The organism is Sphingomonas oryzagri, from assembly GCF_029906645.1.
GTDB lineage: Bacteria > Pseudomonadota > Alphaproteobacteria > Sphingomonadales > Sphingomonadaceae > Solisphingomonas > Solisphingomonas oryzagri.
The window spans coordinates 2,858,197-2,913,159 of sequence record NZ_JARYGZ010000001.1; the positions used below are offsets into that span (position 1 = coordinate 2,858,197).

Annotated in this window: 56 protein-coding genes and 1 tRNA gene (2 of these 57 cut by a window edge); 30 read left to right on the forward strand and 27 right to left on the reverse strand. The window is 68.1% G+C overall.

What is annotated here, in order from left to right; all coding sequences use genetic code 11:
• Both recN and QGN17_RS13850 read right to left on the reverse strand, forming a co-directional pair.
• Positions 1–556, reverse strand: the 5' portion of a protein-coding gene (gene recN / locus QGN17_RS13845; protein ID WP_281045057.1) for a DNA repair protein RecN. Its footprint begins 1,103 nt before the window's first position; 556 of the gene's 1,659 nt are visible here — the first part of the coding sequence; it begins with the start codon at positions 554–556; its stop codon lies off the left edge, out of view.
• A gap of 61 nt (positions 557–617) precedes the next feature.
• Positions 618–1,466: an outer membrane protein assembly factor BamD gene (locus tag QGN17_RS13850; protein WP_281045058.1), complete on the reverse strand. Its 849-nt coding sequence runs from the start codon at positions 1,464–1,466 to the stop codon at positions 618–620.
• 129 nt (positions 1,467–1,595) lie between these two features.
• Between QGN17_RS13850 and QGN17_RS13855 the strand changes: the two genes are divergently transcribed.
• Complete coding sequence (locus tag QGN17_RS13855; protein ID WP_281045059.1) at positions 1,596–2,759, forward strand: glycosyltransferase; 1,164 nt, start codon at positions 1,596–1,598, stop codon at positions 2,757–2,759.
• Here the strand turns inward: QGN17_RS13855 and QGN17_RS13860 are convergent.
• From QGN17_RS13860 to yajC, 4 genes are read right to left on the reverse strand one after another with little or no spacing between them, the layout of a single operon-like run.
• Positions 2,756–3,139 carry an Mth938-like domain-containing protein gene (locus QGN17_RS13860; protein ID WP_281045060.1) on the reverse strand — a complete coding sequence of 128 codons (384 nt, stop codon included), beginning with the start codon at positions 3,137–3,139 and terminating at the stop codon, positions 2,756–2,758. The genes QGN17_RS13855 and QGN17_RS13860 overlap by 4 nt on opposite strands.
• On the reverse strand, positions 3,139–4,122 hold the full coding sequence (gene secF / locus QGN17_RS13865; RefSeq protein WP_281045228.1) for a protein translocase subunit SecF: 984 nt from the start codon (positions 4,120–4,122) through the stop codon (positions 3,139–3,141). Before secF ends, QGN17_RS13860 begins: the two co-directional genes overlap by 1 nt.
• 11 nt (positions 4,123–4,133) lie before the next feature.
• Positions 4,134–5,720 (reverse strand): protein translocase subunit SecD, encoded by a 1,587-nt coding sequence (gene secD / locus QGN17_RS13870; RefSeq protein ID WP_281045061.1) that lies wholly within the window; start codon positions 5,718–5,720, stop codon positions 4,134–4,136.
• Between the two features lie 16 nt (positions 5,721–5,736).
• Positions 5,737–6,075 (reverse strand): preprotein translocase subunit YajC, encoded by a 339-nt coding sequence (yajC, locus tag QGN17_RS13875; RefSeq protein ID WP_022689801.1) that lies wholly within the window; start codon positions 6,073–6,075, stop codon positions 5,737–5,739.
• A 140-nt stretch (positions 6,076–6,215) separates the two neighbouring features.
• On the opposite strand from yajC, the gene QGN17_RS13880 reads away from it, so the two are divergent.
• Positions 6,216–6,292, forward strand: a tRNA-Pro gene (locus QGN17_RS13880).
• An 85-nt stretch (positions 6,293–6,377) separates the two neighbouring features.
• Here the strand turns inward: QGN17_RS13880 and QGN17_RS13885 are convergent.
• A complete protein-coding gene (locus QGN17_RS13885) occupies positions 6,378–6,602 on the reverse strand; it encodes a hypothetical protein (protein WP_281045062.1) in 225 nt (74 codons plus the stop codon).
• A 256-nt stretch (positions 6,603–6,858) separates the two neighbouring features.
• On the opposite strand from QGN17_RS13885, the gene QGN17_RS13890 reads away from it, so the two are divergent.
• Positions 6,859–7,638 carry a hypothetical protein gene (locus QGN17_RS13890; RefSeq protein ID WP_281045063.1) on the forward strand — a complete coding sequence of 260 codons (780 nt, stop codon included), beginning with the start codon at positions 6,859–6,861 and terminating at the stop codon, positions 7,636–7,638.
• A gap of 40 nt (positions 7,639–7,678) precedes the next feature.
• Positions 7,679–8,377: an EI24 domain-containing protein gene (locus QGN17_RS13895; RefSeq protein ID WP_281045064.1), complete on the forward strand. Its 699-nt coding sequence runs from the start codon at positions 7,679–7,681 to the stop codon at positions 8,375–8,377.
• Here QGN17_RS13895 and QGN17_RS13900 read toward each other — a convergent pair.
• The 4 genes from QGN17_RS13900 to hppD all read right to left on the reverse strand — a co-directional run bounded on the left by QGN17_RS13900 (position 8,367) and on the right by hppD (position 11,795).
• Positions 8,367–8,729 carry a Rieske (2Fe-2S) protein gene (locus QGN17_RS13900; protein ID WP_281045065.1) on the reverse strand — a complete coding sequence of 121 codons (363 nt, stop codon included), beginning with the start codon at positions 8,727–8,729 and terminating at the stop codon, positions 8,367–8,369. The genes QGN17_RS13895 and QGN17_RS13900 overlap by 11 nt on opposite strands.
• Positions 8,726–9,364 (reverse strand): maleylacetoacetate isomerase, encoded by a 639-nt coding sequence (maiA, locus tag QGN17_RS13905; protein WP_281045066.1) that lies wholly within the window; start codon positions 9,362–9,364, stop codon positions 8,726–8,728. The genes QGN17_RS13900 and maiA overlap by 4 nt, the downstream gene beginning before the upstream one ends.
• Positions 9,361–10,650: a homogentisate 1,2-dioxygenase gene (hmgA, locus tag QGN17_RS13910; RefSeq protein WP_281045067.1), complete on the reverse strand. Its 1,290-nt coding sequence runs from the start codon at positions 10,648–10,650 to the stop codon at positions 9,361–9,363. Before hmgA ends, maiA begins: the two co-directional genes overlap by 4 nt.
• Positions 10,651–10,760: 110 nt before the next feature.
• On the reverse strand, positions 10,761–11,795 hold the full coding sequence (hppD, locus tag QGN17_RS13915) for a 4-hydroxyphenylpyruvate dioxygenase (RefSeq protein ID WP_281045068.1): 1,035 nt from the start codon (positions 11,793–11,795) through the stop codon (positions 10,761–10,763).
• A gap of 81 nt (positions 11,796–11,876) precedes the next feature.
• Here hppD and QGN17_RS13920 point away from each other — a divergent pair, with 81 nt between their 5' ends.
• A complete protein-coding gene (locus tag QGN17_RS13920) occupies positions 11,877–12,329 on the forward strand; it encodes a MarR family winged helix-turn-helix transcriptional regulator (RefSeq protein WP_281045229.1) in 453 nt (150 codons plus the stop codon).
• Positions 12,326–13,303 (forward strand): P1 family peptidase, encoded by a 978-nt coding sequence (locus QGN17_RS13925; RefSeq protein WP_281045069.1) that lies wholly within the window; start codon positions 12,326–12,328, stop codon positions 13,301–13,303. Before QGN17_RS13920 ends, QGN17_RS13925 begins: the two co-directional genes overlap by 4 nt.
• 229 nt (positions 13,304–13,532) lie before the next feature.
• Here QGN17_RS13925 and QGN17_RS13930 read toward each other — a convergent pair whose 3' ends face one another.
• From QGN17_RS13930 to QGN17_RS13945, 4 genes are read right to left on the reverse strand one after another with little or no spacing between them, the layout of a single operon-like run.
• On the reverse strand, positions 13,533–13,790 hold the full coding sequence (locus QGN17_RS13930; protein WP_281045230.1) for a ribbon-helix-helix domain-containing protein: 258 nt from the start codon (positions 13,788–13,790) through the stop codon (positions 13,533–13,535).
• A gap of 11 nt (positions 13,791–13,801) precedes the next feature.
• Complete coding sequence (phbB, locus tag QGN17_RS13935) at positions 13,802–14,524, reverse strand: acetoacetyl-CoA reductase (RefSeq protein ID WP_281045070.1); 723 nt, start codon at positions 14,522–14,524, stop codon at positions 13,802–13,804.
• Positions 14,525–14,559: 35 nt separating this feature from the next.
• On the reverse strand, positions 14,560–15,564 hold the full coding sequence (hemH, locus tag QGN17_RS13940; protein ID WP_281045071.1) for a ferrochelatase: 1,005 nt from the start codon (positions 15,562–15,564) through the stop codon (positions 14,560–14,562).
• Positions 15,561–17,759: a molybdopterin cofactor-binding domain-containing protein gene (locus QGN17_RS13945; protein ID WP_281045072.1), complete on the reverse strand. Its 2,199-nt coding sequence runs from the start codon at positions 17,757–17,759 to the stop codon at positions 15,561–15,563. Before QGN17_RS13945 ends, hemH begins: the two co-directional genes overlap by 4 nt.
• 92 nt (positions 17,760–17,851) lie before the next feature.
• On the opposite strand from QGN17_RS13945, the gene lgt reads away from it, so the two are divergent.
• From lgt to pgeF, 4 genes are read left to right on the forward strand one after another with little or no spacing between them, the layout of a single operon-like run.
• Entirely contained in the window at positions 17,852–18,703 is an 852-nt protein-coding gene (lgt, locus tag QGN17_RS13950; protein ID WP_281045073.1) for a prolipoprotein diacylglyceryl transferase, read from the forward strand.
• Complete coding sequence (locus tag QGN17_RS13955) at positions 18,687–19,724, forward strand: class I SAM-dependent methyltransferase (protein ID WP_449325354.1); 1,038 nt, start codon at positions 18,687–18,689, stop codon at positions 19,722–19,724. Before lgt ends, QGN17_RS13955 begins: the two co-directional genes overlap by 17 nt.
• Positions 19,724–20,239, forward strand: a complete 516-nt coding sequence (locus QGN17_RS13960; RefSeq protein WP_281045074.1) for a GNAT family N-acetyltransferase — start codon at positions 19,724–19,726, stop codon at positions 20,237–20,239. The genes QGN17_RS13955 and QGN17_RS13960 overlap by 1 nt, the downstream gene beginning before the upstream one ends.
• Complete coding sequence (gene pgeF, locus QGN17_RS13965) at positions 20,236–21,000, forward strand: peptidoglycan editing factor PgeF (RefSeq protein WP_281045075.1); 765 nt, start codon at positions 20,236–20,238, stop codon at positions 20,998–21,000. Before QGN17_RS13960 ends, pgeF begins: the two co-directional genes overlap by 4 nt.
• Here the strand turns inward: pgeF and QGN17_RS13970 are convergent.
• Positions 20,990–21,370, reverse strand: a complete 381-nt coding sequence (locus QGN17_RS13970; protein WP_281045076.1) for a VOC family protein — start codon at positions 21,368–21,370, stop codon at positions 20,990–20,992. The two genes, pgeF and QGN17_RS13970, sit on opposite strands and share 11 nt — an antisense overlap.
• A 69-nt stretch (positions 21,371–21,439) precedes the next feature.
• On the opposite strand from QGN17_RS13970, the gene QGN17_RS13975 reads away from it, so the two are divergent.
• On the forward strand, positions 21,440–22,771 hold the full coding sequence (locus tag QGN17_RS13975; protein WP_281045077.1) for a cystathionine gamma-synthase family protein: 1,332 nt from the start codon (positions 21,440–21,442) through the stop codon (positions 22,769–22,771).
• On the opposite strand, the gene QGN17_RS13980 is transcribed toward QGN17_RS13975, so the two are convergent.
• Positions 22,750–22,959, reverse strand: a complete 210-nt coding sequence (locus tag QGN17_RS13980; protein WP_281045078.1) for a hypothetical protein — start codon at positions 22,957–22,959, stop codon at positions 22,750–22,752. The genes QGN17_RS13975 and QGN17_RS13980 overlap by 22 nt on opposite strands.
• 148 nt (positions 22,960–23,107) lie before the next feature.
• Between QGN17_RS13980 and QGN17_RS13985 the strand changes: the two genes are divergently transcribed.
• Positions 23,108–23,287: a hypothetical protein gene (locus QGN17_RS13985; protein WP_281045079.1), complete on the forward strand. Its 180-nt coding sequence runs from the start codon at positions 23,108–23,110 to the stop codon at positions 23,285–23,287.
• Here the strand turns inward: QGN17_RS13985 and QGN17_RS13990 are convergent, their stop codons facing one another.
• Genes QGN17_RS13990 through QGN17_RS14000 form a run of 3 tightly spaced genes read right to left on the reverse strand, consistent with a single transcriptional unit; the run spans position 23,288 to position 25,847 of the window.
• Complete coding sequence (locus QGN17_RS13990) at positions 23,288–23,962, reverse strand: HAD family hydrolase (protein WP_281045080.1); 675 nt, start codon at positions 23,960–23,962, stop codon at positions 23,288–23,290. It lies immediately after the preceding gene.
• The gene (locus QGN17_RS13995) at positions 23,959–24,726 is read right to left on the reverse strand and encodes a nucleotidyltransferase family protein (RefSeq protein WP_281045081.1); all 768 of its coding nucleotides are present in this window, start codon (positions 24,724–24,726) and stop codon (positions 23,959–23,961) included. The genes QGN17_RS13990 and QGN17_RS13995 overlap by 4 nt, the downstream gene beginning before the upstream one ends.
• Positions 24,714–25,847, reverse strand: a complete 1,134-nt coding sequence (locus QGN17_RS14000) for a CDP-alcohol phosphatidyltransferase family protein (RefSeq protein ID WP_281045082.1) — start codon at positions 25,845–25,847, stop codon at positions 24,714–24,716. Before QGN17_RS14000 ends, QGN17_RS13995 begins: the two co-directional genes overlap by 13 nt.
• Positions 25,848–25,948: 101 nt before the next feature.
• Here QGN17_RS14000 and QGN17_RS14005 point away from each other — a divergent pair, with 101 nt between their 5' ends.
• From QGN17_RS14005 to QGN17_RS14020, 4 genes are read left to right on the forward strand one after another with little or no spacing between them, the layout of a single operon-like run.
• Positions 25,949–27,058: an ABC transporter permease gene (locus QGN17_RS14005; protein WP_281045083.1), complete on the forward strand. Its 1,110-nt coding sequence runs from the start codon at positions 25,949–25,951 to the stop codon at positions 27,056–27,058.
• Positions 27,058–27,942, forward strand: coding sequence for an ABC transporter ATP-binding protein (locus QGN17_RS14010; protein WP_281045084.1), 885 nt, complete (start codon positions 27,058–27,060; stop codon positions 27,940–27,942). The genes QGN17_RS14005 and QGN17_RS14010 overlap by 1 nt, the downstream gene beginning before the upstream one ends.
• Positions 27,942–28,880: an MlaD family protein gene (locus QGN17_RS14015; RefSeq protein WP_281045085.1), complete on the forward strand. Its 939-nt coding sequence runs from the start codon at positions 27,942–27,944 to the stop codon at positions 28,878–28,880. The genes QGN17_RS14010 and QGN17_RS14015 overlap by 1 nt, the downstream gene beginning before the upstream one ends.
• Position 28,881: 1 nt before the next feature.
• On the forward strand, positions 28,882–29,484 hold the full coding sequence (locus tag QGN17_RS14020; protein ID WP_281045086.1) for an ABC-type transport auxiliary lipoprotein family protein: 603 nt from the start codon (positions 28,882–28,884) through the stop codon (positions 29,482–29,484).
• Between the two features lie 38 nt (positions 29,485–29,522).
• Here the strand turns inward: QGN17_RS14020 and pepN are convergent, their stop codons facing one another.
• Complete coding sequence (pepN, locus tag QGN17_RS14025) at positions 29,523–32,135, reverse strand: aminopeptidase N (protein WP_281045087.1); 2,613 nt, start codon at positions 32,133–32,135, stop codon at positions 29,523–29,525.
• A gap of 45 nt (positions 32,136–32,180) precedes the next feature.
• Here pepN and QGN17_RS14030 point away from each other — a divergent pair, with 45 nt between their 5' ends.
• Positions 32,181–33,026, forward strand: coding sequence for an SDR family NAD(P)-dependent oxidoreductase (locus tag QGN17_RS14030; protein WP_281045088.1), 846 nt, complete (start codon positions 32,181–32,183; stop codon positions 33,024–33,026).
• Here QGN17_RS14030 and QGN17_RS14035 read toward each other — a convergent pair.
• Complete coding sequence (locus QGN17_RS14035) at positions 32,927–33,868, reverse strand: DMT family transporter (protein WP_281045089.1); 942 nt, start codon at positions 33,866–33,868, stop codon at positions 32,927–32,929. The genes QGN17_RS14030 and QGN17_RS14035 overlap by 100 nt on opposite strands.
• Complete coding sequence (locus tag QGN17_RS14040) at positions 33,865–34,872, reverse strand: threonine aldolase family protein (RefSeq protein ID WP_281045090.1); 1,008 nt, start codon at positions 34,870–34,872, stop codon at positions 33,865–33,867. The genes QGN17_RS14035 and QGN17_RS14040 overlap by 4 nt, the downstream gene beginning before the upstream one ends.
• A 65-nt stretch (positions 34,873–34,937) precedes the next feature.
• Here QGN17_RS14040 and mtnP point away from each other — a divergent pair, with 65 nt between their 5' ends.
• Positions 34,938–35,816 carry an S-methyl-5'-thioadenosine phosphorylase gene (mtnP, locus tag QGN17_RS14045; protein WP_281045091.1) on the forward strand — a complete coding sequence of 293 codons (879 nt, stop codon included), beginning with the start codon at positions 34,938–34,940 and terminating at the stop codon, positions 35,814–35,816.
• Here the strand turns inward: mtnP and QGN17_RS14050 are convergent.
• Both QGN17_RS14050 and QGN17_RS14055 read right to left on the reverse strand, forming a co-directional pair.
• Positions 35,794–36,780, reverse strand: a complete 987-nt coding sequence (locus tag QGN17_RS14050; RefSeq protein WP_281045092.1) for a CorA family divalent cation transporter — start codon at positions 36,778–36,780, stop codon at positions 35,794–35,796. The genes mtnP and QGN17_RS14050 overlap by 23 nt on opposite strands.
• Before the next feature lie 31 nt (positions 36,781–36,811).
• Positions 36,812–38,407, reverse strand: coding sequence for a hypothetical protein (locus QGN17_RS14055; protein WP_281045093.1), 1,596 nt, complete (start codon positions 38,405–38,407; stop codon positions 36,812–36,814).
• A gap of 248 nt (positions 38,408–38,655) precedes the next feature.
• Here QGN17_RS14055 and QGN17_RS14060 point away from each other — a divergent pair, with 248 nt between their 5' ends.
• The 8 genes from QGN17_RS14060 to astD all read left to right on the forward strand — a co-directional run bounded on the left by QGN17_RS14060 (position 38,656) and on the right by astD (position 48,753).
• Complete coding sequence (locus QGN17_RS14060) at positions 38,656–39,354, forward strand: pirin family protein (protein WP_281045094.1); 699 nt, start codon at positions 38,656–38,658, stop codon at positions 39,352–39,354.
• A 113-nt stretch (positions 39,355–39,467) separates the two neighbouring features.
• A complete protein-coding gene (locus QGN17_RS14065; protein WP_281045095.1) occupies positions 39,468–40,391 on the forward strand; it encodes a pirin family protein in 924 nt (307 codons plus the stop codon).
• Between the two features lie 44 nt (positions 40,392–40,435).
• Entirely contained in the window at positions 40,436–40,870 is a 435-nt protein-coding gene (locus QGN17_RS14070; RefSeq protein ID WP_281045096.1) for a hypothetical protein, read from the forward strand.
• Positions 40,871–40,965: 95 nt separating this feature from the next.
• Positions 40,966–43,203: a TonB-dependent receptor gene (locus QGN17_RS14075; RefSeq protein ID WP_281045097.1), complete on the forward strand. Its 2,238-nt coding sequence runs from the start codon at positions 40,966–40,968 to the stop codon at positions 43,201–43,203.
• Between the two features lie 132 nt (positions 43,204–43,335).
• A complete protein-coding gene (locus QGN17_RS14080; RefSeq protein ID WP_281045098.1) occupies positions 43,336–43,749 on the forward strand; it encodes a hypothetical protein in 414 nt (137 codons plus the stop codon).
• Between the two features lie 65 nt (positions 43,750–43,814).
• Positions 43,815–45,995 (forward strand): TonB-dependent receptor, encoded by a 2,181-nt coding sequence (locus tag QGN17_RS14085; protein WP_281045099.1) that lies wholly within the window; start codon positions 43,815–43,817, stop codon positions 45,993–45,995.
• Positions 45,992–47,314, forward strand: a complete 1,323-nt coding sequence (locus QGN17_RS14090) for a PepSY-associated TM helix domain-containing protein (protein WP_281045100.1) — start codon at positions 45,992–45,994, stop codon at positions 47,312–47,314. Before QGN17_RS14085 ends, QGN17_RS14090 begins: the two co-directional genes overlap by 4 nt.
• 20 nt (positions 47,315–47,334) lie before the next feature.
• A complete protein-coding gene (gene astD / locus QGN17_RS14095) occupies positions 47,335–48,753 on the forward strand; it encodes a succinylglutamate-semialdehyde dehydrogenase (RefSeq protein ID WP_281045101.1) in 1,419 nt (472 codons plus the stop codon).
• A gap of 27 nt (positions 48,754–48,780) precedes the next feature.
• Here the strand turns inward: astD and QGN17_RS14100 are convergent, their stop codons facing one another.
• Entirely contained in the window at positions 48,781–49,668 is an 888-nt protein-coding gene (locus tag QGN17_RS14100; RefSeq protein ID WP_281045102.1) for a LysR family transcriptional regulator, read from the reverse strand.
• A 110-nt stretch (positions 49,669–49,778) separates the two neighbouring features.
• Between QGN17_RS14100 and QGN17_RS14105 the strand changes: the two genes are divergently transcribed.
• Positions 49,779–50,771 (forward strand): aldo/keto reductase, encoded by a 993-nt coding sequence (locus QGN17_RS14105; protein ID WP_281045103.1) that lies wholly within the window; start codon positions 49,779–49,781, stop codon positions 50,769–50,771.
• 43 nt (positions 50,772–50,814) lie between these two features.
• Here the strand turns inward: QGN17_RS14105 and QGN17_RS14110 are convergent, their stop codons facing one another.
• Positions 50,815–51,903: a branched-chain amino acid aminotransferase gene (locus QGN17_RS14110; protein WP_281045104.1), complete on the reverse strand. Its 1,089-nt coding sequence runs from the start codon at positions 51,901–51,903 to the stop codon at positions 50,815–50,817.
• A 462-nt stretch (positions 51,904–52,365) separates the two neighbouring features.
• Here QGN17_RS14110 and QGN17_RS14115 point away from each other — a divergent pair, with 462 nt between their 5' ends.
• The 3 genes in view from QGN17_RS14115 to QGN17_RS14125 are tightly spaced (each overlapping or abutting the next) and all read left to right on the forward strand, a layout consistent with a single transcriptional unit that may run on beyond the window.
• Positions 52,366–53,112, forward strand: coding sequence for an ImuA family protein (locus QGN17_RS14115; protein ID WP_281045105.1), 747 nt, complete (start codon positions 52,366–52,368; stop codon positions 53,110–53,112).
• On the forward strand, positions 53,021–54,856 hold the full coding sequence (locus QGN17_RS14120) for a Y-family DNA polymerase (protein ID WP_281045106.1): 1,836 nt from the start codon (positions 53,021–53,023) through the stop codon (positions 54,854–54,856). The genes QGN17_RS14115 and QGN17_RS14120 overlap by 92 nt, the downstream gene beginning before the upstream one ends.
• Positions 54,853–54,963, forward strand: the 5' portion of a protein-coding gene (locus QGN17_RS14125) for an error-prone DNA polymerase (RefSeq protein ID WP_281045107.1). 3,240 nt of this gene lie beyond the right edge of the window; 111 of the gene's 3,351 nt are visible here — the first part of the coding sequence; its start codon is at positions 54,853–54,855; its stop codon lies off the right edge, out of view. The genes QGN17_RS14120 and QGN17_RS14125 overlap by 4 nt, the downstream gene beginning before the upstream one ends.

Genomic DNA, 54,963 nt, shown 5'->3' on the forward strand with positions numbered 1-54,963 from the left:
CCCGCTCGGCGGTCTCCAGATCGACGCGCGCCGTCTCCAGCGCCGCCTCCGCTGTCCGCCAGCGCCCATGGGCCTGCGCCACGCTTGTGAGGTCGAAGCGCCCGAAGGCATCGAGCAGCGCGCGGTGGCCCTTGGCATTGAGCAGCCCGCGATCGTCATGCTGGCCGTGAATCTCGACGAGCCGGCCGCCCATCTCGCGGAGCAAGGCGGCGGAGACGGGCTGATCGTTGATCGAGGCGCGCGATCCGCCGTCCGCCTTGACGATGCGGCGCACGATCAGCGGCTCGCCAGGCTCGCCCTCCAGCCCGTTCTCGGCGAGCAGGGCGGCGATGGTGGCGTCATCACCGGCATCGAAGCTGGCGGTCACCACCGCCTGCGCAGCGCCGTGCCGCACCAGCCCGCTGTCGGCCCGCGCGCCGAGCGCCAGCCCCAGCGAGTCCAGCAGGATCGACTTGCCCGCCCCGGTTTCCCCCGTCAGCGCGCCGAGGCCTGCGGAAAAATCGAGGTCCAGCGCCTCGATCAGCACCACGTCGCGAATGGCCAGCCGGATCAGCATCGCAGATGCCTTAGCCTATCGACGCGCCCAAGAGAACAGGGAGCGAACGCGGATACCGCGCTCAGCCCTCCATCAGCTTCTTGTGCTTCTTGTCGATCTTGCTCTTCTTGCTCTTCACCTCGCCCTCGGTCGGGGCTTTCTTGTGCATCAGGTTGAAGGCGCGGCTGTACCATTTGGAGCCGGGATAGTTGTTGCCCAGCACCGCTGCCGCCTTCTGCGCCTCGACCGGGATGCCGAGCGCCAGATAGGATTCGGTCAGGCGCTCCAGCGCTTCCGGCGTATGCGTGGTGGTCGGATACTGATCGATCACGACGCGGAAGCGAATCACGGCAGCCAGCCACTCGGCCCGGCGCTGATAGAAGCGGCCGATCTCCATCTCCTTGCCGGCAAGGTGATCGTTGACGAGATCGATCTTCAGCCGGGCGTCGGCGGCGTAGTTGGTGTCCGGATAGCGGCGCACCAGTTCGCCCAGCGCGTCGAGCGCCTGCTGGGTGATCTTCTGGTCGCGGGTGACGTCGTTGATCTGCTCGTAATAGTCGATCGCGATCAGGTAATAGGCGTAGGGCGCGTCGCGGTTGCCGGGGTGGATCGACAGGAAGCGCTGCGCCGACGCGATCGAATCGTTGTAGCTGCGGCCGAGATAATAGCTGTACGCGCTCATCAGCTCGGCGCGGCGCGCCCAGATCGAATAGGGGTGCTGGCGCTCCACCTCGTCGAACAGCTGGGCGGCCAGCTTGTACTGCTTCTTGTCCAGCCGATCGCGGGCTAGGTTGTAGAGTGTGTCCACGTCCCGCGCGATGAACTTGGTGTCGGCCTTCTTCTTGTTGCCGTGGGCGCAGCCCGACAGCGGCGCGAAGACGGCGGCGGCGAGCGCGGCGAGAAGGATCGGGCGGGTGGCAAGACGTGGCATGGCGACGATCCTTAGCGGGTCGATCCGGCTGTGGGAAGCGGCCCGGAGAGGGCTTTGTTCGGGCGGACGAGACAGTTTCGTTCGCGGACTGAATGGCTTCTTAACGGGGCGCTGGCAGAAGGCGGGGCGATGCTGCGCGTCCTGACCCTGGCCACCCTGTTTCCGGACGCGACGCGGCCGACCTTCGGCGTGTTCGTCGAACGGCAGACGCTGGGGCTGGCGGCGCTGTCGGACATCGAGGTGAAGGTGGTGGCGCCGATCGCGGCACCACCGGGGCCACTCGCCCGCTTCGGGCAGTCGGCGGGGATGGCGGACGTGCCGACGCGCGAGACATGGAAGGGACTGGATGTGCTCCGTCCACGCTTCCCTTCGCTGCCCGGCGTCCCCGCGCTCAACCCGATACTGATGGCGCGCGCATTGCTGCCGATTCTGAGGCGGATACGTGCGGATTTTCCGTTCGACGTGATCGATGCCGAATTCTTCTATCCCGACGGGCCGGCGGCGGTGCGGCTGGGCCGGGTGCTGGGCGTGCCGGTGTCGATCAAGGCGCGCGGGCACGACATCCACCATTTCGGAAGCGCGCGCGGCACGGCGCGGCAGGTGCTCGCGGCAGGCCGGGCGGCAGGCGGGATGCTGGCGGTGAGCGCGGCGCTCAAAGCGGACATGGTGTCGCTGGGACTGCCCGCCGAGCGCATCCGCGTGCATTATACCGGCGTCGATCTCGATCGCTTCCGGCCGGTGGCGGACCGGACAACCGCAAAGGCGGCGCTAGGCCTGGCCGGACCGGTGCTATTGTCCGTGGGCGCGCTGATCCCGCGCAAGGGGCACGATCTGGCGATCCGGGCACTGGTGGACCTGCCAGACGTCACGCTGATGATCGCCGGCAAGGGACCGGAACACGGCGAGTTGGAGGCTCTGGCACGGGAGATCGGCGTGGCCGACCGCGTCCGACTGCTGGGGTCTCAACCGCACGAAGCCTTGCCCGCGCTGGTCGCCGCCGCCGATGTCGGCGTGCTGGTGTCCGCATCGGAGGGACTGGCCAACGCCTGGGTCGAATCGCTCGCCTGCGGAACGCCGCTGGTGTTGAGCGATGTCGGCGGCGCGCGCGAGCTGGTCGATCGGCCGGAAGCGGGGCGAATCGTCGCCCGTGAACCGGCCGCCATCGCGGCAGCCGTACGCAAACTGTTGGACTCGCCTCCCGACCCCGCCGCCGTGCGCGCAACGGCCGAGAGATTCACATGGGAGACAAACGCGGCGGCGCTGCGCGATCACCTCGGCAGGCTGGTCGCCTAGCGCTCAAGCCCCATCAGCGCAGCGACGATCTCGCGACCTTCGGCGCGCAGCACGCCCCAGGCACGCGCGGCGGCCCGGCTGTCCATCACCTCGACGCCGATGCCCTGTGCCTCCAATGCCGCCGTGAAAGCGGGCGACGGGCGTCGCAGCGTCGCGCCGGTGCCGAGCAGCAGGAATTCGGGCGCCGGATCGCGGGTCAGCAGATCGCCCAGCGCCGAAGGATCGAGCGCATCGATCGCGGGCGGCGCCCATGGGATCGCTGCCTCGGGGGTCAGCAGCGCCGCCTCCAGCACCTCGCCGTCGATGCGGAAGCCGCCGTCGGCCGCGATCGCCTCGATCGCCGGGCCGGATGCGACCCGATCGGGCGAGATCTTCGCCATCAGGCCTTCGGGCCGATCCGCTCGGCGCGGGCACGCGCGGCCTTCTTCTTGTCGCCCGCTTCCTCCATCTGGCGGAAGCGCGACTTGTCGAGGCCGAGCGTGATCAGCAGCGAGGACGACACGTAGATCGACGAATAGGTGCCGACCACGACGCCCAGCATCATCGCCGCCGTGAAACCGCGCAGCACATGGCCGCCGAAGAACAGCAGCGAGGCGAGCGCCAGCAGAATGGTCAGCGAGGTCATCACGGTGCGCGGCAGCGTCTCGTTGACCGAGAGGTCGATCAGCTCGCCCAGCGGCATCTGCCGGTATTTGCGGAGGTTCTCGCGGATGCGGTCGTCGATCACGATCTTGTCGTTGATCGAATAGCCGATGATGGTCAGCACCGCCGCGACGATGTTGAGATCGAATTCGTAGCGGGTGAGCGCAAAGAAGCCGAGCGTCATCAGCACGTCGTGGAAGATCGAGATGAAGGTCGCCACGCCGAACTGCCATTCGAAGCGCACGATGCCGAACAGCGCGATGCAGAACACCGCCGCGACGACGGCGAAGATGCCCTTCCAGATCAGCTCGTCCGAAACCTTGCCGGAAACGGTGTCGACCTGGTTGAACGGCAGGATGACGTGATCCTGCGCCAGTGCCGTCTGCACCTTGGCGACCAGCGCGTTGGTGGCGCCCTCGTCATGCACCGGGGGCAGCGGCAGGCGGATCGAGACGGTGTCCTTCGGCCCGAACTGCTGGAGCTGCGCATCGCCGATGCCGAGCGCGTCGATATGCTTGCGCACATTGTCGATCGGCGCATCGCCGGGGAACTTGGCCTCGATCATCAGGCCGCCGACGAAATCGACGCCGAGGTTGAGGCCGCGCACGCCGACGAGCACGCCGGCCGCGATGGTGAGCAGCAGGGTGAGCCCGAAGGCCCAGCCGCGCAGCTTGACGAAGCCGATATTGGTGTTGTCGGGAACGATCTTGAGCAGGCGCATGGTCAGCGGCCTCAAATATTCATGGCTTGCGGGCGCTGGCGGCGAATCCAGAGCGCGACCAGCATGCGCGTGAAGGTGACGGAGGTGAACACCGAGGTGGCGATGCCGAACAGCAGCACCACCGCGAAGCCCTTGACCGGGCCGGAGCCGAGCAGAAGCATGATCAGACCGGTGATGGCGTGGGTCATGTTCGCCTCGAAGATGGTGCGGCTGGCTTCCTTGTAGCCGAGCTCGACCGACTGGACGACGTTGCGCCCGCGTCGCCGCTCCTCACGGATGCGCTCGTTGATCAGCACGTTGGCATCCACTGCCGTACCGATGGTCAGCACGAAGCCGGCGATGCCCGGCAGCGTCAGCGTCGCGTTCAGCACCGCCATCAGGCCGAGGATGACGAATACGTTGATGAGCACCGCGAGATCGGCATAGAGGCCGAAGCGCCCGTAGGTGAGGAACATGAACACGATCACGGCGGCGACGGCGATGGCCGACGCGATGATGCCGGCATGGATCGAATCCTGCCCGAGGCCGGGGCCGACGGTGCGCTCCTCGACCGTCTTCAGCGTGATCGGCAGCGAGCCGGACTGCAGCGCGATCGCCAGCGTCTGCGCGGTTTGCGCGGTGAAGCCGCCCGCGATCGACGCGGTGCCGCCGAGAATCGGCTCGTTGATGTTCGGCGCGGAGATCACCTCCCCGTCGAGGATGATCGCGAAGGGCTTGCCGACATTCTGCTGGGTGGTCTCGGCGAAGGCGCGCGAGCCCTTGGCGTTGAACGAGATGGAAACCGACGGCTGGCCGTTCTGGTCGTAATCCTGCCGCGCGGACTTGAGATCGCCGCCGGTCAGGATCGCCTGGCGGAACACCGCGAGCGGGCGGCCCTGATACGGCAGGATCTGGTCGCCGATCGGCGGCAGGTTGGCGGCGACCTTGGCCGGGTCCGCCTGCGTATCGACCAGCTTGAACTCCAGCTTGGCGGTCTTGCCGATCAGCGCCTTCAGCTCGGCGGGGTTCTGCTGGCCCGGCACCTCGACGAGGATGCGGTCGCTGCCCTGCAGCGCGATCGTCGGCTCCTTGGTGCCGAGCGCGTCGATGCGCTTGCGCACGATATCGACCGCGCCGGTCATCGCCTGCTTGACGAACTGGTCGATGCCACCCTGCGTCTGGGTCATCACGATGCGGGTCGAATCGACGACCTGCACGTTCCAGTCGCGCGTGCCGGTGGTGCCGACCGGCTGGGTCAGGTTGCGCGCGGTGTCCACCGCCGCATCGACCTGCGCGGGATCGCGCACGAAGAAGCTCAGCGTGTTGCCGTTCGCCGAAATGTCGCCGATCGCGATCGGCGCCGGCGTGTTCTTGCGCATCGCGCCACGCACCGTGTCTTCCATGTTGGTCAGGCGCGACTTGGCGACGTCGGCCGTGTCCGCTTCCAGCAGGATGTGGCTGCCACCGGCGAGATCGAGGCCGTAATTGATCCGCGGCGCGAAGCCGAGGCCCCACTGCTTGGCGGTCGATTCGGGTATGAAGCTCGGCACCGCGAGCAGGATACCGACGAGCAATACGCCGAGGATCGAGGCGATCTTCCAGCGCGGGAAATCGAGCATGGCCCCCTCGCGTCCCTTATGCGCGATCGTTGGCGACGGTGGCGCCGCGCACGCTGGTGAGAGTCGACTTCACGACGCGGATCTTCACGCCGGACGCGATCTCCACCTCGATCTCGTCGCCGTCCACCTTGGTCACCTTGCCGACGACGCCGCCGCCGGTGACGACGGTGTCGCCCTTCTTCACCGCGTCGATCATCGCGGCGTGCTGCTTCACCTTCTGCTGCTGCGGGCGGATGATCAGGAACCACATGATCGCGATGATGGCGATCATCGGGATCAGCGGCCCGAACGAGGTCAGGAAGCTCGAGGACGCGGGCGCGCCGGCGGCCTGGGCATATGCGGGGGACGAGAACATCGGTGCTTGTCTAGCCTGGCTGGGGCGCGGGGCGCGGCCCTGGTGATGAAGCGTGCGCGCCTAACATGGCGCATGGGCCGCATCAAGGCGAAGAGCGCTTGCCAAGCGACGGCTTGTCGCCTAGTGGGCGCCGCCTAGGTCGGGGCGTGGCGCAGCCTGGTAGCGCATTAGACTGGGGGTCTAAGGGTCGCAGGTTCGAATCCTGTCGCCCCGACCAGCTTATCCTTACCGGATATTCGGCAAAAAGGCCGGGTCATTCGCTGACCCGGCCTTTTGCTTTGGCCATGATGGTGCGCGCCATCTTACTTGGCGGGGGCCTTTGCGAAGGTGACGCCCATCTTGGCCCACTCGCTCACCGAATGGCATTCCGTGGCGCCGATGCGCGAACCGGTCAGCGCGTCCTGCGTGACACAATAGACACCGCTCTTCTGGTCGATGGTGACCTTGGGGGTCTCGGCCTGCAGGGCGGACACGGTGCCGAAGGTGATGGCGGCGGCGGCAACGGCGGAAAAAACGTAGCGGATCATCATCTGTCTCCCATCAATCTGGTACGAAGGACCGGGGCGCCTCCGATGCCCCGTGCTTTGCAGAGGGCGTGCCAGTTTGCGAAAAAGCCCGGATTTCGGGGATTTTCGATCGGCTGAATAGGCAGCCCGCAGGCGTTACCACCTCTTGTCGGCGTGATTTCCCGTTTTCTGGTGTTCGCCGCCGGACATTTTCTGTTCGTTTTCGGACAGGCCAGCGGCCTTGCCTCGCTGTCCGCAGCCGATAGTCTCGCCACCGATGCTGAGTCTCATCGCCGCCCTGCTCGCCGCGACGCCGGCGGCCCCGCCGCCCGCGCCCGAAATCGTGGTCACCGCGAAGCACGACAAATGCTTCGTCGAATATGGCCAGCACCCCGTATCCGACGACGACCTGAAGGCGCTGACGCAGAGCTGGGCGCTGGGCACCCCGGTGCGGGTGATCGAGCCGCGCGGCGCGAATCTGAAATGCGAGTTCGAGATCATGAAGTCGCTGGCGGCGCACGGCCAGCACGCTGCGCAGTTCGTCGCGCGATCGGAGGATCTCTCGCCCGAGGATACCAAGGCGGAGGAAGCCGAGCGTGCCGCCGAACGACAGAAAGAGGCCATCGCGTCAGCGACACCGATGCCTCTCACCCCTGCGATGCTCGCCGGGCCATCCACGGCGATGGCGGCGCCCCCGCCACCGGTTCGTCGCGGGAAGCGCGGCCGAGCGGCCCCGCAAGGCCGCTCGATCGCGCAGGCGCCATCGGGCATCGTTACCCTCGCCTGCACGATGGCGGACCCCGAAAAGCCCTATCAGCTCGACGTGATCGTCAACGAGGAAAAGGGCACCGCGACACCGTCCCGCCCGGATACCGGCGGCGGATCGGAGATGAAGGCGCTGTTCATGCCCGATGCCGTGCGCTTCGGCCCGTTCACGATCAATCGATCGACCTTGCAGATCTGGCGCCAGAATGGCGGCAATGGCGCCACCGCCGGCAAGCAGCCGGCCATCGTGCCGGGCCAGTGCGCGCTCGCCGACATGCGGCGCGTGTTCTGAACGGGCGGAACCCCTCCCCCTCTGGCCCGTAGAGACGACCATGATCCGCGCCTTCTTCCTCGCGCTCGACGATCTCGGCGATCGGCGGGTACTCGCCATCCTCGGCCGTTCGCTGCTGCTGACGCTGGCGATCTTCGCGGGACTAGGCGTCCTGCTCGGCTGGCTGCTGAGCGGCTTCGATCCGTGCGGGCTGCTGTCCGCCGATGATTCCTGCCCACTCGGCGGAGGCGCGAGCGGTTTCGGCGCCTTCGTGCTGACCGCGTGCCTGCTCTGGTTCCTCTTCCCGGCGATCGCGATCGGCGTGATCTCCGCCTACATGGACCGGATCATCGCGGCGGTGGAGGCGCGGCGCTATCCGGAAGCCCTCGCCTCGGCCCGGCCGCTGGGCTGGGCGCGCGGGGCGTGGCTCGGCCTCAAGTCCAGCCTGCGGGTGCTGGTCTACAACCTGATCGCCTTGCCCCTCTACGTGATCCTGCTCCTGTTGACCGGAATCGGCCCGGTGCTGCTCTTCGTGATGGTGAACGGCATCGCCTTCGGGCGCGATCTCGGCGAGATGGTCGCGACGCGACACCTCGATCGCGCGGGCACGCGCGAATGGCTGCGCGAAACGCGGGGCGACCGGGCGGTGATGGGCATGATGGTGACGGGCGTCTTCCTGCTGCCGATCGCCAACCTGCTGGCGCCGGTGCTGGGCGCCGCGATGGCGACGCACCTGTTCCACGCGCGAATCAGGCGGTGAAGATCGCGCCCTCGCGCACTTCGACCGGCCATGCGGTGAGAGACTGGCCCATGCACGGCCCGCCGACACAGGCACCGCTTTCCGGATCGAACAGCGCGCCATGCCAGGAACAGGCGATCAGCGCGCCGTCGGGCGTCAGATAATCGTCGAGCCTCTGGGTAAGCGGCAGGCCGGCGTGCGGGCACCGATCGACATAGCCGAACGCCGATCCACCCCGTCGCACCACGAAGCCATGGAAGCGCCCGGCCTTCATCTGAAGCACGAAATTGCGCGCCTTGCCGTCCGCGATCAAGTCGATCGGGCCGAGCCGCACGCCGGGCGGCGTCGCGAACAGCCGCTCGGCATCGCTCATTGAGGATCGGCGTCGGGTTGGCGATCCGGATGCGCGGCTTCCACCTCGGGCAGCGCGCGCGCGGCATTGGCAGCGGCGAGCAGGCGCGGATAAGACGACACATCCACCGAGAAGCGCTCGGCCGAATAGAGCTGCGGCACGAGGTAGCAATCCACCAGCGTCGGCGTATCGCCATAAGCGAAGCGCCCGCCATGTCGCTCGATCAGGGTTTCCAGCGCCGCGAAGCCGTCGCGGATCCAGCGTGCCGCCCATTGCTTCACCGCCGCGCTGTCCGCGCCGAACTGGGTGCGCAACGCGGTGGTAACGCGGATGTTGTTAAGCGGATGGATGTCGCACCCGATCAGCGCCGCCATGGCGCGCACCACCACCCGCTCGTCGGTCTCCTTCGGCAGCAGCGGCGGATCGGGATAGCGCTCCTCCAGCCATTCGAGGATGGCCGGGCTCTGGGTCAGCAGCGTGCCATCCACCTCCAGCGTGGGCACCAGCATCTGCGGGTTCAACGCTCGATAGGCTCCGTCATTCTGCGCGCCGGCACGCAGATCATAAGTCCGCTGATCATAAGCGACGCCCTTGAGATTGAGCGCGATTCGCGTGCGATAGGACGTGCCCGAGCGCCAATAGCCGTGGAGGATCATGAGGGAAGCCGCGCCTTTGCGAATCCGGACCAGGCATCGTCATAGTCGCCCTGGAGCGTTTCCGTCTCCATCGCCCAGCGGGTCGGGCGGATGACCTGGCGGCTTTCGAACATGAAAGCCATCGTCGCCTCGATCCTGTGCGGCTTGAGATCGGCGGCGATCGCCTTCTCGTAGCTCGCCACGTCCGGCCCGTGGCCGTTCATCTGGTTGTGCAGCGATCCGCCGCCGGGTGCGAAGCCGCCTTCCTTGGCATCGTAGGCGCCTTCGATCAGCCCCATATATTCGCTCATCACGTTGCGGTGGAACCAGGGCGGCCGGAACGTCCCCTCCGCCACCATCCAGCGCGGCGGGAAGATCACGAAGTCGACGTTCGCGGTGCCCGGCGTATCGCTCGGCGAAGTCAGCACCGTGAAGATCGACGGATCGGGATGATCGAAGCTCACCGTGTTGATCGTGTTGAAGCGGGCGAGATCGTAGCGGCAGGGCGCGAGATTGCCGTGCCACGCCACCACATCGAGCGGCGAGTGATCGAGCGTGGTCGTCCACAGGCGGCCCTGGAACTTCTGGATCACCTCGCAAGGTTCGTCACGGTCCTCATACCACGCCACTGGCGTCTCGAAGTCGCGCGGGTTGGCGAGGCCGTTGGCGCCGATCGGGCCGAGATCGGGCAGGCGGAAGAGATGCCCGTAATTCTCGCAGACATAGCCGCGCGACGGGCCGTCCAGTTCCACCCGGAAGCGCACCCCGCGCGGGATCAGCGCGATGTGGAGCGGCGCCACGTCGAGCACGCCCATCTCGGTAACGATGCGAAGGCCGCCCTGCTGCGGGAGGATCAGCAGCTCGCCGTCGGCGGAGAAGAAGACGCGGTTCTCCATCGAGCGATTGGTGGCGTAGAGGTGGATGCCGCAGCCATCCCCGCTCGCGACGTCGCCATTGCCGCCGTAGGTGACGAGACCGTCGACGAAATCGGTCGGCTCGGACGGGATCGGCAGCGGGTCCCAGCGCAGGCGGTTGGGGCTGGGCGGCACCTCGTCGAACGGGCCGGAGCGCAGCAGCTTCGCGCCCTCGTAGGGTACGAACGGCGCATGATTGGCGGTCGGCCGCATCCGGTAGAGCCAGCTCCTCCGGTTCTCGCTACGCGGCGCGGTAAAGGCGGTGCCAGACAGCTGCTCGGCATAGAGGCCGAACGGCACCTTCTGCGGCGAATTGCGCCCGATCGGCAGGGCGCCCGGCACCGCCTCGGTGGAAACATGGTTCGCGAAGCCGGGGAGGTAGTGCGACGTCATCTCTTTCCGCTCCGTTCGCCCTGAGCTTGTCGAAGGGGCTGTCCTTCTTCTCGGCCGGGGTCAAGGGAAGGACAGGGCTTCGACAGGCTCAGCCCGAACGGATTTGTGGGTTACGCGTCCACCGCGATGACGCCGCGCCGGATTTGGTCCAGCTCGATGCTCTCGAACAACGCCTGGAAGTTGCCATTGCCAAAGCCTTCATTGCCCTTGCGCTGGATGATCTCGAAGAAGATCGGGCCGAACAGGTTCTCGGTGAAGATCTGGAGCAGCAGCCCCTCCTCGCCGACATTGCCGTCGATCAGGATGCGGTTCTTCTTCATCCGGGCGAGGTCCTCGCCGTGGTTCGGCACGCGCTTGTCGACCAGTTCGTAATAGGTCTCGATCGTGTCCTGCAGCTTCACGCCGCGCGCGCGCAGGCGCTCGACCGTGTCGTAGATGTCCGGCGTGGTCAGCGCGAGGTGCTGGATGCCCTCGCCATGATATTCGCGGATGAATTCCTCGATCTGCGAATTGTCGTCCTGGCTCTCGTTCAGCGGGATGCGGATCGCCTTGTCGGGCGCGATCATCGCCTGGCTGAACAGACCGGTCGCCTTGCCCTTGATGTCGAAATACTTCTGCTCCTCGAAGTTGAAGAGCGTGCGGTAGAATTCGCTCCACACCCGCATCTGGCCACGCTTGACGTTGTGGGTCAGGTGATCGAGCAGGTCGAGACCGACATTGTTGCGCGCCTCCGCCTCGCGCCAGCCGGGGAATTCCGCCCAATCGGCATAGAGATCCGCATCGTCGGCGATGAAATAGAGGTAGGAACCGCCGATCCCCTGGATCACGGTGTCGTCCTCCTCGGTCGGCTTGGCGCCATGCGCCAGCGCCCATTCCATCGCCTTGGCGGGATCGGAGACGCGGAACGCCATGGCGCTCGCAGACGGGCCATGCTCGCCCCGGAAGGCGGCGACGCGCCCCGCCTCGTCGCGGTTGAGCATCAGGTTGATGCGCCCCTGCTTGTAGCGGGTGACGTTCTTGGTCGGGTGGCGGTGCGTGGGCGTGAAGCCAAGCTGCTCGAACTGGCGGCCCATCGCCTCCGGATCGGGCGAGGTGAATTCGACGAACTCGAAGCCGTTGAGGCCCAGCGGATTGCCTTCGATCATCACGCACGCTCCTGATTTGGTATCAATTGAAACTATAATGGACTTGTCCGCTTGGTGTCAAATGCTACCGTCACCAACGCGATGAGCCGTGACCTGATCCTCGACCGCTTCCTGCCTTACCGCCTGTCCTTCACCAGCAATCTGGTGAGCGACGCCGTGGCGGACACCTATAAAGCCCTGTTCGGCCTCACGATCCCCGAATGGCGGCTGGTCGCGCTGATCGCCGAGCGGGAGGGGATCACCCAGCAGGAGATCGGGTCGCTCAGCCGGATGGACAAGGTGACGGTCAGCCGCGCGGCGATCGCGCTGGCCGATCGTGGCCTGATCGAGCGGCGACCCAACCCCGTCGACAAACGCTCGCAACTGCTGGCTCTGAGCGAGGCGGGCACCAAGCTCTATGAGTCGGTCGCGCCCAAGGCGCTCGAGATGGAGCGCGCCGTGTTCGGCCGCTTTTCCGATGCCGAGCTGGAGGCGTTCACCGAGATGCTGCGGCGGATCGACGCGGCGGTGCTGGAGGCGGATCCGGGCGTATGAGGCCCGGCCCGCACAACCTGATCACAGACGTACCGGGACTGCGCGTCGGCCACGCTACCGACGAGGCGGCCGGCACCGGCGTCACCACGGTCCTGACCGATGGCGCGTGGGTGGCGGCGGTGGATGTGCGCGGCGGCGGGCCGGGCGTGCGCGAGACCGACACGCTGGCGCCGGAGAACCTCGTGCCCGGCGTGCATGCCGTCGTGCTGTCAGGCGGATCGGTGTTCGGGCTGGCGGCGGCGGACGGTGTGGTCGCGCGGCTATCGATGCGCGGCGTGGGCCTCAGGCTCGCTTCGGAGGGCAAGGCGCTGCCGATCGTGCCGTCGGCGATCCTCTACGATCTGTCGGGCGACGGCGACAAGGATTGGGGCGAAACGCCGCCCTATCGCGCGCTCGGCCTTGCCTCGGTGGATGCCGCGGCCGAAGAGTTCGCGCTCGGCTCGGTCGGCGCGGGCCGCGGAGCGCGGGCGGGACAGGTGAAGGGCGGCATCGGCTCGGTGTCGCTCGATATGGGCGACGGGCTGATGGCCGGTGCGTTGGCGGCGGTGAACCCGGTCGGATCGGTGTTCGTGCCCGGCGGTGAGATCTATTGGGCATGGCCTTTCGAGATCGATGATGAATTTGGCGGACGCGTGCCGGATGGCACCCCGCTCGCGCATGATCCGATGCCGGCCGAGGGGCGGCTCACTCGTCCGCAGGCCGGGACCAACACGACGCTGGTCGTCGTCGCCACCAACGCCGCGCTCGACAAGGGCGAGGCGAAGCGGGTCGCGATGATGGCGCAGGACGGGATCGCCCGCGCAGTCCGCCCCGCGCACACACCGTTCGACGGCGACATCGTCTTCACCATCGCCGGCGGAACGATCGCGCTTCCCGCCGATGCCGGCCGCCAGCGCGAGATCGCGCGGATCGGATCGGCGGCCGCTGATTGCGTCGCCCGCGCCATCGCGAGGGGCGTCTTTCACGCTCGATAGATATTCTCTACTATATTAGTAGAGAATTGCTTGCCGAGATCAGCCCGCACGACCATGGTTGCCGCACACCCCGAATGTTCGTGGTGCCCTTCTCCTGGCCTCGCCGGTCTTTGGTCAGCCCGGCGGGGCCTTCTTTCATCAAAAAGGGCGGCGCCGGATGCGGCACCGCCCAGGTGGAGAGGCGACCGAGGGTGGAGGTCGCACAAGCCGCTATAAGAGCATCGCTTCGTTATTGCGAGTCATTATCAATGATATTTTCAGAACGCATCTGGCGCTCGCGCTCGAACAGCCAGACCCGGATCGCGCTCGCGAGATTGGGCGGGTCGTCCGCCTCGATCCGCTCCGCGTCGATGCGCGCGACCAGCGCGGAAAGCGGCAGCTGCATCGCGACCGCCGCCTCCCCCAGCGCATCCCAGAAGATCGGCTCGAGGCTGATCGAGGTCGAATGGCCGGCGATCGCGACCGAGCGCTTGACCGGGCCGGCCATCGGAGCCTCGCTCAATACATGTGCTGGCCGCCGTTGATCGACAGCGTCGAGCCGGTGACGAAGCCGCCATCCTCGGCCACCAGGAAGGCCACGCCACGCGCGATCTCGGAGGCATGACCGAGGCGGCCGACCGGGATCTTGGCGACGATCTTCTCCAGCACGTCCTCCGGCACGGCAGCGACCATGTCGGTATCGATATAGCCCGGCGCGATCGCGTTCACCGTCACCCCGAACTTGGCGCCTTCCTGCGCCAGCGCCTTGGTGAAGCCGTGGATGCCGGACTTGGCGGCGGCGTAATTGACCTGCCCGTATTGGCCCGCCTGCCCGTTGATCGAGCCGATGTTGACGATCCGGCCCCAGCCGCGCGAGCGCATCCCCGGAAAGGTCGCTTTCGCCATGTTGAAGCAGCCGCCGAGGTTGGTGTCGATCACCTGCTTCCACTGTTCGTAGGACTGCTTCAGGATCGTGCTGTCGCGCGTGATGCCCGCATTGTTGACGATGATGTCGACGGGCCCGAGATCGTGCTCGACCTTCTCTACGCCGGCGTGCACCGCGTCGAAATCCGACACGTCCCACTTGTAGGAGGGGATGCCGGTGCGATCGGAGAAGGCCTTGGCCTTGGCATCGTCGCCCGCATAGTTGGCGGCCACCTTGATACCCATGTCCTTGAGCGCGACGCTGATCGCCTCGCCGATACCACGGGTGCCGCCGGTCACGATCGCTACGCGGGTCATAAGGTCCTCTCCTTTGTGCAAGAATTGCTGCAAGCCTAGGGGAGCGCTCTCCAGCCTTCAAGTTCCCGCTTGATGACACTTTCGGCCATCGCGAGACCTTCCGCACTCGCATTGAGGCAGGGGAGCGCCGCGAAGTGGGTGCCGCCTGACGCGAGGAAGGTTTCGCGCCCACGGATGGCGAGTTCCTCCAGCGTCTCGACACAATCCGCCGCGAATCCGGGGGCGACGATGGCGACGCGCCTGACGCCCTTGCCCGGCAGCGCGGCGAGCGTCGTGTCGGTCGCCGGCTCCAGCCATTTCGCGCGGCCGAAGCGCGACTGAAAGGTGACGATCAGTTCGCGGCCCAACGCATCGGAAAGGAGGCGCGCGGTCTTCCGGCAATGGCAATGATAGGGATCGCCCAACTCCAGCGTCCGCTGCGGCATACCGTGGAAGCTCGCGATCACCGCATCCGGTTCGAAATCGAGCGCGGCGAGGCTGGCGCGCACCGAGATGGCCAGCGCGTCGATATAGGCGGGGTCGTCATGATAAGGCGGCAGCGTGCGGATCGCGGGCTGCCAGCGCATCCCGGCCAGCGCGGCGAAGGCGGCATCGTTGGCCGTCGCGGTCGTCGCCGCGCAATATTGCGGGTAGAGCGGCGCCAGCAGGATGCGCTCGCACCCCTGATCCTTGAGCGCGGCGAGACGATCGGCGATCGCGGGCCGGCCGTAGCGCATCGCGTAGTCCACGACCACATCGTCCCCGAACCGCCCCTTCAATCCTTCAGCCTGCGCTTTGGTGATCGCGGCGAGCGGCGAGCCATCCTTGGTCCACACCTGCCGGTAGGCATGGGCAGACTTTGCCGGCCGGGTGCGTAGGATGATGCCGTGGAGGATCGGTTTCCACACCGCGCGCGGGACTTCGACCACACGCGGATCGGAGAGGAATTCGGCGAGGTAGCGGCGCACCGCGCCCGCTTCCGCCGCTTCGGGCGTGCCGAGGTTGATCAGCAGCACGCCGATCTTCGACGCGGGAATGTCGGGATGGTCGGTGGGTCTCATACGGCAAGGCTCAACGGCAAAGAGCGGCAACGGTGCCCGGTCGCGGCAGCGAGGGCATTGGCGATGGCGGGCGCGACCGGCGGCACGGCGAGACCCGAGGCGCCGCCGGGATCGGCCCGGCTGGCGACGATGTCGATGCGGATTTCGGGCGTGCGGGCGAGGGTCGGGATGTCCAGAGCGCCGATCCGTCGCTGGTCGACCAGTCCGCGCGTCACCGTGATGGCCTCCCCGATCGCGGCGGGCAGCGCGAAGAGCAGGCCACCCTCGATCTGCTGGCGGACGAGATCCGGATTGATCGTCCGCCCGCAGTCGACGCTGGCGGACAGGCGATCGACCACTATCCGGCCATTGTCCACCCGCGCCTCCGCCAGCACCGCGATCACGCTGCCATAAGCCTGGTGACAGGCAAGCCCCTGCCCCGTACCGCGCACGCCGCCCTGCCATTCGCCCAAGGTCGCGGCGGTCGACAGGCAATGTGCGAGGCGTGGGTTGCCGCCGAGCTGGGCGATACGGAAGGACAGCGGGTCGATACCCGCCTTGTCCGCCAGCTCGTCGATGAAGCTCTCGGCGAAGAAGGTGGCATAGCCCGCCGCCTCTCCGCGCAGCACGCCGGTCGGTAGGCCGATGTCGGCGGGGTGATGATCCACGGCATAGGCGCCCATCGCATAGGGAGGGAGCGCCCCTTCCGCTGCCGCCGGCTCGCCGCCATGCCCGACGGGAAGCGGGGGATACAGGCTCGCGACCGTCTCGCGCAGCGCGGCAGGTGCGGCCACCTTCGCATGCCACGCCGCGATCGTCGCGCCCGGCCCGAGCGTCGCGGCGAGATGCGCCTTGGCCGGCGGGCGAAAACGATCGTGCAGGCACGCTTCGACCCGCGACCATGTGAGTTGCACCGGTCGGCCGCTCTTCTGCGCGAGAATGGCCGCCTGCTCGGCGACGCGCGTATCGAAGCCTTGTCCGAAGCCCCCACCCATCGGCATCGGATAGAGCGTCACGTCCTCCTCGGCGAAACCGATCGCGCGTGCCGCCGCCGTGCGGGCGGCGGCGGGCGCCTGCGTCGCGGCCCATAGCTCCAGCCGTCCGTCGCGTATCCGCGCCGTCGCGGCCGGCGGCTCGATCGCGGCATGGACGGCGAGACCGGCGCTATAGTCCGCCCGTACCGCCGCCTCGCCGAGGAACTTGTCGGGATTTCCCTCGCCCGCGATGCCCCCGCCCTCGGCCGCCAGCGCGGCGTCGAGGGCGCGACCGATCGATGCACTGTCCGGCAAAGCCCCCTGCGTCCGGAAGCGCGGCGCCAGACGATCGAGCGCGCGATTGGCAGCCCACCAATTATCGGCCAGCACCGCGATCCAGTTCGCGTGATCGATCACCGCGAAGAGATCCGGGATCGCCTTCGCCGCCTCGCGATCCCAGCCGATCAGCCGGCTGTCGTCCGCAGGCCCCTGCCGGATCGCGGCGAACAGCATGTCGGTGAGCCGCACGTCGGCGGCGAAGCGCGCCGATCCATCCACCTTGGCCGGCGCATCGAGGCGCGCGACGGCGCGGCCGGACAGCCCCCTTTGCGCGCGCAATGGCGGCGTGTCGGGCGGATCGAGCGTCGCCGCCTCGGCCGCCAGATCGGCGAAGCGCATCCGATCCGGCGCGCGCACGACGAAGCCGTCCTGCGTGTCGCAGGCGCGCCAGTCCGCATCCCAATGCCTTGCGGCCGCCATGCAGAGCAAGGCGCGTGCCGTCGCCCCGGCCTCGCGCAAGGGGCGCTCAAAGGCGCGGACAGAGGTCGAGAAACCGGTCAGCATCGCGTCGTGCGTCTCCGCCCAGCGATCCGCCACCGCGACTGCCGGGCCGCGCAACAGAGGCGGCACGACATCGCCGACCAGCAGCCCGGCTGCGAGGCGGTTGGCATAGGCCGGGCCGATCGGCGCCGGCTCCACCGCCACCGTCCGCCAGTCGCAGCCCAGCTCGTCGGCGAGAATCTGGGGCAGAGCGGTCCACACGCCCTGCCCGGTCTCGATCTGCGGGACGACCACCGTGACATGCCCGTCTGTGCCGATCTTGAGGAAGGGGCCGAGGATCGTCTCGCCCGCCGCCGCGACCAGGTTCACGCCCGCGCGGCGCGGCCACAGCCCCCACGCGACGACCAGACCCACGCCGGCGCCCCCGCCGATCAGAAGCCGCCGTCGCGTGATCCCCGTCATGCAATGGGTGATAGGGGGATGCGATGGTGCGGCCTAGCCCCCGCGCATCATCCCTTCTAAGGAAAGCGCCTGCCCGCCCGAGGACCGAGATCTTGCCCGCGCACTATATCCACTTCACCGATCTGCATCTGCACCCCGAAATCTTCCGGATCGGGTGGTTTGCCCTGCGCTGGTACTCACTCGCCTACATCACCGGGATCATCGCCGGCTGGTGGTATGTGCTGAAGCTGATCGACCGCCCCGGTGCTCCGATGGCGCGGCGCCATGTCGACGATTTCGTCTTCTGGGCGACGATTGCGGTGATCGCCGGCGGGCGGATCGGCTACATCCTGTTCTACGATCTCGGCAATTACCTGCTGCACCCACTCGACATGCTGAAACTGTGGGAGGGCGGCATGTCCTTCCATGGCGCGACGCTGGGGGTGACACTGGCGATGTGGTGGTTCTGCCGGAAGAACGGCCTCAGCCTGCTGCGCTTCGCCGATTATATCGCCTGCGTCGCGCCGATCGGCCTATTCTTTGGCCGCCTCGCGAACTTCGTGAACGGCGAGCTGTGGGGCAAGGTGACGACCGTGCCGTGGGCGATCGTCTTCCCCAATGCCGGCCCGCTGCCGCGCCACCCGAGCCAGCTCTACGAGGCTGGGCTGGAGGGGCTTGTGCTCTTCGCCATCCTCAACCTGATGTTCTGGAAATCGAAGACGGCGCGCTACCAGCCGGGCTTGCTGTGCGGCACCTTCCTCACCGGCTACGGCGCCTTCCGCTTCTTCGTGGAATTCTTCCGCCAGCCCGACCAACAGTTCAACGGCACGTTCCTCGCAACAACCATCCACATGGGTCAGCTGCTCGATCTGCCGATGCTGATCGGCGGGCTCTACCTGATCGCGACCGCCAAGGGTCGCCGCCAGCGGGTCGAGCCGATCGCCGGGAGTGAGAGCGTCGCCTGATCCCGCCGAGCGGCTGAGGCGCCTGGCCGCAGGCGGCGGGCCGATCCCGCTGGCCGATTACATGGCGCTCGCCAACGCGCATTATTACGCGACGCGCGATCCGCTGGGCGCCGCCGGGGACTTCACCACCGCGCCCGAGATCAGCCAGATGTTCGGCGAGCTGATCGGCCTGTGGGCGGCGGACCTGTGGCTCCGCGCCGGGCGCCCGGAGGCGGCGTGGGTGGAGCTGGGGCCGGGTCGCGGCACGCTCTCCGCCGACGCGTTGCGGGCGATGGGCAAGGCCGGCCTCGCCCCGCCGGTGCAGCTCGTCGAGACCAGCCCCGTGCTGCGCGAGGCGCAGGCGCGCACGATACCGGGCGCAACGCATCACGAAAGCATCGCCACACTGCCCACCGACCGGCCGCTGATCGTCGTCGCCAATGAATTCTTCGATGCGCTGCCGATCCACCAGATTGTCCGCACCGATGCGGGCTGGCGCGAGCGGATGGTTGATCATGATGGCGAGCGATTCGTCGCCACCGTGGGCGAACAACGCTTCGACGCCGTGGTGCCGGACGTGCTCCGCGACGGCGATGTGATCGAGACATCGCCCGCCTCCGTCGCCATCCTGCGCGATCTGGCGGCACGGATCGTCGCGCAGGGCGGCGCGCTGCTGGCGATCGATTACGGCTATGAGGGGCCGCTCGCGGGTAACACGCTGCAGGCGCTCCGCCACCACCGCTTCGCCGATCCGTTCGAGGCGCCCGGCGAGCAGGATCTCACCGCCCATGTCGACTTCGCCGCACTGGCCGAGGCAGCGCGGGCCGAGGGCGCCGTCGCGCATCAGCCGACAACACAGGGCGCGCTGCTCGAAGCGTTGGGCATCCAGGCGCGTGCGACAAGCCTTGCCCGCGCAGCCCCGTCGCGGCAGGGAGAGATCGAAACCGCCTGGCGCCGCCTCTGCGCGCCCGACGCAATGGGCACCTTATTCAAGGCACTGGCGATCACGGCGCCGGGCTGGCCGGTGCCGGGAGGATTTTGATGACGATCGAGTATCGCGACGCCCGGCCCGAAGACGCTCCCGCTCTGGCGAAGATGGCGGCGGACAGCTTCGTCGAGACGTTCGGCCACCTCTATCGCCAGAACGACCTCGACAGCTTCCTGCGCGATGCCTTCGGCCCCGATGGCTTGCCCGCGCAGGTGGGCGATCCCGCCTACCGCATCCGTGTCGCCACCGAAGACGGCGCCATTGCCGGCTTCTGCAAGGTGGGAGCGTGCACCCTCCCCTCCCCGCCCGTACCCGCCGGCGCCGCCGAACTGAAACAGCTCTACCTGCTCAAGCCCTGGCACGGCAGCGGCGTCGCGCAGGCGCTGATGGAATGGGCCATCGCCGAAGCAAGAGAGAGTGGCGCCGCGCACATGGCGCTCAGCGTCTATTCGGACAACCATCGCGCCAGGCGCTTCTATGCGCGCTACGGTCTGGTCGAGATCGGCGCCAACGTCTTCATGGTCGGCGAGCAGGCCGATGACGACCGCATCTACAGCGTGGCGTTGTGACGGTAGAGGTCATCAAGGCGGCAGCACTGGCGGGCGTGCCGCACGGTTTTCTCGGCCGGCGCGGCGGCGTATCGACCGGCATCCATGCCGGCCTCAACGTCGGCCTTGGGTCGGACGACGATCGCGAGGCCGTCCACGAGAACCGGCGCCGCGCGGTGGAAGCGGTGAAGCCCGGCGCGAAGCTGGCGACAGTCCACCAGGTTCACAGCGCGATCGCGGTGGTGGCCGATGCCTTCCCCGACGACGCCCGCCCCCATGCCGACGCGCTCGTCACCGACCGGCCCGACCTGCTGCTTGGCGTGCTGGCGGCAGATTGCGTGCCGATCCTGTTCGCGGACGTCGAGGCCGGCGTTGTCGGTGCGGCGCATAGCGGCTGGAAGGGTGCGATCGGCGGCGTCTCGCTCGCCACGATCGAGGCGATGGAGACGCTCGGCGCGGATCGCTCGCGGATCGCCGCCGCCGTCGGCCCCTGCATCGGACGGGCGAGCTATGAGGTGGACGACGGCTTCCTCGCCCGCTTCGTGGCGGATGATCCCGAGACCGAGCGTTTCTTCCTCGCCGGGCGGTCCGGCCACCACCAGTTCGACATCGAGGCCTATGTGGTCTCGCGCATCGCGGCGGCGGGTATCCTACGCATCGAGGCGCTCGGCCTCGACACCTATCCGGCGGAGGACCGCTTCTTCAGCTATCGCCGCGCGACGCATCGCGGCGAGCCGGGGTACGGGCGACAGATCTCGCTGATCGGACTGCCTACTTCGTGACGAATTCCTGCGGCGAGGTCAGCGTCGCGAAAATCCAGCCGTTGCCGTCGGGATCCTTGAACATCGTGAAGCGGCCCCACGGCTGCTCGTCAATCGGCGAGGCTTCGATGCCGACGCTCAGCAGCCGCGCATGTTCGGCGTCGATGTCGGGCACGTGATTCATCAATCCGGTCTGCCCGCCGGGCTTCAGGTTCTCGAACCATGTCGTCAGCGCGATCGACGAGCCGCCGGTCTTCGGCTGCAGCTGGATCCAGCGCATCTCCGGCCCCATCGCCTCATCCCGCATCACATCGAACAGCAATTTCTCGGTGTAGAAGGCCTTTGAGGCCAACGGATCGGTCACGGGTATCGAAACGACGGCGATCGACATGGCAAGTCCTCCCCAATCGGTTACATACGATACCATAACGTCACGCCGTGACGAATCCGAGAGAGATGTATGACCGACCACAAGACCCCCGAAACCGAGGCCGAACTGACCGGCGCCACGCCCCGCCGCCGCCCCAAGGCGGACGTGCTGGAGGTGGGCGGACGCCGCCTCAGCCCTTCCACGCTGATGATGGGCCACGCCTTCGATCCGATGCTGTCCGAAGGGTCGCTGAAGCCGCCGATCTTCCTGACCTCGACCTTCGTGTTCGAGAATGCGGCAGCGGGTAAGCGCCACTTCGAGGGTGTCACCGGCAAGCGGCCGGGCGGTGCCGACGGCCTCGTCTATTCGCGCTTCAACGGGCCGAATCAGGAGATCCTCGAGGATCGCCTCGGCATCTGGGACGAGGCGGAGGACGCTTTGGTCTTCTCCTCGGGCATGTCGGCGATCGCCACGCTGATGCTGGCGCTGGTGAAGCCCGGCGACGTGATCGTCCACTCCGCCCCGCTCTACGCCGCCACCGAGACGCTGATCGGCCGTATCTTGGGTCGCTTCGGCGTGACCTTCCTCGATTTCCCCGCCGGCGCGACCGAAGCGGAGATCGAGGCGGTGGTCGAGCGTGCCAAGGCGCAGGGCAACGTTTCGCTCATCTACCTCGAAAGCCCCGCCAACCCGACCAACGCGCTTGTCGATGTCGAAGCGGTGGCGCGGGTGCGCGACCGACTGCTCGGCGATGCGGAGGGCGGCAAGCCGCCGATCGCGATCGACAACACCTTCCTCGGCCCGCTCTGGCAGCAGCCGCTGCGCCATGGAGCGGATCTGGTGGTCTACAGCCTCACCAAATATGCCGGCGGCCATTCGGATCTGGTGGCGGGCGGCGTCTCGGGCCGCAAGGCGTGGATCGATCCGATCCGCATGATGCGCAACACGATCGGCACAATCAGCGATCCTAATACCGCGTGGATGCTGCTCCGCTCGCTGGAGACGCTGGAGCTGCGCATGAGCCGCGCCGGCGAGAATGCCGCCAAGGTCTGCTCATTCTTCCGCGATCATCCGAAGGTGGAGAGCGTCGGCTATCTCGGCTTCCTCAAGGATGGCAGCCGCCAGGCCGACATCTACAACCGCCATTGCTCGGGCGCAGGATCGACCTTCTCGCTCTACCTCAAGGGCGGCGAGCGCGAGAGCTTCGCCTTCCTCGATGCGTTGAAGATCGCCAAGCTGGCGGTCAGCCTCGGCGGCACCGAGACACTCGCCTCCTGCCCGGCGGCGATGACGCATCTTTCGGTGCCGGACCAGCGCAAGCTGGAACTCGGCATCACCGACAATCTCGTGCGCATCTCGGTGGGCGTCGAGAATGCCGACGATCTGATCGCCGACTTCGATCAGGCGCTGGCGGCGGTGTGAACGGCGGGGCGGCCCGGACGGACGGGCCGCCCTTCCATCGCGAGGTCGATCGCCAGGATCGCCCAGACGACCGATTGCTCGCCACCCGCAATGCCGCCGGCCAGATCCCAATGGATCAAGGCCTCGCGCGGCGTCATCCCGCTGCGCCGCGCCGTTTCGAGCGCAAGGTGCAGAGTATCTTCTTCCATGACGGCCGATCCAACGCAGTAAATGCGATGAAGTGCCTTAACCATATTCTCTTCGGCTGATCGCGCTCCTGCATCGGATCATCTGTTAACTACGACGCGAACGATCGAATTGTGTTCTTGTCGCATCGCAGCGGACGGGAGCATATCATTGGACCAGATCGAGCTTCGCTATCAGGCGGTGCAATGCCATGTCCGCGCCCAGCGCGCCGCCAATGACGATGACGCCCGCTGGCTGCAGGACCTTGCCGGCAAGCTGGCCGCGATGGCCGACGCCGAGGATGCGCGGCAGATCTTCTACGCGAGCCGGATCATCCGCGACTGCGCCTGATCAGAGGCCCCAGTTCACCACCGGCCAGCCTCGCTTGTCCGCCAGTTCACGCATCCTGGCGCTGGGGTTCGCGGCAAACGGCTCGTCCGCCCATTCCATCACCGGCGCATCCGATGCGTGATCCGAATAGAAGCGCACCTTCACCGCCGATCGATCGATGCCTTCCGCGGCGAACCAGGCCTCGATCATGCGGAGCTTGGCGGGGCCGTAGCAGTTCTCGCCGTCAATCTTGGCGGTGACGCGCGCGTCGATGCCGATGATCGAGTTGGTGGCGATCACGTCGTCGAAGCGCAGCCTGGCCGCGATTGCCTCGACATAGAGGCGGTATGACGCGGTGGCCAGTACGAGGCGGCGGCCGGCGGCGCGATCCTCCTCGATCTGGCGGAGCGCGCCGGGCAGCGTGTTGAGCTGCGACACCCGCTCGGCGAAGCTGGCGGTGAGCGGCTCCAGCTCGGCGCGCGAGATATGCCGGCCGAGCAGCAGAGACTGGTTGATCTCCTTGAGCTTCGCGCGTGTGAACAGCTTGAACACGTAGCCCAGCATCGCCAGCAGCGCGACCGGCAGGAGCAGGAGCCGCCACGGCGCGCGATGGAGCGCGGCATGGATCAGGAAGGGCGTATAGGTGCCCGTACGCGTGATCGTCCGGTCCATGTCGTAGATCGCGATCTCGGTCACGCCCGCCCCTCCAGCACCGCCTCGGCCAGTTCGAGATCGGAAACCTTGTCGACGTCCACTGCCGCCAGCGGATCGGACAGGCCGACCATCCGCACGTTCGCGCCCAGCTTGCGGCCGGCGCGCGCCACGGCGTCGTGCAGCGTGATCGTGCGGGTCGCGGCGCGCAGCAGCAGGCCGAGGCCGAATTTCGCGATCAGCTTCCAGCCCTTCTTGCGATCCTGCTCGATCGAGGCCCAGCTCTCGATCACCGGCAGCGCGGCGGGCGACGCGAAATAAAAGAGGTTGGCGCCTGTCCAGTCCCCCTTGCGAAACCGCAGCCAGGTGCGCCTCGTCTGTGGGAAGCGGCGTTCCACGATCGCCCGCTCGACCACGCCGACGGCGACGTCCGCGCCTTGCGCGGCAGCAAGAAACTCTGCGATCGTTTCGGGCCGGAGCAGCGCATGGTCGGCGGTGGTGACGAACAGGGGGAACGGCGCCTCGCCGCTCTTCAACGCCGCCGAGACCGACAGCGCGATGCCGGCGCCCGATTGCAGGAAGCCGAGTCGCGGGTCGTCCGGCAACACCGCCGCGATCGCCGCCATATCCTGTGTCATCACCCGCACCGGCCCGATCTCCGGCGTGACGAGCAGGGTCGCGACCACGCGCGCCACCATCGGCTCGCCCGCCACGGGGATCAGCACCTTCAGCGTCTCGCCCCGGCTCGCCGCCAGCGCATCCACGCCCGGCCGCCGCCCGGCGAGCAACAGCGCGGTCAGACCAGCCAAGACACGACCTCCCGCCCCTGCGCGCGCGCGACATAGGCCTGACCCAGCCGGACGAGGTGGAACAGACAGGACAGCCCCGTCCACCACGCGATCCAGACCAGCCCCCAATCGGGCCGCGAGAGCAGCAGGCTCAACACCATCAGGATGTAGTTGGGATTACGCCGCGCGGTGATCATCCGGAAGCGGCTGTCGATGCGCTCCCACACATGGATGTGGATGCCGAAGCCCGCGATGAACGCCCCCTCGATCGCGCGCTGCACGGCATAGCCCGCGACCAGCACCACCATGATCGTCCAGAATTCGTGCGGCGCGAAGCCCAGCCCCCAGGCCGGCACCGCGCAGCCCACGCCCCACGCCCAATACCAGAAGGGCGGGTGGACGAGATCCACGCCGTGATCGAGGATATTGCCCCATTCGGAGGAGGTACCGGTGCAGCGCGCCAGCTTCCCGTCGACGGTGTCGAGTACCATGAAGATCAGGCCGACGAGCAGACCCGCCGCGAAATGCCCCTGCCAGAACAGGAAGAAAGCCCAGACGCACAAGGCGACGCCGATCGTGGTCACCATGTTCGGCGTCATCCGGATCGCGGCCGCCCAGCGGGTGAGGTGGAAGGCGGCGCCGCGCCACAGGTAAAGGGTGAGGATATCGGTCACCCCCTTGTAGCTGGCGTCGTAGCTCGCCTTCTCGATCACCGGTGCCGCCTCGCGGGTCAGCGGCAGCAGATAGGCATTCTCGCGCTTCCGGAGCGTCGCATTGTAGAGGCTGGCGTCGAGCTCGGCATCCTGAATGGCGAGGCCCGGCGGCAGCGGCGCGCCCGTCTCGATCGCGGCGATCACCGCCTGCGCCTGCGCGGCGTCCGCGCAATGGACCAATGCCGGGCGCCCGCGCCATGTCACGGCGAGGTCACGATGATCGCGTAGATACGCAAGCCAGGCCGGGTCCCAGGCGAAGGCAAGGTCCGCGACGATTACCGGGCCTTCCGCCGGAACCCGATCGACCGGCGCCAGTTTGGCCTTCGCGGCGATGCGGCGCGCGCGCTCGACGGGGGCCAACCCGAAGACGCGCACGTCATTGCCGCCGACGCCGAGGAACGCGACGCCCTGATGCATTTCAACTCCCATGGCCGCTCCTTTGGCAGGTTTCGGGCCGCAACGCATCTCATCCGCGACACAAATTCTGCCCGCTTGCCGGGCGGTTCGTTCTGCCGCATCTTCCGCACCGCATGACGACCGCCCCCGCCGCCGCCGCAGACTTCACGCAGGAAGACCGGACGCTCCGCTTCACGGGCGACTGGACGCTGGCGCAACTGGGCGACGTGCCGACGCGGCTGGAACAGCTCGACACCTCGCCCGATACGGTCGATCTCTCGGGTGTCGACCGCATGGACACGGTCGGCGCGTGGATCGTCCACCGGCTGAAGCGCGACCACGATGTGAAGATCGAGGGCGCGAGCGACAAGGCCGAGGAGCTGATCGAGAAGGTCGGCACGGTCGACAAGCCGTTCCAGATCAAGCCCGACGACGGCCCCTCGTTCCGCCGCGTGCTGGAGCATGTCGGCGATGCGACGGTGATCGCCGGGCGGACGCTGATCGGCCTCGTCGATTTCTTCGGCGCGACGGTGATCGCGATCTGGAACGTCATCCTCAACCCCAAGCGCTTCCGCGGCAACTCTACGGTCAAGCAGTTCGAGGTGGTGGGCGTCGATGCGCTGGCCATCATCGGACTGATGAGCTTCCTGATCGGCATCGTCATCGCCCAACAGGGCGCGATCCAGCTGCGTCAGTTCGGCGCCGAGGTCTACACGATCAACCTCGTCGGCCGCCTGACCTTCCGCGAGTTGGGCGTGCTGATGACCGCGATCATGGTCGCCGGTCGATCCGGCTCCGCATTCGCCGCCCAGATCGGATCGATGAAGCTCGCCGAGGAGGTCGATGCGATGCGCACCATCGGCCTGGCGCCGATGGAGGCGCTGGTGCTGCCGCGCGTCATCGCGGCGGTGCTGATGATGCCCTGCCTCGCCTTCTACGCGGCGATGATGGCGCTGATCGGCGGCGGGCTGTTCAGCTGGCTGTCGCTCAACCTGCCGCCCGTCACCTTCGTCGCGCGCATCCGCGAGGTGGTGCCGATGACCGACGTCTATCAGGGACTGATCAAGGCGCCGGTATTCGGGCTGATCATCGCCATGGCCGGCTGCTTCCAGGGGATGCAGGTGGAGGGCAATGCCGAGGCGGTGGGCCTGCGCACCACCAGCGCGGTGGTGCAGTCGATCTTCCTCGTCATCGTGCTGGACGCCTTCTTCGCCGTGTTCTTCGCCTCGATCGGGTGGATCTGATGGCGACGCGCGCGCAGCATCATGTCCGCCATGCCGAGGTGCCGGACGACGGCGTCGTGATCCGCGTGCGCGGTCTCGAAAACCGGTTCGGCGAACAGGTGGTCCACCAGGATCTCGATCTCGACGTGAAGCGCGGCGAGATCCTGGGCGTGGTCGGCGGATCGGGCACCGGCAAATCGGTGCTGATGCGCTCGATCATCGGGCTGCAGCAGCCCGCTGCCGGCGCAATCGAGGTGTTCGGCGAGAATACCGTCGGCGGCGAGGAATCGGCCGACGTGCGCAAGCGCTGGGGGGTGCTGTTCCAGAACGGCGCGCTCTTCTCCACGCTGTCGGTCGCCGAGAACGTGCAGGTGCCGATCCGCGAATATTATCCCAAGATCGACGATCAGCTGCTCGACGAGATCGCCACCTACAAGATCGTCGCCTCCGGCCTGCCGCCGGAAAGCTCCAGCAAATATCCGTCCGAGCTTTCGGGCGGTATGCGCAAGCGCGCCGGCCTTGCCCGTGCGCTGGCGCTCGATCCCGAACTGATCTTCCTCGACGAGCCGACCGCCGGCCTCGATCCGATCGGTGCGGCCGCGTTCGACAATCTGATCAAGACGCTGCGTGATCTGCTGGGCCTCACCGTCTTCATCATCACCCACGATCTCGACACGCTCTACGCGATCTGCGACCGCGTCGCGGTGCTGGCCGACAAGAAGGTGGTCGCGGTAGGAACGATCGAGGAACTGGTGGCGTTGGACCACCCGTGGATTCAGGAATATTTCAACGGACCGCGCGGCCGCGCGGCCGAGGATTCTGCCGAGCGCGCCGAGGAGGAGAGCAAAAGAGCGCTCTCCCCCCAGGAGGCGACCAAGCTCACCGGCAGTGATGAGGGGGCTTGATGGAAACGCGCTCTAACCATGTGCTCGTCGGCGGGGTGGTGCTCGCCATCGTCGCCATCGCGGTCGCCTTCATCATCTGGATGATGCAGGTCGGCAACGGCCACCAGCGCGAATATGACATCTTCTTCCCGAACTCGGTGGACGGTCTGGCCAAGGGGTCGGCGGTCGCCTTCTCGGGCGTGCCGGTCGGCAAGATCGACGACATCAAGCTGATGCCCGACCAGCCGAGCCTGGTCCGCGTGCGCATCTCGGTGGACGAGAACACGCCGATCCTGAAGGGCACCACCGCGACGGTGGCCGGCGTCGGTTTCACCGGCGTCTCCCAGGTCAATCTTGGCGGCGCACAGAAGGGCGAGCCGCCGATCACCGACATCGGGCCGTTCGGCGTGCCGGTGATTCCCACCCGTCCAGGTGCGCTCGCGGGTCTGCTCAATTCGGCGCCGGAACTGATGAAGAAGCTGCAGGTGCTGACCGACCGGCTCGGCCAGCTGCTCGACGACCGCAACCAGAATTCGATCCGCCACATCCTGGCGAACATCGACAAGGTTTCGACCGACCTCGCCGATGCCAGCCCGCAGCTGAAGCAGACGCTCGCCAATGCCCAGCTCGCCGTGAAGCAGGCAGGCGATGCCGCGCAGCAGATCGGCCAGCTCGCCGGCACCACCAACAACCTGCTCGACAGCCAGGGCAGGCCGCTCATGGTCAATCTCAACAAGACGATCGCGTCAGCCAAGCAGGCGGCCGACAATCTCAACGAGATGATCAACGACGCCAAGCCCGGCGTGCAGACGCTCAGCAAGCAGACCGCGCCGCAGATCGACCAGCTGGTCCGCGACCTCTCCGACATGGCCGAGGCGCTGACCCAGACGGCGAACCGGCTCAATTCGGGCGGCGGCGGCGTGCTCGGCCGCAAGCTGCCGGACTATAAGGGGCATTGAGATGGGGAAGACGATGACCATGGTGCGCACCCTGCCCCTGATCGCGGTGTCGCTCGCACTGGCCGGGTGCGTCAGCCTCAGCCCCAAGGTGCCGCCGCAGCTGCTGCGCCTCACGCCCTCGGCTCCGGCGCCGGCCAATAACGGCGTGGTGCTCGGCAAGGGTGTCGCGGTGGCCGTGAGCTTCCCGTCCGCGCCTGTCGAGCTGTCGAACAACCGCGTGCCCGTACGCATCGGCTCCACCGAGGTGGCCTATGTGAAGGATGCGCAGTGGATCGATTCCCCGGCGCACCTGTTCCGTGATCTGCTCGCCGAGACGATCACGGTGCGCACCGGCCGCCCGACATTAACCCCGCGCGAGGCGGCATTGACCACCGGTCCCCGCCTTGGTGGCCGGATCAGCGAGTTCGGGATCGATGCCGGCGGCCATCAGGCTTCGGTGGTGTACGACGCCACGCTGATACGCTCGGGCGATCAGGTGGAAACGCGGCGTTTTACCGCCAACGCACCGGTCAACGGCAAGGTCGACGAGGCCAGCGCCGGCGCCGCGATCAACACGGCGGCGAACGACGTGGCCACGCAGGTTGCGGACTGGGTGGGGCGGTAACGTCTTCATCCTCCCCCTTGCGGGGGAGGATTGGATGGTCACGCCAGGCTCTTGCTCGCCTGCTCGAACACGTCCTTGCTGAGCCCCGGCGTCGCGACGATCCGCTCCAGCTCGGCCTTCATCAGCGCGGCGCGGGCCGGTTCGAACCGACGCCAGCGGCCGAGCGGCGGGACCAGTCGCGCCGCCGACTGCGGATTGAGCTTGTCCGCCTTCAGGATCATGTCCGCCACGAAGCGGTAGCCGCGCCCGTCGGCCGAATGGAAGGCGAACTGGTTGGCCGCAAACGCGCCGACCAGCGAGCGCATCCGGTTGGGGTTCGTCATCGTGAAATCGGGATGCCGCGCCAACCGCTCGACCGCCTCGGCCGTATCCTCGCGCATCGAGATCGCCTGTGTGGTGAACCATTTGTCGAGCACCAGCGCGTCGTTCCTGTAGCGATCGTAGAAAGCCGCGAGCGCCGTCTCCCGCTCGGCCGAGGTGCCGTTGGCGAGCGTGGTGAGCGCGCCCTGCCGGTCGGTCATGTTGTCGGCGCCCTCATACTGGGCGAGTGCCTGCTTCGCGGCATCGGCCGCACCGCTGGCGTCGAGATAGCCCAGCGCCACGGTACGCAGCCGTCGCAGGCCCTTGGCGGACGGCGTATATTCGAAGCGATTGCCGGCGCTCGCCGCGTAGGCCGCGCGCCACTCCGCCTCCAGCTCTCGGCCGAGGCGCTGACGCAGATGCTCGCGCGCCCGGCGGATCGCGGTCGGATCGACCACCGCCAACTGGTCGCCCAGGAAGGCCTCGTTGGGCAGCAGCACCGCCTCGCCGACGAACGCGGCGTCCAGCGACGGGTCGGTCAGCGTCTCGCGCACCGCCGCGATCACCGCCTCCTCGTCCGCCTCGCGACCCTCGATCGCAGCCACCAGGGTATCGACCATCAGCTGCTGCATCGCCTCGAAGCGCGCGAAGGGATCGTCGTCATGGCCCGACAGGAAGGCGAGGTCGGCGGCCGTGCGGTTGGTCTCGACGATCACCGGCGCCGAGAAGCCGCGGTTGATCGAAAGCACCGGCTGCTCGTCCACACCCTCGAACAGGATTTCCCCCTCGGCATCGTGGAGGACATGCACGCGCTCGGGCACGATCGCCTTGCCGGACTTGGCGCCGAACAAGGCCAGACGGAGCGGCAGCGGCATGGGCTGCTTGTCGTCCTGCCCCGGCGTCGGCGGCACCACCTGCTCCAGCGTCAGGCGCGCTTTCGCAGTGCCCGGCTCGTGGCTCAGCGCAGCACGGAGGCGCGGCGTGCCCGCCTGCGAATACCAGCGGCGGAAGTCGGTGAGGTCGGCTCCGTTGGCGTCCTCCATCGCGCGGACAAAATCCTCGCAGGTCGCCGCCGTGCCGTCGTGCCGCTCGAAATAGAGATCGGTGCCGCGCCGGAAGCCCTCCACACCCAGCATGGTGTGAAGCATCCGGATCACCTCGGCGCCCTTGTTGTAGATGGTTGCCGTGTAGAAGTTGCTGATCTCCAGATAGGAATCCGGCCGGATCGGGTGGGCGAGCGGGCCGCCATCCTCGGGGAATTGCGCCGCGCGCAGCACGCGGACGTCCTCGATCCGCTTGACCGCGCGCGATCCCTGGTCGGCCGAGAATTCCTGGTCGCGGAAGACGGTGAAGCCCTCCTTCAGCGAGAGCTGGAACCAGTCCCGGCAGGTGACGCGGTTGCCCGACCAGTTGTGGAAATATTCGTGCGCCACAACGCCCGCGATCGCGTCGTAATCGGCATCGGTCGCCGTCTCGGGATCAGCGAGGATGTAGCGCGAGTTGAAGATGTTGAGGCCTTTATTCTCCATCGCGCCGAAGTTGAAATCGGCCACCGCCACGATGTTGAAGATGCCGAGGTCGTACTCGCGGCCATAGACCTTCTCGTCCCACGCCATCGAGGATTTGAGCGCGGTCATGGCATGTTCGGTGCGCGGCAGATCGGCCTCGCGCACCCAGATGCCGAGCTGCACCTCGCGGCCCGACATGGTGGTGAAGCTGTCGCGGTTGGCCTTAAGGTCGCCCGCCACCATCGCGAACAGGTAGCAGGGCTTGAGGAAGGGATCGCGCCATTCGGCCCAGTGCCTGCCTTCCCCGGTTTCCCCCTCGCCGATCAGGTCGCCGTTGGCCAACAGCACCGGATAGAGCGCGCGGTCGGCGGTCATCTTCACGGTGTAGCGGCTCAGCACGTCGGGCCGGTCGGGGAAAAAGGTGATGCGGCGGAAACCCTCCGCCTCGCACTGGGTGCAGAGCAGCCCGCCCGACGCATAAAGCCCCATCAGCTGGGTGTTCTTCTCCGGCGAGATCACCACCTCGGTCTCGACGATGTGGCGCGGGCCTGTGAGTTCGATCAGCAGCTGGTCGTCCTCGATCCGCCATTCGCCGGCATCGAGCAGGCGGCCGTCGACCGTGACCGACACGGGCTTCATCCCCGGCGCACCGTCCAGCGCCAGCGGGCCACGCGGCGCGGCCTCGGCGCTGTTCTTCTCCACCTCCAGCGTCGCACGGACGCGCGTCACCGCCGCATCGAGATCGAAATCCAGCCGGATCGACGGCACTGCCCAAGCGGGCGGACGGTAATCGAGCCGGAGAGTCGGGGTGGGGGGAGTCGCAATGGCGCTGTGCTGATCCATGAGGAGACTTCTAGGGATGGGCGCGTGCCGTTACAACGACGGCGCATGGCGGAAATGCTGATCTTCGGGCTGGGCTACACCGCCTCGCGCCTCGCTGAACGGCTGCGTTCGATGGGCTGGACGGTGCGCGCCACGCGACGGGAGGCCGATGGAGAAGCGATCGCCTTCGCCGACGATGCGGCGGTGCGGGCGGCGCTGGCGGGCGCGACGCATATCCTGTCCTCGGTGCCGCCGGACGATGGCGATCCGGTGCTGGAGCGCTACGGCGCGCTGCTGGAAGATAAGCGGCTCGGCTACCTCTCCTCCACGGGCGTCTATGGCGACGCTGGCGGGGCGTGGGTGGACGAGAGCGCGCCGATCGGCACCGGCCGCCGCTCCGCCCGCGCCGAGGCAGATGCTGCATGGCGTGCGAGGGGCGCACGCGCGTTCCGCCTGCCCGGCATCTACGGCCCCGGACGTTCGGCGCTGGAGCGGATGGCAGAGGGCCGCGCCCACCGCATCGATCTTCCCGGCCAGGTATTCAGCCGCATCCATGTCGACGACATCGTGGCGGCGGTGATCGCCGGTCTCGACGCACCGCCGGGCGCCTACAATATCGCCGACGATCATCCCTGCAGCCAGAATCGCGTGATCGAGGAGGCGAGCCGCCTGCTCCGCCTGCCGTCGCCCCCGATCCGATCGATCGAGGAGGCCGGCCTCTCGCCCGCCGCCCGCGCCTTCTATGCCGAGAACCGCCGCGTCGCGAACGGCAAGGCGAAGCGCGTGCTGGGCTGGCGCCCGCTCTACCCGGATTACCGCGCGGGCCTTGCCGCCTGCCTCGCCTGCAGCGCCACCACCAGCCCGGCGATCGCGAGCAGGCAGCCGGCCGCCGCCGACAGCGACCAGCGATAGCCCTCGAACACGGTCGACAGCAGCATCGCCAGTACCGGGCTCAGCACGCTCGAATAGGCCGCACGCCCCGGTCCAATGGTGCGGATCACCGCGAAATAGCAGCTGAACGCCAGCGCCGATCCGATCAGCGCCAGATAGAGCGTGCCGAGCCAGTAGCTCGGGTGCGGATCGAACACGGGCGGCCCGTCGAGCACGAAGGCGCCGATACAATTGAACAGCGAACCCCACGCCATGCCCCAGGCGATCAGCGTCGGCACGGGGATCGCGCCGGCCGGCTTGCTCGCCTGCATGACGTTGGCGATCGAGGAGAAGAGCACGCCCGCCAGCGACCAGCCGATGCCGATCAGGATGGTATGGCGCGAGGTCGGCGCGGCGGCCAGCTCGTGGCTGAACAGCAGCACCAGCCCGATCATCGCCACGCCCGACCCCAGCAGGAAGGCGCGCGACAGGCCCTGTTTCAGGAAAATCCACGCGAACAGCGCATTCGGCACGACCAGCAGCGCGAAGGCCACGGCGACGAGGCCGGAGGTCACCGTCCGCTCGCCCAGATAGACGAAATAATAGTTCAGGCAGTATTGGGCGACGCCATAGACCGCCGCCAGCCCATGCTCCCGCGTGGTGAGTTTCAGCCGCGCGCCGGTGAAGCGGGCATAGGCCATCATCGCGATGCAGGCGATGACGAAGCGATAGGCGACCGACCAGCTCGGCGGCACGATGCCGAGCTGATAGCGGATCACCAGCCAGGTCGACGACCAGACGAGCGTGCAGATCATGAACGGCAGCGCCACCCGTGCCCGCTGCGAGGCGCCGAGCGGACGGGTGCCGGTCAGTTCCTCGCTCATGACCCGAGCGCGCGGATCGCGCCCGCCAGCGCATCGATCTCCGCCTGCGGCTGATCCCAGGAGGTGACGAGACGGGCCTCCCCCTCCGCCCAGTCGTAGAAGTCGAAGCCCTGCGCGCGCAGGCTCGCGGCCTCGGCTGGCGTCAGACGCAGGAAGATTTCGTTGGCCTCGACCGGCAGCACCAGCCGGTGGCCCGCGGCGTCCGCGATCGTCGCCGCGCCAGCGTTGGACGCGCGCCCGTTCTCCAGCCAGCGATCCGCCTCCAGCAGCGCCAGCACCTGCGCCGCCTGATAGCGGCCCTTGGAATTGAGATGCCCCGCCCGCTTGCGGCGGATCTTCGCGACCTCGGCCCATTCGGTGCGGAAGAAGATCAGCATCTCGGCCGACAGTCCGCCATTCTTGACGAAGCCGAAGCTCAGCGCATCGACGCCCGCACGCCACGTCACATCGCCCGGATGACCTCCAAGCGTCGCCATGGCGTTGGCGAAGCGCGCGCCGTCCATGTGGAAGCCGAGGCCGAGATCCTTCGCCACGGCGCCCAGCGCCGCCACTTCGTCCGGCCGGTAGACGAGGCCGTATTCGGTGGCGTTGGTGATCGACAGCGCGTGCGGCTGGACGCGATGGACGTCGGGCCGGATCGCGCTGCGGGCGGCGCGCACCGTCTCGGGGGTCAGCTTCGCCCCCTCGCCATCGAGCGGGATCAGCTTGGCGCCGTGCGTGTAGAATTCGGGGGCACCGGCCTCGTCGGTATTGATGTGCGCCTCACGGTGGCAGAACACGCCGCCGTGCGGCGGCACCATGCTGGCGAGCGCGAGGCAGTTGGCCGCCGTGCCGGTCGACACCCAGAGTGCGGCGCACTCCGTCCCGAACAGGTCCGAAAAGGCGCCATCGAGGCGCTGGCTGAGCGCATCGCCGTCATAGGCCGTGTCGACATGGTTGGCGGCGGCGATCGCGTCCAGCACGGCGGGGTGGACGGCGGCGGCGTTGTCGGAGAAGAAGCGCATGACGGTGCCATGGCGGCGCCATGTCGCGCCGTCAACGGACCGCGACGGGTAAGCGGAGGGCAGGCATGGGCGGCTGGACGATCGGCATCATCGGCGGCTCGGGCCTCTACGCACTGCCAGGGCTGGAGGAAATCGCCCGTCACGATGTCGCGACGCCGTGGGGTATGCCATCGGACATCATCCTAGAGGGCCGGATCGGCACGACGCGGCTGCTGTTCCTGCCCCGCCACGGGGCCGGGCATCGCATCCCGCCCAGCGAGATCAACGCGCGCGCCAATATCGACGCGCTGAAGCGACTGGGCGCGACCGATCTGCTCGCCATCTCGTCGGTCGGGTCGCTGCGCGAGGAATTGCCGCCGGGGCGCTTCGTGGTGGTCGACCAGTTCATCGACCGGACGGTGGCGCGGCCGGCGAGTTTCTTCGGCGCCGGCCTCGTCGCGCACGTCTCGCTGGCGGATCCGACATGCCCGCGCCTCTCCGCCTTCGCCACCGCAGCCATCCGGACGGCGGGCGGCGATGCGGCGACCGGCGCTACCTATCTGGCGATGGAAGGCCCGCAATTCTCCACCCGCGCGGAAAGCCTGATGTACCGGCAATGGGGCGCCGACATCATCGGCATGACCGCCATGCCCGAGGCGCGCCTCGCCCGCGAGGCGGAACTGCCCTACGCGCTGGTCGGCATGGTCACCGATTACGATTGCTGGCGCGAGGAGGAGGCCGGCGTGGTCGCCACCGACGTGGTGGCGCAGATGCACGCCAATGGCGAGACCGCGCGCAAGCTGGTGCGGGCCTTCGCGGAGAGCCTGCCCGAAGAGCGCACGCCCTCGCCGATCGACACCGTGCTGGATCAGGCCCTGCTGACGGCCCCGGCAGCGCGCGATCCGGCGATGATGGAAAAACTGGAGGCGATACTGGCGCGCCTCACAACCAATCCCGCCACTTGAACCACAGGACCGGGATGATCGTGCTCAGGATCATCAGCGCCCACGCGAAGGGATAGCCCCAGGGCCAGCTCAGTTCCGGCATGTCGTGGAAGTTCATGCCGTAAACGCCCGCCACCAGCACGGGCGGCACACCCGCCACCGAGACGACGGTCAGCACCTTCACCACGTCGTTCTGCTCGATCGAGATGAAGGCGGTGGCGGCGTCGATCAGCAGCTGAACGCGCCCGGTGAGCGAGCTTTCGAACTCGTCGAGCGACTCGATGTCGTGCTTCACCGCCTCCAGCCGGTCGCGGAGCGCATCGGGAATCTTCGGCTCGCAGCGGTCCAGCACGAAATTGGCGATGCGACCAATGGCGAGAAAGGCGTGGCGGACCTTGACCATCTGCTCGCTCGCGCGGCCCACCCGCACCATCAGCGCGCGCAGCCGCCGCGTCTCGCGGCCGAGGCGCTTCTTGGGGCCATCCTTCTGCGGCTCGCGGAAGATCGCGTGGGAGGCGGTGGCGAGTTCCTCGGCGACGCGCTCCAGCCGGTCGGCCGATCGATCGATGATGTCCTCCAGCAGGCGCACCAGCACCTCCTGCCCGCCGACCGCGTGATCGCCCTTCTCGATCGCCTCGTGCACCTGATCGAACGCGGTCATCTGGCAGAAGCGCACCGTCACCAGCCGATCCTTGTCGAGGATGAAGCCGGTGGGCGACAGCATCCCGACCTCACCGTGCCGCGCAATCAGCGGGGCGCTCATGATCAGCTGCCCCTTGTCGCTGCGCAGGCGGCTGGAGACCTCGATCTCGGACAGGGCCTCGCGGGTCGGCAGGCGGATGCCGAAACGGCGCTCGACCTCCGCAATCTCCGATTCCTCGGGTTCGCAGAGATCCGCCCAGATCGCCTTGTCGATATTGGTTTCGCCGCCGTCCTTGCCGATCAGCTTGAGCACTCTACTGGTCTCCCGATACAACGGACCCATTCAAGCATGACGGCAGGACGACGGCCAGCCGTCATTCGTGATGGCGCGGGCCTTCCCCACCATGCTGCGCGGCGGCGCGGGCCTGTTGCGCATGTGCGCGCGCCTGCTGGGCCTGCTGCTGCGCCTGGGCACGTTGCTGCGCCATCTGGGCATGGGCCTGTTGCGCCTGCTCCTGGGCCTGCGCACGCTGCTGCGTCTGTTGCTGGCGAGCCTCGGACTGGCGCCGCTGCGCCTCGGCGCGTGCCTGCTGCGCGGCCTGGGCGTGTTCCTGCTGCGCCTGTTGTCGCGCGCTTTGCTGGCGCTGGCGCTGTTCGGCCTGGGCCTGACGGCGTTCGGCCTGCTGCTGCGCTGCCACCTGCGCGCGCTGCTGCTGCGCGCGCTGCTGTTGCTGTGTGTCGCGCGCCTGCTGGCGGGCCTCGGCGCGCTGGCGCTGCTGCTCCTGCATCTGCGCACGCTGATCGTTCGCGCGCTGCGCGGACAGACGCTGGCTGGCGTCGCGCTGCATCTGCGCCTGCTGTCGCGCGGCTGCCTGATGCTGCGCCGCCTGACGTGCCTGCTGCTGAGCGAGCACCTGCTGTCGCGCCGCCTGCTGGGCATCACGATCGTTGCGTATCTGCTGCTGGCGTTGCTGCATCTGGGCGATCTGCATCTGGCGCTGCTGCTGCGCACGCTGCTGCTGCATCTGCTGACGGCGTTGCTGCTCGGCAATCTGTTGCTGGCGAGCGGGATCGCGATCGCCGCCGCCGAACCCGCCAGGGCGCTGCGGCCGGTCGGGTGCGGCGATCGGCTCGGGCGGCGGGCGGTGGAAGCCGACCTGCTGCCAGCGCTCGAAGCGCTGGGCCTCGGCCTGGCGCTGCGCCCGCTCGTCCGCCCAATGCTGCCGCTCCTGCCTGTCATGCTGATCATGATAGGCCTGCCACTCGGCTTGCCGTGCGCGATTCTCGGTCCATTGCGCCCGCGCCGCCGCGATGTCCGCACGGCGCGCCGCCCAGTTCGCGGCGACGACGCCGCGATGCTCGCGCTCGCGGGACAGGCGGTTCAGATAAACCGCACGGGCATAGTAACGCGACGCATAATCCTGCCGGGCATAATAAGCATCCGGCGGCAGCAGGTCGCCGCGATCGTCATAGACGGCAACGAGCTGGTCGCCCGAATAGCCGTAGCTGTAATCGGGACCTCGCACGAGATAGGGCGTGTCGGCACCCGGCTCGTAGTAATAATAGCGGTATCCACCATCGATCGGCTCGGCATATTGCACGTCGCCGTCGTCGGTCTGCCACGCCCACGGAGAAACGTCGCCGTCATCATAGGCATAGTCCGGCGGCGCGTCGCCGATCGTGTTGAATACGCCATCGGCGCGATCGAGATAGGCATAGGCCTGCGACGACTGCGCGACGCGGGCGAGTTTGACCGGAGCGGCCGCGGGCAGAGCCTGCGCAGCGGGCGCCGGGGCGATCGGGGTCGCGGCCCCCTGTTGCAGCGGCACCGCATCGGGCAGCGCCGGGAGCGCGTCATTGGCGTCGGCCGACTGGTTGCTGGCGGTCGGGGACTGGTTGCAGGCGGCGAGTGACAGCGCCATCGCGGTGGCCGCCAACAGACCCGCACGGCGGAAGAGCAAGCTCGACATGACGTCCTCTCTCATTCGGTTCCTGTGGCGCGGATCATGGGTCAAACGCCCTGAACCCGCGCTGGAGCGATCGTTCAGCTGCCGTAAACGCGCCGAAACGATTTCGGGCGCATCGCGATCGTTCGATAATCTGGAAAAGTCCGCGCGAGATTATCCCGGTTTCGCCGAACGGGGCGTGGCGCCATATCAGGTGCCAGGACGAGGCCCCCCGCACCCTGCGGCCGGCCTCCACGGAAAGGACAAGCCCGATGATCGAGCTCCGCCCCTTCGCCAGCCTCGGTGGCGAGAACCATGGCTGGCTCAATGCCAAGCACCATTTCTCCTTCGCCGGCTATCACGATCAGGCCCGGATGAACTGGGGCAATCTCCGCGTCTGGAACGACGACGTGATCGCCCCCAAATCAGGCTTCCCGCCGCATCCGCACCGCGACATGGAGATCATCACCTATGTCCGCACCGGCGCGATCACGCACAAGGACAGCCTGGGCAACACAGGCCGCACGGAGGCCGGCGACGTACAGGTGATGTCCGCCGGCACCGGCATCACGCACGCGGAATACAATCTGGAAGATGTGGCGACCACGCTCTTCCAGATCTGGATCCTGCCGACCCGCGGCGGCGAGAAACCGAGCTGGGGCGCCCGTCCCTTCCCCAAGGGCGAGCGGGCCGGAAAGTTCGTGACCCTCGCCTCCGGTTTCGCGAATGACGACGAGGCGCTGCCGATCCGCACCGACGCACGCGTCGTCGCGGCGACGCTGAAGGCGGGCGAGACGGCCGACTATCCGCTGGGCGCGGATCGCCGGGCGTACCTCGTCCCCGCCACCGGCGCGGTGGAGATCGACGGTGTGCGGGTCAACGCCCGCGACGGCGCCGCGATCGCCGACGTCGAGACGCTGCGCGTCACCGCGATCGAGGACAGCGAACTGGTTCTCGTCGACGCGGCGTGAACTCTTGAAGATACGGAATGCGGCTGCCCCCCCTCGCCGCTTCCGCTCAGGCCGCCGGGGCCTCTCCCCCTCCCCCGGCTCCGGCGGCCGCCTTTTTCTGCTATGAGGCCATCATGACGCTCCGCCCGCACGACCTCGACGGCATCGACATGGTGATCCTGCCGCCCACCCGCGATCTGGGCGACGGCTTCAAGGTGCGCCGCGCGCTCCCCTCCGCCCATCGCCGGATGGTCGGCCCCTTCATCTTCTTCGACCAGATGGGGCCGGTCGCCTTCAGGGGCGGCGAGGGGCTGGACGTGCACCCGCACCCGCATATCGGCCTCGCCACCGTCACCTACCTGCTCGACGGCGAGATCATGCACCGCGACTCGGTGGGTTCGGTGCAGGCGATCCGGCCGGGCGAGGTGAACTGGATGACGGCAGGCTCCGGCATCGCCCATTCCGAGCGCTCGCCGGAGGAACTGCGCGCGGGCGGCCCGAGCCTCTACGGCCTGCAGACCTGGGTGGCGCTACCCACCGCCTATGAGGAGACGGCCCCGTCCTTTTCCCACCACAAGGCGCACGAAATTCCCAGCATCGAGGCCGATGGCGTGACGCTGACGCTGATCGCCGGCACGTCGGACGGGCTCGCCTCGCCGGTGAAGACCTTTTCGGACATGGTCTATGCCGACATCCAGCTGAATGCCGGCGCCCGCTACCGGGTGAAGGCCGAGCATATCGAGCGCTGCTTCTACGTGATCGAGGGCCATGTCGCAGTCGAAGGCCAGACCGGCGGGTTCGATCCGCATGAGCTGGTGGTATTGAAGCCCGGCGCCGAGATCGTGCTGAGCGCCACCAATGGCCCCGCCCGGCTGATGCTGGCCGGCGGCGAGCCTTTCCCCGAGAAGCGCAACATCTACTGGAACTTCGTCCATTCCGATCCGGAGCGGATCGAGCAGGCCAAGCGCGACTGGCACGAGCAGCGCTTCGCGCCCGTGCCCGACGAGCACGAGTTCATCCCGCTACCGGAGGAGCCGCAGCCGGTCCGCTATCCGTGACGGAAGCGAGGCTCCGCGAGACGCTTCTCGCCGTCGCCGGAGCCATGGCATCCGCCCGCGATTCGTGGTGGATCATCGCCAGCGCCGCCGCCGTCCTGCATGGCGCGGACATCGATGTCTCCGACGTCGATCTGCTGGTCAGCCCGCGCGATGGCGAGGCGTTGCTGGCAGGACTCGGTGATCTGGGCGCCCCCGCCCCCTCCGATCGCTTCCGCTCGGACCTGTTCGGGCGCTGGGATGGGCCACCGCTGCCGGTCGATATCATGGCGGGATTCCATGCACTTGGATCGGCCGGCTGGCAGCCGATATGGCCCGCCACCCGCATCGCCATCCCGCTCGGCGATGCCATATTGTTCGTGCCGGACATCCCCGAACTGATCGCGCACTGCCGCCTGTTCGGGCGCCCCAAGGACCTCGCCCGTGCGGCAATCCTGCAACGGTTGGGAAACGAAGCGGACATGCGACCACGCACCGCTTGAGAGGAAAAGTCACGAATGTTACCGGCCCGCGACTCTTCAAAGACGAGAGCGCCGAGCCGACGGGAGAGGATGCCGCGGCCACTTTGGGGGTAGCCATGAACTCGACCACCGTCGCCAAGTCTCTGTCGCGCGCGCTGCTCTGCGGCGTCTCCGTCCTCGCCGCCTCATCCGCCATCGCGCAGGAAGGGCCGACCTCTCAGGTCGCCGCCGCGCAGCCGGGCGAGATCGTCGTCACCGCCACCCGCCGCGCCGAATCGGCGAAGAACGTGCCGGTCGCGGTCACCGCGATCAACGGCGAGAAGCTGGACGTGCTGAACTCGTCCGGCCTCGACATCCGCTTCCTGTCGTCGCGCACGCCGAGCCTGCAGATCGAAAGCTCGTTCGGCCGCACCTTTCCGCGCTTCTACATTCGCGGCCTGGGCAATACCGATTTCGATCCGAACGCGCAGCAGCCCGTCTCGGTCGTGATGGACGACGTCGCGGTCGAAAGCCCGTTCCTCAAGTCGTTCCCGGTGTTCGACCTCGCCAATGTCGAGGTGCTGCGCGGGCCGCAGGGCACCCTGTTCGGCCGCAACACCCCGGCCGGCGTGGTCAAGCTCGATCCGCAGACGCCGACCGACCATTATACCGGCTACTTGTCGGGCAGCTGGGCGACCTACAACACCGTCAACGTCGAGGGCGCCGTCGGCGGCCCGATCGGTGACGGCCTGAGCTTCCGCGCCTCGGGCATCCTGCAGCGCCGCGACAACTGGGTCACCAACGACGACACCACCGGCAACGCGCCGCACCATCTGGAAGGCTATCGCGATCTCGCCGGCCGCTTCCAGCTCGCCTACACCAGCGGTGATTTCCACGCCCGCGTCGACGTCCATGCCCGCGATCTGGACGGCAGCCCCCGCCTGTTCCGCGCCGGCCTGTTCGAGCAGGGCAGCAACCATTTCTCGCCGGGCTTCGACAAGGATCATGTCGCGCAGGACGGCATCAGCCTGCAGAAGATGAGCCAGTGGGGCACCAACCTCCACATGGACTATCATTTCGACGGTCTCGGCACGATCTACTCGATCACCGGCTATGAGAGCGCCCACGTCAAGTCGATCGGCGACATCGACGGCGGCGACGTCTACGCCTTCCCGGCGCTGGGCCTCAACGTCGGCCTGTTCCCGGACAATACCGGCGACATCGTGCGTCCGCACGAATTCAGCCAGGAAGTGCGCTTCGCCTCCGACGAGTTCGGCGGCTTCCGTGTGCAGGGCGGCGCTTACTACTTCCACCAGCGCCTGAAGTATCAGGAGCTGGATTTCGACACGACCGGCACGCAGGACGGCGACGTCTACCACAACGACAAGAACGAGAATGTCGGCATCTTCGCGTCGGGTGAATACAAGCTCGACAAGCTGACGCTGCGTGCGGGCGTGCGCTACAGCCACGACAGCAAGCATGACATCGTCGCCGGCACCGCCGCACCGGGCGCGCTGACCGGCGGGCTCGTCCTGCCGCTGTCGACCAGCGCCAAGGGTTCCTACGTGACGTGGGACGGCAGCGCGACCTACGCGCTGACGCAGGCGGTCAACCTCTACGCCCGCGTCGCCACCGGCTATCAGGGCCCGGCGATCCAGGATCGCGTGACCTTCGGTTCGGTGCCGAGCGTGGCGAAGAAGCAGACCACCATCTCGGCCGAGGGCGGCCTCAAGATGGAGAGCCTCGACCATCGCCTCCACTTCGACCTCGACGGCTACTGGTGGCGCACCAAGGATCTGCAGCTGACCGCCGTCGGCGGCGCCAGCAATTCGGCGGCGCTGATCAACGCCAACCATGCGGTGGGCTACGGCATTGAGGCGCAGGTCGACGTGAAGCCAATCAAGAACCTGACGCTGACCGCCGGCGGCAGCTGGAACTTCACCGAGATCCGCGATCCCACCATCTCGGTCGGCGTGTGCGGCGCGCTCTGCACCGTCACCGATCCGGTCAACGCCGAGGGCCGCGCGATCATCGACGGCAACGATCTGCCCCAGGCGCCGCGCTACGTCTTCAACGTGACGGCGCGCTACGGCATCCCGCTCGCCAACGGCGGCGAGATCTACGCCTATACCGACTGGGCCTATCGCTCGAAGATCAACTACTTCCTCTACACGGCGAAGGAGTTCCGCGGGCGCTCGCTGACCGAGGGCGGCCTGAAGATCGGCTACAAGTCGCCGGATCACTGGGAGATCGCGGCGTTCGCGCGCAACATCACCAACCAGATCCGCTCGATCAGCGCGATCGACTTCAACAACCTGACCGGCATGATCAACGATCCGCGCATCATCGGCGCGGAGGCCAAGATCAGCTTCTGATCCCCACCGCATCGGCGATCATGAAAGGGGCCGTTCGGCGACAGGCCGGGCCGCCCCTTTCTTCATGGGTGGACATAAAGTCCACTTGATGCGCCCCGACGCCCGGCGCACAGCGAAACCGTGATCGGGAGGATGCGTTCCGGGTCGAGGGGCCACAGGATGCTCGCGCTGGCGGTGATCGCCTGCGCGATGGCGCTGCGCATGCTCGTGCCGCAGGGCTGGATGCCGGTGTCCGACGGGCATGGCTTCCGCATCACGATGTGCTCGGGCAGCGGCCCGATGGACATGGCCATGGCGATGCCCGGCATGGCCATGCACCACGGGGACGATCACACCGGCCAAGATCACGGGCAGCAGCCGATGCAGGACCATCCCTGCACCTTCGCTCACCTCGCCCTTGCCTTTGCCGAGCCGGTGCTGCCGACGCTGGCCCTGCCGCCGCTCGCGCGGGCCGAGATACTGGCCGCGAAGCCACTCACACTCGCGATCGGTCGCGGCCTCGCCGCCCCGCCGCCGCCCGCCACCGGACCACCCGCCCTCGCCTGACCGCCCAGCGCGCCGGCTCCCATCGGGAGCGCGGCCGCCCGCGCCATTCAGACAAGGGGATTTCCATGACCAGCCGCTTCCGGCTGCGCGCGCCGTTGCTGGCCGCCGCCAGCCTCGCCACGCCCGCCTTTGCCACAGATGCGCCACCGGGCGACATCCTCGTCACCGCCCAGCAGCAGCAGGCGACGATCGAGAACGCACCCGCCACCCGCGCCACCATCGACGCCAGGGCGATCAAGGCCACGATCAACACCGTGAACGTCGAGGATACGCTGAAGTACCTGCCGAGCCTGTTCGTGCGGAAGCGGCATATCGGCGATCTGCAGGCGCCGCTCGCCACGCGCACATCCGGCCTCGGCGCCTCGGCGCGCAGCCTCGTCTATGCGGACGGGGCGCTGCTCTCCGCGCTGATCGGCAACAACAACACCTCGGCCTCGCCGCGCTGGAGCCTCGTCTCCCCGCAGGAGATCGCGCGGGTGGACGTGCTCTACGGCCCGTTCTCGGCCGCCTATCCGGGCAATTCGATCGGCGCGGTGGTCAACATCACCACCCGCCTGCCCGACAAGCTCGAAGCGACCGCCACCGCCGGCACCAGCATCGGCCACTATGACCAGTACGGCACGCACGACACGCTGCCGAGCTATCAATATGGCGCGACCGTGGGCGACCGCTTTGGCCCGCTGGCCCTGTTCGCCAGCGTCGATCATGTCACCAGCCACAGCCAGCCGCTGACCTACGTCACCGCGACCAAAAGCGGCAGCTGCGCGGGGGGTGCCTATGACGCGCTCAACAAGAACGCCGTGCCGATCTGCGTGCTGGGCGCGGGCGGGATCGAGACGCAGCGGCAGGATCACATCAAGCTCAAGGCCGCGCTCGACGTGACGCCCGACATCCGCCTCACCTATGTCGGCGGCCTGTTCCTCGGCGAGACGCGGGCGCATGCCGAGACCTATCTGGCGGGCGGCGCCTATACGTCGGGTTTCTCCAGCGGCGTCTATCAGAGCGATCAGCGCCACTGGTCGCACTCGCTCTCCGCCACCGGATCGACCGGCGCGGTCGACTGGCAGGTGATCGGCACGCTCTACGACTTCGCGCATGACCGGCAGGCCGTGCCGACCGGTCTGCTTCCCACCGCGAACGACGGCGGCAAGGGCAACGTCACCCGGCTCGACGGCACCGGCTGGAAGACGATCGACGCCAAGGCCATGTGGAAGCCTGTCGCGGCCCACGCGATCAGCTTCGGCGCGCATGGCGACTGGTTCCGGCTGAACAGCAGCCGCTATGCTGCCACCGACTGGCGGAGCGACGATCAGGGCGCGCTCAATCTGCGATCGAGCGGGCGCACCCGCACCGCGGCGCTCTGGGCGCAGGATGCGTGGACCTTGCTGCCGCACGTCACGCTGACCGCCGGCGGACGCTATGAATGGTGGAAGGCCTATGGCGGCGTGCTGTCGCAGGCGCCCACGCCCGCCCAACCGACGCTCTCCGCGCACAAATTCTCGCCCAAGGCATCGCTGGCGTGGACGCCCAGCCGCGCGTGGACGGTGCGCGCCTCCTTCGGCGAGGCGTGGCGCTTCCCAACCGTGGGCGAACTCTATCAGGTGGTGACCACGCCGGTGCTCGCCATTCCCGATCCGAACCTCAAGCCCGAGCGCGCATTGTCCGAGGAGTTGGCGATAGAGCGCCACGACGCGCACGGATCGATCCGCCTGTCGCTGTTTAACGAGGTGGTGAAGGACGCTTTGATCTCGCAGACCGGCACGCTGAACGGCAATCTCGCCACCTTCGTGCAGAACGTGCCGCGCACCCGCGCGCGGGGTGTCGAGCTGGCGGTACAGCGGACCGACCTGCTGCCCCGCATCGATCTGTCGGGCAGCGTCACCTATGCCGATGCCGAGACCCGCCGCGACCCCGCGCTGCCGGCGGCGGAGGGCAAGCTGCTCCCCTCTGTGCCGCGCTGGAAGGCGACCCTGGTCGGCACCTGGCGCCCAACCGACGCCCTCTCGCTCACCGCCGCCGGCCGCTATTCGAGCCGCAATTACGGGGCACTCGATAACAGCGATGTGGTCGGCAACACCTATGGCGGCTTCTATAAATATCTCGTCGTGGATCTGCGCGCGCAGGTGAAGGCGAGCGATCACATGACCGTCTCGTTCGGCGTCGATAACATCAACAACGACAAATATTTCCTCTTCCACCCCTTCCCTCAGCGCACCTTCTTCGCGCAGGCGGAGTGGACGCTGTGAGCGTGTGTCCGCTCGGCACGCGCTGGTACAATGCGGTGTGGCGCTGGCATTTCTATGCCGGGCTGCTCTGCATCCCCTTCATCCTGTGGCTGGCGACGACCGGCACGATCTACCTGTGGCGGCCGCAGATCGAGGCGTTGCTCGACCGACCCTACGCGCATCTCGCTACACGAGGCGCGGTCGCCTCGCCCGACGAGCAGGTGGCAGCCGCGATCCGGGCGGTGCCGGGATCGCGCCTGCACCGCTACATCCTGCCCGACGCGCCCGATGCGGCGGCGAGCATCCTCGTCACCAGGGACGGCGCCGACCAGCGGGTGCATGTCGATACCCGCTCGCTCGCCGTGTTGGGGGTGGAGCGCGAGGACGGGCGACCGATGCCGGTCGTCTCCCGCCTGCATGGGCAGCTGCTCGCCGGCACGACCGGAAGCGTGATCGTCGAGATCGCCGCCTGCTGGGCGATCGTGATGATTCTGACCGGCCTTTATCTTTGGTGGCCGCGAGGCCGGGGACTGGCGGGCGTGGTATGGCCGAGGCTGCGTGGCGGCCAACGCCTGTTCTGGCGCGATCTTCACGCGGTTACCGGCCTGTGGGTATCGCTGCTCGGGCTGGGGCTGATCCTCACCGGCCTGCCCTGGGCGACGGCGTGGGGCAATTATCTCAGAGAGGTGCGCGCGATCACCCATGCCGCCGACGGGCCGGTCGACTGGACGATCGGCGGCAAGTCCCCGGCATCGGACCATGCCGGGCATCACGGCATGGCGATGCCCGCGCCGCCGCCCCCTCCCGGCGAGCTGGCGCGGGTGATCGCCGCCGCCCGTCCGCTCGCCATCGCGCCGCCGGTGATGATCGCGCCGCCCGCGATGCGCGGCGCGCCGTGGAGCGTCACCTCCGACGCCGCCGACCGCCCGCTGCGATCCGAAGCGAAGATCGACGGCGCGACCGGGCGGGTCGTCTCGACCAGGGGCTTCGGCCAGCGCCACTGGATCGATCGCATCATCGGCACCGGCATCGCGGTGCATGAAGGCGCGCTGTTCGGCCTCGCCAACCAGATTCTCGGCACGCTCACCGCTCTGGGGCTGATGCTGCTCGCGATATCGGGCGCTGTGCTGTGGTGGCGGCGGCGACCGGTCGGGCTGCTCGGCGCGCCGATCCCGCTGTCGCGCCCGCGCTTCGGCTGGGCGCTGGGGGCGGCGATCGTCGCGCTGGCGCTCTATCTGCCGCTGTTCGGGGCGACCCTGCTGCTGGTGCTGCTGGTCGAGCGCGGGCTGCTGCGGCGGCTGGCGGGGCCGCGCCGCTGGCTGGGGCTGCGCGCCGCCTGACGGCGTGCTAGATGCCCGCCATGACGATCCTCTCCTCGACCAACCCCGCCACCGGCGAAACCCTCTGGACCGGCGAGGCGGCCGGTCCGGAACAGGTTTCCGCCGCCCTCGCCGCCGCCCGCATCGCGTTCGAAAGCTGGTCCGTCACCCCGCTCGACGAGCGCGTCGCCTACGTCCGCGCCTACAAGGCGGCGCTGGAGGCCAATCAGGACACGCTCGCCCGCGCCATCTCTCAGGAGACCGGAAAGCCCGCATGGGAGGGCAAGCAGGAAGCCGCAACGATGGTCGCCAAGGTCGAGACATCGATCAAGGCGCAGGCCGAGCGCACCGGCGAGCGGGAGCAGGGCATGGCGTTCGGGCGCGCGATCCTGCGCCACCGCCCGCACGGCGTGATGGCGGTGCTGGGGCCGTACAACTTCCCCGGCCACCTGCCCAACGGCCATATCGTCCCCGCTCTGCTGGCGGGCGACACGGTGGTGTTCAAGCCGTCGGAGGAAACGCCCTGGGTCGGCCAGCTGATGGCCGAGTGCTGGGCCGAGGCGGGATTGCCCAAGGGCGTGTTCCAGTTGCTGCAGGGCCGGCGCGACACCGGCGCGGCACTGATCGCGGGCGAGATCGACGGGCTGCTCTTCACCGGATCGGCGGGCGCGGGCGCGCATTTCCGACGGGCGTTCGTGGATCGCCCCGAGGTGATCCTCGCGCTGGAGCTGGGCGGCAACAACCCGCTCATCGCGTGGGATGGCGATCCGCAAGCCATCGCCTCGATCGCGGTGCAGTCGGCCTTCATCACCAGCGGCCAGCGCTGCTCCTGCGCGCGGCGGCTGATCGTGCCGGAGGGTGCCGCCGGCGACGCGATCGTCGCGGCGGTCGCCGCGATGGCCGATCGGCTCACCATCGGCCAGTGGGACGAGACGCCCGAGCCGACCTTCGGCCCGCTCGTCTCCGCCACCGCCGCCGCCAACGCGAGGAAGGCGGTCGCCGCGCTGGTCGAGGCCGGCGCGAAGGTGATCCGCCCGTTCTCGGGCGTCGAAGGCCGCTCCGACGCTTTCGTCACGCCCGCCATCCTCGACGTGACCGGTCTCGACGTGCCTGATGCCGAGATCTTCGCGCCGGTGCTGCAGGTCATCCGCGTCGCCGATTTCGATGCCGCGATCAGGGCCGCGAACGCCACCGCCTTCGGCCTCTCCGGCGGTCTGATCTCGGCCGACGAGGCACTGTGGCGCCGCTATGCCGATCGCGCGCGCGCCGGGGTGCTCAACTGGAACCGGCCGACCACCGGTGCGGCCGGCACGATGCCGTTCGGTGGCCTCGGCGCCTCGGGCAACCACCGGCCGAGTGCCTATTACGCCGCCGATTACTGCGCCTACCCGGTCGCCAGCTTCGAGGCGGGCGAGGTCGCCGACCTGTCGGGCGAGATCAAGGGGCTGAAGGCGTCCTGATCCTCCCCCGCCAGGGGGAGGATTGGGTTAGACCCGCTTGATGAAGTCCACGAAGGCGCGCAGCGGCGCGGGCATCAGGCGGCGGCTGGGATAGTATAGGAAGGGGCCGGAATAGGCCTGCCACCAGTCGGGCAGCACCGGCTCCAGCGTCCCGTCCGCGAACGAGGGAGCGAGCAGCCCCTCGAAGGCGAAGATCAGGCCGATGCCGGCGGTCGCCACCTCCAGCTCGATCGCGGCATCGGTGCCGATGAACGGCCCGTCGGGCGTCACCCGCACGATCTCGCCGTCGCGCTCGAACTCCCATGTGTTGACCGTCGCGCCGCTGGCGAAGCGGTGGCGGATGCAGGCGTGGCGGAGGATGTCGCGCGGATGCTCCGGTCGCCCACGTGCATCGAGATAGGCGGGCGCCGCCCCGCAGGCGAAGCGTTCGATGCGCGGGCCGATCGGCACCGCGATCATGTCCTGCTCCAGCTTTTCCTCATAGCGGATGCCGGCGTCGAAGCCCGCCGCAAGCACGTCGATGAAGCGATCCTCGCTCGACAGTTCGAGCCTGATACCCGGATGCGCGGCAAGAAAGGCCGGCACGATCCGCGGCAGGATCAGCCGCGTCACCCCGATCGGCGCGTTGAGGCGCAGCGTGCCGGTCGGGCTGTCGCGATAGTCGTTGACCATGTCGAGCGCGGCGCCGACCTCGCCCAGCGCCGGCACCAGCCGCTCGAGCAGGCGCCCGCCCGCTTCGGTCGGCGTCACGCTGCGGGTGGTGCGGTTGAGCAGACGGACGCCCAGCCGCTCCTCCAGCCGCCGCACCGCGTCGGACAGGCTGGAGGCCGGCACCCCGCGCAGCTTGGCCGCTCCCCGGAAACTGCGCGCCTCCGCCACCGAGACGAAGGCATCGAGATCGCCCAATTCGGTCATAGCGCCTCTGTCATTGTCCGGTTCTTCGTACAGCCCGTGCGGCATCTGCCGGATTATCGATCGCCGTGCCAGCGCGCATATCGCCGCCACCCCATTCCAAGGAGGCAAGCATGAAGCTCCACCAACTCGGCAAGACCGGCCCGCGCGTATCCGCCATCGGGCTTGGCTGCATGGGCATGTCCGGCTCCTACGGCGCATCCGACCGTCGTCAGGCGATCGACGCCATCCATCAGGCGCTCGATGCCGGCATCACCCTGCTCGACACCGGCGATTTCTACGGCATGGGCCATAACGAGCGCCTGCTCGCCGAGGCGCTGAAGGGCCGGCCACGCGACAGCTACCAGCTCAGCGTCAAGTTCGGTGCGCTGCGCGGGCCGGACGGCAGCTGGCTCGGCTTCGACGGACGGCCGGAGGCCGTGAAGAGTTCGCTCGCCTACACGCTGGATCGGCTCGGCACCGATCATGTCGACGTCTATCGCCCCGGCCGGCTCGATCCGAAGGTGCCGATCGAGGAGACGGTGGGCGCGATCAAGGAGATGATCGAGGCCGGCTATGTCCGCAATCTCGGCCTGTCCGAAGTCGGCTCCGAGACGATCCGCCGCGCCGCCGCCGTCCACCCGGTCGCCGACCTGCAGATCGAATATTCGGTCATCACGCGCAGTGTCGAGGACAATATCCTCGCCACTTGCCGGGAACTTGGCATCGCGATCACAGCCTATGGCGTGCTCTCGCGCGGGCTGCTCTCGGGCTATTACGGCAGGGAACCCGCGAAACAGGGCGACTTCCGCAGCCACTCGCCGCGCTTCCAGGAGGGCAATGTCGAGGCGAACCTCGCATTGGTCGAGAAGCTGCGCGCCATCGCCGACGCCAGGGGCGCGACCGTCGCGCAGATCGCCATCGCCTGGGTGCTGTCGCGGGGGGACGACATCTTTCCGATCATCGGCGCGCGTCGGCCGGATCACGTCGCGGGCGCGCTGGCCGCGCTCGACGTGACGCTGGACGCGGACGATCTGGACGCGATCGAGCAGGCGGTGCCGAAGGGCGCGGCGCAGGGCGATCGCTATCCCACGCCGCTCATGGCCTCGCTCGACAGCGAGAGGTGATCGCCGCCGCCCCTCTCCCGCCCTGCGGGAGAGGGCAGTGCCGTTACGCGACCCGCCGTACCCAGCCCGCCGGGCCTTCGACGCGGCCGCGCTGGATGCCGACCAGCTCGGCCTTGATCTCGTCGGTGAGCTGGCCGCCGTCGCCGTTGCCGATCGTCCAGTCGCCGGCCGTGCTCTTCACCTGCCCGATCGGGGTCAGCACCGCCGCCGTGCCGCAGGCGAACACCTCGCGCAGCTTTCCGCTCTTCGCATCGGCCTGCCACTGGTCGATCGCGTAGGGCTGCTCGGTCACCGCGATGCCGCGCCGCTTCACCAGTTCGAGGATCGAGGCACGGGTGATGCCGGGCAGGATCGTGCCGGTCAGCGGCGGGGTGATCATGCTGCCGTCGTCGAACAGGAAGAAGATGTTCATGCCGCCGAGCTCGTCCACCCAGCGATGCTCGACCGCGTCGAGGAACACCACCTGATCGCAGCCATGCTCGTACGCCTCGGCCTGCGCCATCAGGCTGGCGGCGTAGTTGCCGCCGCACTTGGCGGCACCCGTGCCGCCAGGGCCGGCGCGGTTGAGGTGATCGGACACCCACAGCGACACCGCCTTCTTGCCGCCCTTGAAATAGGAGCCGGCCGGCGAGGCGATCACGCAGAAGATGAACTCGGACGCGGGCTTTACGCCCAGGAACGTCTCGGACGCGAACATGAAGGGGCGCAGATACAGGCTGCCCTCGCCGCCGGGGATCCAGCCGGAATCGGCCTTCACCAGCGCGTCGATCGCATCAAGGAACAGATCCTCGGGGATTTCCGGCATCGCCATGCGGCGCGCGCTTTCGTTCATGCGGCGGGCATTCTGCTCGGGGCGGAACAGGGTGATGCCGCCATCGTCGGCGCGATAGGCCTTGAGGCCCTCGAAGATCTCCTGCGCGTAATGCAGCACCGCGCAGGCGGGATCGAGCGTGAAGGGGCGTCGCGCGCCGAGCGTCGCGGAATGCCAGCCCTTCCCCTCGGTCCACGTCGCGGTGACCATGTGATCGGTGAACACCCGCCCGAAGCCCGGATCCTCCAGCAATACCGCGCGCTCGGCCGCCGCCAGCACCGCCGGGTTAGGCTCGATCGCGATCGGGTAGAGGGAGGTCATCACGCTGCTCCTAAATGAAAGAACAGCGGCTCCTTATCGGGCAAGACAGGGATAGGCCAGCCCCGAGGCTGTGCCGGCGCGCAGGATGAACAGGCCGCTCAAACGAGCAGGAAGATCACCGTGCCCGAAATGGCGAGCGAGATCGCGCTCATGAAACAGAGCAGACGAAATTCGACATCGCATAGCGATGCATCGAGATGTTCCACCGGTCTCCTCCTCTCGCCATTCTCCCGATGGCGAGCGCCAAGAATATCATTCTTCTTGCTAAAGTAAAATAAAGGTCTCGTGCTGCGGCGCGGCGTTTCAACTTGAAACTGATGTATCTGTCTTTAGGAATATCTTCCTTTACAGGCATCGCGGAAATCCGCCGTGCAGGACCGCTTGACTCCGCCCTGCCAAAAGCGCGATCTAGAACATATAGAGAACAATTGGACAGCCGAGTCGGTGGACGCCCTATGCGCCTTGCGAAACAGGATTGCCCGGATCGAGGGCCTGCGCCCCGCCGATGCGCCGATTCATGCGCCGCTCGGGGTCGATTCGCTCGACCGGGCGCTGGGCGGCGGGCTGGCACGCGGCAGGCTGCACGAGCTGTTCGCGGCGGAGTCGGCGGATGGGCCGGGCGCGGCGGGATTTACCGCGATGCTGGCGCAGCTGGCCTTGCCGGCCGGGGCGCCTTTGCTCTGGCTGCGGCTGGAAGAGGTGGAGCGGACTGGCGGTCGCCTCTCCGCGCCGGGGCTGGCGCAGATCGGCCTCGATCCGGCACGGCTGGTGCTGCTGGTGCTCCGCGATCCGGTGATGCTGTTACGCGCGGCGGCGGACGTGGTGCGCTGCTCCCCGATCGGCGGGGCGGTGATCGAGCTGTGGCAGCAGCCCCGCGCGCTCGACCTGACGGCGAGCCGGCGGCTGGCTGTCGCGGCCGAGGAATCGGGGGTCACCGCGCTGATGCTGCGGGTGGATGCCGCCCCCTCCCCCAGTGCTGCGCACACGCGCTGGCAGGTATCATCCGCCCCCTCGATCGCGCTGGAGGCGGATGCGCCCGGCCATCCCGCCTTCGACATCGAACTGCTGCGCCAGCGCGGGCGGCCGGACGGCGGGCGCTGGCGGCTGGAGTGGCGGCGTGAGCAGGCCCGCTTCGCCGAAGCGCCGCTTCCTGGCTTTGTGGTTCCCGCTGCTGCCGGCGGACCGGCATCGGCGCCGTTACGGGCCTGACGGGCCACCCATCGCCTTCGTCGAGAAGCAGCGCGGCGCGATGCGCGTGGTCGCGCTCGACCCGCGCGCCCTCAAACTCGGCCTCGCGCCCGGCCTGACGCTGGCCGATGCCCGCGCACGGGTGCCGGAGCTGGCGGCGATCGACCATGACGTGCATGCCGACCGGCTCTGGCTGGAGCGCATCGCCGACGGCTGCGACCGCTGGACGCCGATGGTGGCGCTCGACCGGCAGGACGGCGTGACACTGGATATTACAGGATGCGTGGAGAGTTTTGCCCTTCATTCCCCAACATCCGTTCGCACTGAGCGAAGTCGAAGTGCAGCTACTGCTTCGCATGGCCTTCGACTGCGCTCAGGCCGAACGGATGTTGGGTATTTCCCAAACTCCAAAAGCTTGGGCGAAGAAGAAAGGCAGGGCTTCGACAAGCTCAGCCCGAACGGGGAGATGTTCGGGACGGAATCCGCCCTCACCGCCGATGTCGAACGCCGCCTCGCCGCTGCCGGGCTGACGCTCCGCCTCGCACTGGCGGACACCCCCGAGGCGGCACAAGCATTGGCCCGCTTCCAGTCGCTGCCCGCCGCCGACGAGGCCCAGGCGATCCGCCGCCTCCCCGTCGCGGCGCTCCAGCTGGACCAGGAAGCCGAAACCGGCCTGCGTCGCGCCGGCCTCAAGACCATCGGCGACCTTGCCGACCGCCCCTCCCCGCCCCTCGCGGCGCGCTTCGGCGAGGGGTTGGTCGATGCGCTCGACCGGCTGCTCGGCCGCGCCGACAGCCGCATCAGCCCGCGCCGCGCACTGCCTGCGCTCCTCTTCGAGCGGCGCTTCGCCGAGCCGGTGGCGCGCACCGACGACGCACTCGCCGTGCTCGACGATCTCGTCCGCGAGGCGGCCATCGCGCTGGAGGAGCGGCATGGCGGCGGGCGGCGCTTCGTCGGGCGGCTCTATCGCAGCGACGGGCAGGTGCGCGAGGTGGCGATCGAGACCGGGCTGCCCACCCGCGATCCCGCCACACCGGCGCGCCTGTTCCGCGAGCGGATCGATGCGCTCGCCGATCCGATCGACCCCGGCTTCGGCTTCGACATGATCCGGCTCGCGGTGCCGGCGATCGAGCCGCTGGCCGCCACGCAGTTGAAGCTGGAGGGCGGGCGCGTCGCCGAGGAGGCGATGGCGGCTCTGGTCGATCGCCTCTCCACCCGGCTCGGCCGCAACCGCGTGCGCCGCTTCGTGGCGCAGGGTACGCATATCCCCGAGCAGGCGGCGCTGGCGCTGCCGGCTGTTAACCTGCCCGATCCCGCGCCCTGGCCGCTGCCGCCCGAGGGCGAGCCGCCGCTCCGCCCGCTCCATTTGTTCGATCCGCCCCAGCGCATCGAGGTGACGTTGTCGGAGGTGCCCGACGGCCCGCCGCGCCGTTTCCGCTGGCGGCGCACCGTCCACGAGGTCGCGCGGTTCGAAGGGCCGGAGCGGATCGCCGGCGAATGGTGGCGCGTGCGCGTCGCCCGCCTACCGGAACCGCCGCCGTCGGTGCTGCGCCCCAAGCCCGGCCGCGACGCGATGGAGTGCGACGGCGAGGAACTGGTCGATCCGCCCGAGGCGCCGCCGACGCGGCCCGCCAAGCCTCTGCTGACACGCGACTATTTCCGCGTCGAGGACGTACGCGGACGCCGCTTCTGGCTGTTCCGCCACGGCCTCTACGAACGCGAGACGGACAGCCCCGACTGGTACGTCCACGGGCTGTTCGCGTGAGTGCGGAGCCGCAATTCGTCGAGCTGCTGGCGGCGACCAACTATTCCTTCCTGCGCGGCGCGAACCACGCGGCGGACATGGTGATGCACGCCATCGATCTCGGCCAC

What these genes read in the sequence shown, in the direction of transcription:
- QGN17_RS13850 (WP_281045058.1), bottom strand. Translation starts at nt 1,466, where the DNA reads ATGCCACGTCTTGCCACCCGCCCGATCCTTCTCGCCGCGCTCGCCGCC.
- QGN17_RS13855 (WP_281045059.1), top strand. Translation starts at nt 1,596, where the DNA reads ATGCTGCGCGTCCTGACCCTGGCCACCCTGTTTCCGGACGCGACGCGG.
- QGN17_RS13860 (WP_281045060.1), bottom strand. Translation starts at nt 3,139, where the DNA reads ATGGCGAAGATCTCGCCCGATCGGGTCGCATCCGGCCCGGCGATCGAG.
- secF (WP_281045228.1), bottom strand. Translation starts at nt 4,122, where the DNA reads ATGCGCCTGCTCAAGATCGTTCCCGACAACACCAATATCGGCTTCGTC.
- secD (WP_281045061.1), bottom strand. Translation starts at nt 5,720, where the DNA reads ATGCTCGATTTCCCGCGCTGGAAGATCGCCTCGATCCTCGGCGTATTG.
- yajC (WP_022689801.1), bottom strand. Translation starts at nt 6,075, where the DNA reads ATGTTCTCGTCCCCCGCATATGCCCAGGCCGCCGGCGCGCCCGCGTCC.
- QGN17_RS13885 (WP_281045062.1), bottom strand. Translation starts at nt 6,602, where the DNA reads ATGATCCGCTACGTTTTTTCCGCCGTTGCCGCCGCCGCCATCACCTTC.
- QGN17_RS13890 (WP_281045063.1), top strand. Translation starts at nt 6,859, where the DNA reads ATGCTGAGTCTCATCGCCGCCCTGCTCGCCGCGACGCCGGCGGCCCCG.
- QGN17_RS13895 (WP_281045064.1), top strand. Translation starts at nt 7,679, where the DNA reads ATGATCCGCGCCTTCTTCCTCGCGCTCGACGATCTCGGCGATCGGCGG.
- QGN17_RS13900 (WP_281045065.1), bottom strand. Translation starts at nt 8,729, where the DNA reads ATGAGCGATGCCGAGCGGCTGTTCGCGACGCCGCCCGGCGTGCGGCTC.
- maiA (WP_281045066.1), bottom strand. Translation starts at nt 9,364, where the DNA reads ATGATCCTCCACGGCTATTGGCGCTCGGGCACGTCCTATCGCACGCGA.
- hmgA (WP_281045067.1), bottom strand. Translation starts at nt 10,650, where the DNA reads ATGACGTCGCACTACCTCCCCGGCTTCGCGAACCATGTTTCCACCGAG.
- hppD (WP_281045068.1), bottom strand. Translation starts at nt 11,795, where the DNA reads ATGATCGAAGGCAATCCGCTGGGCCTCAACGGCTTCGAGTTCGTCGAA.
- QGN17_RS13920 (WP_281045229.1), top strand. Translation starts at nt 11,877, where the DNA reads ATGAGCCGTGACCTGATCCTCGACCGCTTCCTGCCTTACCGCCTGTCC.
- QGN17_RS13925 (WP_281045069.1), top strand. Translation starts at nt 12,326, where the DNA reads ATGAGGCCCGGCCCGCACAACCTGATCACAGACGTACCGGGACTGCGC.
- QGN17_RS13930 (WP_281045230.1), bottom strand. Translation starts at nt 13,790, where the DNA reads ATGGCCGGCCCGGTCAAGCGCTCGGTCGCGATCGCCGGCCATTCGACC.
- phbB (WP_281045070.1), bottom strand. Translation starts at nt 14,524, where the DNA reads ATGACCCGCGTAGCGATCGTGACCGGCGGCACCCGTGGTATCGGCGAG.
- hemH (WP_281045071.1), bottom strand. Translation starts at nt 15,564, where the DNA reads ATGAGACCCACCGACCATCCCGACATTCCCGCGTCGAAGATCGGCGTG.
- QGN17_RS13945 (WP_281045072.1), bottom strand. Translation starts at nt 17,759, where the DNA reads ATGACGGGGATCACGCGACGGCGGCTTCTGATCGGCGGGGGCGCCGGC.
- QGN17_RS13960 (WP_281045074.1), top strand. Translation starts at nt 19,724, where the DNA reads ATGACGATCGAGTATCGCGACGCCCGGCCCGAAGACGCTCCCGCTCTG.
- QGN17_RS13970 (WP_281045076.1), bottom strand. Translation starts at nt 21,370, where the DNA reads ATGTCGATCGCCGTCGTTTCGATACCCGTGACCGATCCGTTGGCCTCA.
- QGN17_RS13975 (WP_281045077.1), top strand. Translation starts at nt 21,440, where the DNA reads ATGACCGACCACAAGACCCCCGAAACCGAGGCCGAACTGACCGGCGCC.
- QGN17_RS13980 (WP_281045078.1), bottom strand. Translation starts at nt 22,959, where the DNA reads ATGGAAGAAGATACTCTGCACCTTGCGCTCGAAACGGCGCGGCGCAGC.
- QGN17_RS14000 (WP_281045082.1), bottom strand. Translation starts at nt 25,847, where the DNA reads ATGGGAGTTGAAATGCATCAGGGCGTCGCGTTCCTCGGCGTCGGCGGC.
- QGN17_RS14005 (WP_281045083.1), top strand. Translation starts at nt 25,949, where the DNA reads ATGACGACCGCCCCCGCCGCCGCCGCAGACTTCACGCAGGAAGACCGG.
- QGN17_RS14010 (WP_281045084.1), top strand. Translation starts at nt 27,058, where the DNA reads ATGGCGACGCGCGCGCAGCATCATGTCCGCCATGCCGAGGTGCCGGAC.
- QGN17_RS14015 (WP_281045085.1), top strand. Translation starts at nt 27,942, where the DNA reads ATGGAAACGCGCTCTAACCATGTGCTCGTCGGCGGGGTGGTGCTCGCC.
- QGN17_RS14020 (WP_281045086.1), top strand. Translation starts at nt 28,882, where the DNA reads ATGGGGAAGACGATGACCATGGTGCGCACCCTGCCCCTGATCGCGGTG.
- pepN (WP_281045087.1), bottom strand. Translation starts at nt 32,135, where the DNA reads ATGGATCAGCACAGCGCCATTGCGACTCCCCCCACCCCGACTCTCCGG.
- QGN17_RS14030 (WP_281045088.1), top strand. Translation starts at nt 32,181, where the DNA reads ATGGCGGAAATGCTGATCTTCGGGCTGGGCTACACCGCCTCGCGCCTC.
- QGN17_RS14035 (WP_281045089.1), bottom strand. Translation starts at nt 33,868, where the DNA reads ATGAGCGAGGAACTGACCGGCACCCGTCCGCTCGGCGCCTCGCAGCGG.
- QGN17_RS14040 (WP_281045090.1), bottom strand. Translation starts at nt 34,872, where the DNA reads ATGCGCTTCTTCTCCGACAACGCCGCCGCCGTCCACCCCGCCGTGCTG.
- mtnP (WP_281045091.1), top strand. Translation starts at nt 34,938, where the DNA reads ATGGGCGGCTGGACGATCGGCATCATCGGCGGCTCGGGCCTCTACGCA.
- QGN17_RS14050 (WP_281045092.1), bottom strand. Translation starts at nt 36,780, where the DNA reads ATGGGTCCGTTGTATCGGGAGACCAGTAGAGTGCTCAAGCTGATCGGC.
- QGN17_RS14055 (WP_281045093.1), bottom strand. Translation starts at nt 38,407, where the DNA reads ATGTCGAGCTTGCTCTTCCGCCGTGCGGGTCTGTTGGCGGCCACCGCG.
- QGN17_RS14060 (WP_281045094.1), top strand. Translation starts at nt 38,656, where the DNA reads ATGATCGAGCTCCGCCCCTTCGCCAGCCTCGGTGGCGAGAACCATGGC.
- QGN17_RS14065 (WP_281045095.1), top strand. Translation starts at nt 39,468, where the DNA reads ATGACGCTCCGCCCGCACGACCTCGACGGCATCGACATGGTGATCCTG.
- QGN17_RS14070 (WP_281045096.1), top strand. Translation starts at nt 40,436, where the DNA reads ATGGCATCCGCCCGCGATTCGTGGTGGATCATCGCCAGCGCCGCCGCC.
- QGN17_RS14075 (WP_281045097.1), top strand. Translation starts at nt 40,966, where the DNA reads ATGAACTCGACCACCGTCGCCAAGTCTCTGTCGCGCGCGCTGCTCTGC.
- QGN17_RS14080 (WP_281045098.1), top strand. Translation starts at nt 43,336, where the DNA reads ATGCGTTCCGGGTCGAGGGGCCACAGGATGCTCGCGCTGGCGGTGATC.
- QGN17_RS14085 (WP_281045099.1), top strand. Translation starts at nt 43,815, where the DNA reads ATGACCAGCCGCTTCCGGCTGCGCGCGCCGTTGCTGGCCGCCGCCAGC.
- astD (WP_281045101.1), top strand. Translation starts at nt 47,335, where the DNA reads ATGACGATCCTCTCCTCGACCAACCCCGCCACCGGCGAAACCCTCTGG.
- QGN17_RS14100 (WP_281045102.1), bottom strand. Translation starts at nt 49,668, where the DNA reads ATGACCGAATTGGGCGATCTCGATGCCTTCGTCTCGGTGGCGGAGGCG.
- QGN17_RS14105 (WP_281045103.1), top strand. Translation starts at nt 49,779, where the DNA reads ATGAAGCTCCACCAACTCGGCAAGACCGGCCCGCGCGTATCCGCCATC.
- QGN17_RS14110 (WP_281045104.1), bottom strand. Translation starts at nt 51,903, where the DNA reads ATGACCTCCCTCTACCCGATCGCGATCGAGCCTAACCCGGCGGTGCTG.